Origin of the sequence: Mucilaginibacter celer (assembly GCF_003576455.2) — a bacterium.
Taxonomy (GTDB): domain Bacteria; phylum Bacteroidota; class Bacteroidia; order Sphingobacteriales; family Sphingobacteriaceae; genus Mucilaginibacter; species Mucilaginibacter celer.
This window is the reverse complement of the sequence record NZ_CP032869.1, coordinates 7,086,696-7,144,366: the sequence shown is the minus strand read 5'-3', so window position 1 is coordinate 7,144,366 and position 57,671 is coordinate 7,086,696. Positions and strand designations below refer to the sequence as shown.

55 protein-coding genes (2 of these 55 cut by a window edge) are annotated in these 57,671 nt (G+C 42.9%); 28 read left to right on the top strand and 27 right to left on the bottom strand.

Annotation, left to right across the window (positions count from 1 at the left end; genetic code table 11):
• On the top strand, positions 1-1,064 hold the 3' portion of the coding sequence (locus tag HYN43_RS30040) for an ABC transporter permease (protein ID WP_119407490.1). The gene continues 175 nt to the left of window position 1, outside the view; the window shows 1,064 of its 1,239 coding nt (coding positions 176-1,239); its start codon lies off the left edge, out of view; its stop codon occupies positions 1,062-1,064.
• 213 nt (positions 1,065-1,277) lie between these two features.
• Here HYN43_RS30040 and HYN43_RS30035 read toward each other — a convergent pair whose 3' ends face one another.
• From HYN43_RS30035 to HYN43_RS30010, 6 genes are all read right to left on the bottom strand, one after another.
• A complete protein-coding gene (locus HYN43_RS30035) occupies positions 1,278-1,565 on the bottom strand; it encodes a hypothetical protein (protein ID WP_162996683.1) in 288 nt (95 codons plus the stop codon).
• 381 nt (positions 1,566-1,946) lie between these two features.
• Positions 1,947-2,690, bottom strand: a complete 744-nt coding sequence (locus tag HYN43_RS30030; protein WP_119407488.1) for a tyrosine-protein phosphatase — start codon at positions 2,688-2,690, stop codon at positions 1,947-1,949.
• Positions 2,691-2,693: 3 nt separating this feature from the next.
• On the bottom strand, positions 2,694-3,746 hold the full coding sequence (rfbB, locus tag HYN43_RS30025) for a dTDP-glucose 4,6-dehydratase (protein WP_119407487.1): 1,053 nt from the start codon (positions 3,744-3,746) through the stop codon (positions 2,694-2,696).
• 25 nt (positions 3,747-3,771) lie between these two features.
• Positions 3,772-4,794: a UDP-glucose 4-epimerase GalE gene (gene galE, locus HYN43_RS30020; RefSeq protein WP_119409194.1), complete on the bottom strand. Its 1,023-nt coding sequence runs from the start codon at positions 4,792-4,794 to the stop codon at positions 3,772-3,774.
• Positions 4,795-4,842: 48 nt separating this feature from the next.
• Complete coding sequence (locus tag HYN43_RS30015; protein WP_119407486.1) at positions 4,843-5,826, bottom strand: UDP-glucuronic acid decarboxylase family protein; 984 nt, start codon at positions 5,824-5,826, stop codon at positions 4,843-4,845.
• Positions 5,826-7,142, bottom strand: a complete 1,317-nt coding sequence (locus HYN43_RS30010; protein ID WP_119407485.1) for a UDP-glucose dehydrogenase family protein — start codon at positions 7,140-7,142, stop codon at positions 5,826-5,828. The genes HYN43_RS30015 and HYN43_RS30010 overlap by 1 nt, the downstream gene beginning before the upstream one ends.
• Positions 7,143-7,298: 156 nt before the next feature.
• Between HYN43_RS30010 and HYN43_RS30005 the strand changes: the two genes are divergently transcribed.
• From HYN43_RS30005 to hemH, 10 genes are all read left to right on the top strand, one after another.
• Entirely contained in the window at positions 7,299-8,570 is a 1,272-nt protein-coding gene (locus HYN43_RS30005; RefSeq protein ID WP_342633821.1) for a 3-deoxy-D-manno-octulosonic acid transferase, read from the top strand.
• A 157-nt stretch (positions 8,571-8,727) separates the two neighbouring features.
• Positions 8,728-9,537 (top strand): alpha/beta fold hydrolase, encoded by an 810-nt coding sequence (locus tag HYN43_RS30000; protein WP_119407483.1) that lies wholly within the window; start codon positions 8,728-8,730, stop codon positions 9,535-9,537.
• A 6-nt stretch (positions 9,538-9,543) separates the two neighbouring features.
• A complete protein-coding gene (locus HYN43_RS29995; RefSeq protein WP_119407482.1) occupies positions 9,544-10,167 on the top strand; it encodes a lysophospholipid acyltransferase family protein in 624 nt (207 codons plus the stop codon).
• A 34-nt stretch (positions 10,168-10,201) separates the two neighbouring features.
• Positions 10,202-10,828: a 1-acyl-sn-glycerol-3-phosphate acyltransferase gene (locus HYN43_RS29990; RefSeq protein ID WP_119407481.1), complete on the top strand. Its 627-nt coding sequence runs from the start codon at positions 10,202-10,204 to the stop codon at positions 10,826-10,828.
• 3 nt (positions 10,829-10,831) lie between these two features.
• A complete protein-coding gene (locus HYN43_RS29985) occupies positions 10,832-11,920 on the top strand; it encodes a glycosyltransferase family 2 protein (RefSeq protein ID WP_119407480.1) in 1,089 nt (362 codons plus the stop codon).
• Positions 11,917-12,561 carry a carotenoid biosynthesis protein gene (locus tag HYN43_RS29980; protein WP_245447093.1) on the top strand — a complete coding sequence of 215 codons (645 nt, stop codon included), beginning with the start codon at positions 11,917-11,919 and terminating at the stop codon, positions 12,559-12,561. Before HYN43_RS29985 ends, HYN43_RS29980 begins: the two co-directional genes overlap by 4 nt.
• Before the next feature lie 80 nt (positions 12,562-12,641).
• Complete coding sequence (locus HYN43_RS29975) at positions 12,642-13,802, top strand: PDDEXK-like family protein (RefSeq protein WP_119407479.1); 1,161 nt, start codon at positions 12,642-12,644, stop codon at positions 13,800-13,802.
• Between the two features lie 78 nt (positions 13,803-13,880).
• The gene (locus HYN43_RS29970; protein ID WP_119407478.1) at positions 13,881-14,732 is read left to right on the top strand and encodes a 4-hydroxy-3-methylbut-2-enyl diphosphate reductase; all 852 of its coding nucleotides are present in this window, start codon (positions 13,881-13,883) and stop codon (positions 14,730-14,732) included.
• A 30-nt stretch (positions 14,733-14,762) separates the two neighbouring features.
• A complete protein-coding gene (locus HYN43_RS29965) occupies positions 14,763-15,434 on the top strand; it encodes a fatty acid desaturase (RefSeq protein WP_119407477.1) in 672 nt (223 codons plus the stop codon).
• A gap of 216 nt (positions 15,435-15,650) precedes the next feature.
• The gene (gene hemH / locus HYN43_RS29960) at positions 15,651-16,676 is read left to right on the top strand and encodes a ferrochelatase (RefSeq protein WP_119407476.1); all 1,026 of its coding nucleotides are present in this window, start codon (positions 15,651-15,653) and stop codon (positions 16,674-16,676) included.
• 78 nt (positions 16,677-16,754) lie between these two features.
• Here hemH and crtD read toward each other — a convergent pair whose 3' ends face one another.
• The 10 genes from crtD to HYN43_RS29905 form a co-directional block, all read right to left on the bottom strand.
• Entirely contained in the window at positions 16,755-18,230 is a 1,476-nt protein-coding gene (gene crtD / locus HYN43_RS29955; protein WP_119407475.1) for a 1-hydroxycarotenoid 3,4-desaturase CrtD, read from the bottom strand.
• An 88-nt stretch (positions 18,231-18,318) separates the two neighbouring features.
• Positions 18,319-18,867 (bottom strand): type 1 glutamine amidotransferase domain-containing protein, encoded by a 549-nt coding sequence (locus tag HYN43_RS29950; protein ID WP_119407474.1) that lies wholly within the window; start codon positions 18,865-18,867, stop codon positions 18,319-18,321.
• A 130-nt stretch (positions 18,868-18,997) separates the two neighbouring features.
• Positions 18,998-19,900, bottom strand: a complete 903-nt coding sequence (locus HYN43_RS29945; protein ID WP_119407473.1) for a LysR family transcriptional regulator — start codon at positions 19,898-19,900, stop codon at positions 18,998-19,000.
• 10 nt (positions 19,901-19,910) lie between these two features.
• On the bottom strand, positions 19,911-20,693 hold the full coding sequence (locus tag HYN43_RS29940) for a hypothetical protein (RefSeq protein WP_119407472.1): 783 nt from the start codon (positions 20,691-20,693) through the stop codon (positions 19,911-19,913).
• A gap of 73 nt (positions 20,694-20,766) precedes the next feature.
• Positions 20,767-21,531 carry a hypothetical protein gene (locus HYN43_RS29935; protein ID WP_162996682.1) on the bottom strand — a complete coding sequence of 255 codons (765 nt, stop codon included), beginning with the start codon at positions 21,529-21,531 and terminating at the stop codon, positions 20,767-20,769.
• Positions 21,532-21,603: 72 nt separating this feature from the next.
• On the bottom strand, positions 21,604-21,849 hold the full coding sequence (locus HYN43_RS29930; RefSeq protein WP_119407470.1) for a type II toxin-antitoxin system HicA family toxin: 246 nt from the start codon (positions 21,847-21,849) through the stop codon (positions 21,604-21,606).
• 16 nt (positions 21,850-21,865) lie between these two features.
• The gene (locus tag HYN43_RS29925) at positions 21,866-22,072 is read right to left on the bottom strand and encodes a type II toxin-antitoxin system HicB family antitoxin (RefSeq protein ID WP_119407469.1); all 207 of its coding nucleotides are present in this window, start codon (positions 22,070-22,072) and stop codon (positions 21,866-21,868) included.
• Between the two features lie 80 nt (positions 22,073-22,152).
• A complete protein-coding gene (locus HYN43_RS29920) occupies positions 22,153-23,160 on the bottom strand; it encodes an aspartate-semialdehyde dehydrogenase (protein WP_119409192.1) in 1,008 nt (335 codons plus the stop codon).
• A 501-nt stretch (positions 23,161-23,661) separates the two neighbouring features.
• The gene (locus HYN43_RS29910) at positions 23,662-24,570 is read right to left on the bottom strand and encodes an IS3 family transposase (RefSeq protein WP_119407467.1); all 909 of its coding nucleotides are present in this window, start codon (positions 24,568-24,570) and stop codon (positions 23,662-23,664) included.
• Positions 24,567-24,899, bottom strand: a complete 333-nt coding sequence (locus tag HYN43_RS29905) for a hypothetical protein (RefSeq protein WP_119406542.1) — start codon at positions 24,897-24,899, stop codon at positions 24,567-24,569. Before HYN43_RS29905 ends, HYN43_RS29910 begins: the two co-directional genes overlap by 4 nt.
• A 366-nt stretch (positions 24,900-25,265) precedes the next feature.
• Here HYN43_RS29905 and HYN43_RS29900 point away from each other — a divergent pair, with 366 nt between their 5' ends.
• The 4 genes from HYN43_RS29900 (at position 25,266) to HYN43_RS29885 (ending at position 28,694) form a co-directional block, all read left to right on the top strand.
• Positions 25,266-26,219 carry an NAD-dependent epimerase/dehydratase family protein gene (locus tag HYN43_RS29900; protein WP_119407466.1) on the top strand — a complete coding sequence of 318 codons (954 nt, stop codon included), beginning with the start codon at positions 25,266-25,268 and terminating at the stop codon, positions 26,217-26,219.
• 150 nt (positions 26,220-26,369) lie between these two features.
• Positions 26,370-27,095: a YebC/PmpR family DNA-binding transcriptional regulator gene (locus tag HYN43_RS29895; RefSeq protein WP_119409191.1), complete on the top strand. Its 726-nt coding sequence runs from the start codon at positions 26,370-26,372 to the stop codon at positions 27,093-27,095.
• Between the two features lie 151 nt (positions 27,096-27,246).
• Positions 27,247-27,462, top strand: a complete 216-nt coding sequence (locus tag HYN43_RS29890) for a DUF2442 domain-containing protein (protein ID WP_119407465.1) — start codon at positions 27,247-27,249, stop codon at positions 27,460-27,462.
• Between the two features lie 83 nt (positions 27,463-27,545).
• Positions 27,546-28,694, top strand: a complete 1,149-nt coding sequence (locus HYN43_RS29885) for a hypothetical protein (RefSeq protein ID WP_119407464.1) — start codon at positions 27,546-27,548, stop codon at positions 28,692-28,694.
• 342 nt (positions 28,695-29,036) lie between these two features.
• On the opposite strand, the gene HYN43_RS29880 is transcribed toward HYN43_RS29885, so the two are convergent.
• Positions 29,037-29,834 carry a carboxylesterase family protein gene (locus HYN43_RS29880; RefSeq protein WP_119407463.1) on the bottom strand — a complete coding sequence of 266 codons (798 nt, stop codon included), beginning with the start codon at positions 29,832-29,834 and terminating at the stop codon, positions 29,037-29,039.
• A 284-nt stretch (positions 29,835-30,118) separates the two neighbouring features.
• On the opposite strand from HYN43_RS29880, the gene HYN43_RS29875 reads away from it, so the two are divergent.
• Positions 30,119-31,417 (top strand): hypothetical protein, encoded by a 1,299-nt coding sequence (locus HYN43_RS29875; RefSeq protein WP_119407462.1) that lies wholly within the window; start codon positions 30,119-30,121, stop codon positions 31,415-31,417.
• A 44-nt stretch (positions 31,418-31,461) separates the two neighbouring features.
• Here the strand turns inward: HYN43_RS29875 and HYN43_RS29870 are convergent, their stop codons facing one another.
• The 6 genes from HYN43_RS29870 to HYN43_RS29845 form a co-directional block, all read right to left on the bottom strand.
• Positions 31,462-32,811 carry a glucoamylase family protein gene (locus HYN43_RS29870; protein ID WP_162996681.1) on the bottom strand — a complete coding sequence of 450 codons (1,350 nt, stop codon included), beginning with the start codon at positions 32,809-32,811 and terminating at the stop codon, positions 31,462-31,464.
• 116 nt (positions 32,812-32,927) lie between these two features.
• Positions 32,928-34,463 (bottom strand): RagB/SusD family nutrient uptake outer membrane protein, encoded by a 1,536-nt coding sequence (locus HYN43_RS29865; protein ID WP_119407461.1) that lies wholly within the window; start codon positions 34,461-34,463, stop codon positions 32,928-32,930.
• A 12-nt stretch (positions 34,464-34,475) separates the two neighbouring features.
• Positions 34,476-37,478, bottom strand: coding sequence for a SusC/RagA family TonB-linked outer membrane protein (locus HYN43_RS29860; protein ID WP_119407460.1), 3,003 nt, complete (start codon positions 37,476-37,478; stop codon positions 34,476-34,478).
• A 261-nt stretch (positions 37,479-37,739) separates the two neighbouring features.
• Positions 37,740-40,634: a triple tyrosine motif-containing protein gene (locus tag HYN43_RS29855; protein WP_119409189.1), complete on the bottom strand. Its 2,895-nt coding sequence runs from the start codon at positions 40,632-40,634 to the stop codon at positions 37,740-37,742.
• 122 nt (positions 40,635-40,756) lie between these two features.
• A complete protein-coding gene (gene trhO / locus HYN43_RS29850) occupies positions 40,757-41,713 on the bottom strand; it encodes an oxygen-dependent tRNA uridine(34) hydroxylase TrhO (RefSeq protein ID WP_119407459.1) in 957 nt (318 codons plus the stop codon).
• A gap of 165 nt (positions 41,714-41,878) precedes the next feature.
• Positions 41,879-44,359, bottom strand: coding sequence for a DUF5686 and carboxypeptidase regulatory-like domain-containing protein (locus HYN43_RS29845; RefSeq protein ID WP_119407458.1), 2,481 nt, complete (start codon positions 44,357-44,359; stop codon positions 41,879-41,881).
• A gap of 131 nt (positions 44,360-44,490) precedes the next feature.
• Between HYN43_RS29845 and kbl the strand changes: the two genes are divergently transcribed.
• From kbl to HYN43_RS29790, 11 genes are all read left to right on the top strand, one after another.
• A complete protein-coding gene (gene kbl, locus HYN43_RS29840; protein WP_119407457.1) occupies positions 44,491-45,681 on the top strand; it encodes a glycine C-acetyltransferase in 1,191 nt (396 codons plus the stop codon).
• 40 nt (positions 45,682-45,721) lie between these two features.
• Positions 45,722-45,994, top strand: coding sequence for a DUF6364 family protein (locus tag HYN43_RS29835; protein WP_119407456.1), 273 nt, complete (start codon positions 45,722-45,724; stop codon positions 45,992-45,994).
• Positions 45,991-46,401, top strand: coding sequence for a PIN domain-containing protein (locus tag HYN43_RS29830; RefSeq protein ID WP_119407455.1), 411 nt, complete (start codon positions 45,991-45,993; stop codon positions 46,399-46,401). The genes HYN43_RS29835 and HYN43_RS29830 overlap by 4 nt, the downstream gene beginning before the upstream one ends.
• The gene (pheS, locus tag HYN43_RS29825; protein WP_205589848.1) at positions 46,401-47,435 is read left to right on the top strand and encodes a phenylalanine--tRNA ligase subunit alpha; all 1,035 of its coding nucleotides are present in this window, start codon (positions 46,401-46,403) and stop codon (positions 47,433-47,435) included. The genes HYN43_RS29830 and pheS overlap by 1 nt, the downstream gene beginning before the upstream one ends.
• Positions 47,432-47,845 carry a Rieske (2Fe-2S) protein gene (locus HYN43_RS29820; RefSeq protein ID WP_119407453.1) on the top strand — a complete coding sequence of 138 codons (414 nt, stop codon included), beginning with the start codon at positions 47,432-47,434 and terminating at the stop codon, positions 47,843-47,845. The genes pheS and HYN43_RS29820 overlap by 4 nt, the downstream gene beginning before the upstream one ends.
• 3 nt (positions 47,846-47,848) lie before the next feature.
• Positions 47,849-48,430, top strand: a complete 582-nt coding sequence (locus tag HYN43_RS29815) for a TetR/AcrR family transcriptional regulator (RefSeq protein WP_119407452.1) — start codon at positions 47,849-47,851, stop codon at positions 48,428-48,430.
• Positions 48,431-48,586: 156 nt separating this feature from the next.
• The gene (gene creD, locus HYN43_RS29810) at positions 48,587-49,924 is read left to right on the top strand and encodes a cell envelope integrity protein CreD (protein WP_119407451.1); all 1,338 of its coding nucleotides are present in this window, start codon (positions 48,587-48,589) and stop codon (positions 49,922-49,924) included.
• 727 nt (positions 49,925-50,651) lie between these two features.
• Positions 50,652-52,058 (top strand): 23S rRNA (uracil(1939)-C(5))-methyltransferase RlmD, encoded by a 1,407-nt coding sequence (gene rlmD, locus HYN43_RS29805; protein ID WP_119407450.1) that lies wholly within the window; start codon positions 50,652-50,654, stop codon positions 52,056-52,058.
• A 152-nt stretch (positions 52,059-52,210) separates the two neighbouring features.
• Positions 52,211-52,606 carry a hypothetical protein gene (locus HYN43_RS29800; RefSeq protein WP_119407449.1) on the top strand — a complete coding sequence of 132 codons (396 nt, stop codon included), beginning with the start codon at positions 52,211-52,213 and terminating at the stop codon, positions 52,604-52,606.
• A gap of 126 nt (positions 52,607-52,732) precedes the next feature.
• Positions 52,733-53,245 (top strand): phosphoribosyltransferase family protein, encoded by a 513-nt coding sequence (locus HYN43_RS29795; RefSeq protein ID WP_119407448.1) that lies wholly within the window; start codon positions 52,733-52,735, stop codon positions 53,243-53,245.
• 1 nt (position 53,246) lies between these two features.
• The gene (locus HYN43_RS29790) at positions 53,247-53,996 is read left to right on the top strand and encodes a hypothetical protein (RefSeq protein ID WP_119407447.1); all 750 of its coding nucleotides are present in this window, start codon (positions 53,247-53,249) and stop codon (positions 53,994-53,996) included.
• On the opposite strand, the gene HYN43_RS29785 is transcribed toward HYN43_RS29790, so the two are convergent.
• The 4 genes from HYN43_RS29785 to HYN43_RS29770 are packed head-to-tail and all read right to left on the bottom strand — an operon-like array spanning position 53,993 to position 57,234.
• Complete coding sequence (locus HYN43_RS29785) at positions 53,993-54,499, bottom strand: shikimate kinase (protein ID WP_119407446.1); 507 nt, start codon at positions 54,497-54,499, stop codon at positions 53,993-53,995. The two genes, HYN43_RS29790 and HYN43_RS29785, sit on opposite strands and share 4 nt — an antisense overlap.
• Before the next feature lie 10 nt (positions 54,500-54,509).
• Positions 54,510-55,568: an ABC transporter permease gene (locus HYN43_RS29780; protein WP_119407445.1), complete on the bottom strand. Its 1,059-nt coding sequence runs from the start codon at positions 55,566-55,568 to the stop codon at positions 54,510-54,512.
• 4 nt (positions 55,569-55,572) lie between these two features.
• Positions 55,573-56,736, bottom strand: coding sequence for a BT_3928 family protein (locus HYN43_RS29775; protein WP_119407444.1), 1,164 nt, complete (start codon positions 56,734-56,736; stop codon positions 55,573-55,575).
• Between the two features lie 6 nt (positions 56,737-56,742).
• A complete protein-coding gene (locus tag HYN43_RS29770) occupies positions 56,743-57,234 on the bottom strand; it encodes a DUF1599 domain-containing protein (RefSeq protein ID WP_119409188.1) in 492 nt (163 codons plus the stop codon).
• Between the two features lie 177 nt (positions 57,235-57,411).
• On the opposite strand from HYN43_RS29770, the gene folP reads away from it, so the two are divergent.
• Positions 57,412-57,671 carry the start of a dihydropteroate synthase gene (gene folP / locus HYN43_RS29765; RefSeq protein WP_245447091.1) on the top strand. 595 nt of this gene lie beyond the right edge of the window, so the window shows 260 of its 855 coding nt (coding positions 1-260); its start codon is at positions 57,412-57,414; the stop codon falls past the right edge of the window.

Sequence of the window (57,671 nt, the reverse complement as noted above, 5' to 3'; positions counted from 1 at the left end):
ATTTGGGTGCCAACACCTTTACTCTGCAAAACCGCGGCGAAGGGCTAAATTTTGGCAACGGAGGGCATCGCAAAGTTTACCCGGCCATTACTTATGACCAGGCCGTGAGGTTTAAAAACAACTTTAAGCTACCGGTGGTTACTGCCATTAATTTAGAGGTAATAGGCACGGCGGTAGCTAAATACGGTAACCAGAAAACCAATCCTAATATCTCTATCAGCGGCTCGAACGAAAATTACCTGGCTACAGCCGGCAAAAAGCTTTCCTTTGGCCGTAATTTTTCGGCGTCCGAACTGGAACATGGCTCGAATGTGGTTATTATTGGCGACGAGATAAAAAAGAAATTATTTAAAACCGAAGATCCGGTTAATAAACAAATCTACCTTGGCACAGATAAATTTAAAATAATTGGCGTATTTGCCTCAAAAGGATCAAGCTCTTTTGGTGGCGACAAGTTTTGTGTTATCCCGGTGCTGAAGGCTAAACAGATTGACAGCACTAAAAACGCCTCTTTCACCATTACTATTAAGGTAACCACTCCATCTGCATTGGATGCTACCATTGGCGAGGCTACTTCTCTGTTCAGAAACGTGCGCGGACTGAACGTAATTAACCAGGATAACTTTGAAATAACCCGGAGCGACTCGATCCAGAAAGAACTGTCAAGCCAGATTGCCGGTATAACCGTAGCAGGCTTTGCTATCGGTATTATAACGCTTATTGGCGCAGCTATTGGTTTGATGAATATTATGCTGGTATCTGTAACCGAGCGTACCCGCGAAATTGGGGTACGTAAAGCCATAGGTGCAACACCGGCCATCATCCGCAAACAGTTTTTGATAGAAGCTATTGTGATATGCCTGATAGGCGGGGCAGCAGGCATGATACTGGGCATGGCTGCAGGCAACCTCATTGCCGTGCAAATAAGCGGCACATTTGTGGTGCCTTGGGGCTGGCTGATTTTCGCGGTGATCCTTTGTACTTTTATAGGGCTGATCTCGGGATATTATCCTGCTAAAAAGGCGGCAAGGCTTGATCCGGTAGAGGCTTTGAGGTATGAATAGGTAAACGAAACCACTACATACTCTTTCAACCAGGCCTATGATCGGCATTTTTCAAAGCAAACAACCTTCCGGGCATTTTTATCCGCATTATGTAAGCATCTGTCATTATATAATATTCCATTGCAACAACACCAACCAGTTGGCAAATATAAACAACCAAACAAAACGGCCATCCCAATTCCGGGATGGCCATTAAATAAAAGCGTTACGACGTTAAATAGCCGAATATGTTGCAAAACCATTGTACCATTCCTGAGCATGACCCGACGCCTGGAAAGTAACATTAATTGTTGCAGTACTATTCACTAAATCTATCGAATAAGTGCCACTTGCCGTACCCGCAGCTACTGCGTTATCCGGATTAGTGCCGAAATACTCAATTATAAATGTGTTAACGTTGCCGCTACCCACACCGCCCCGGCCGCTTAGCGTAACGTTGTTTCCATTACCATCAGAAAAATAAAAATAATATTGGGCCTGCCTGGCATTCAGCCTCGTCATACGAACTGATTTTAATTTATAAGCAGACTTTGAATTAACGGGCTTGAATGCAAATAACAGCTGGCTTCCAATAAGTAACAGGGCAATTAACGCCACTTTAAAGAGTCTTTTGTTTTTCATAATATTGTATTCTTTAATCTAAAGTTATATTTATCATATATAAAAAGCAAATTAAAAATACACTTGTATTGTATTATAGTTATTAATAACTGTTAATAAATAAATCATTTCAGATGCTATTTAATTCCTGATTTCCTGACTCAATGCAAGTATTGCACACATTTTATGAAAGTTACCAACTCAGCAAGCTTCAATAATAGAGTCTTATCATACAAAAAAAGCGCATTAAATGCGCTTTTTTTGTATGATATACTTCTTATATTAAAAAAACAACTTATTCTTAAGCGGATAATCTGTAAGCAGACGCTCCATATAACTTGTTTTCAGCGCATCTTCAAACGCGGCAGCATGCCTCAGGTGGTGCATATCGCTCGAGATATAATCAATCAGGTTATTATCAATCAGCATCTCGGCAGCTTTTTTTATTTCCTTGCCGTAATAACCCGTTAGGGATATGGTATTTAATTGAAAATCCATTCCCCAGCTGTGCAGGTTTTTAAACTTATCCAGATCAAGGTATTGGTAACGCTCGGGGTGGGCCAGGATAGGTTTGTAGCCTTTATCGTGCAATTTTTGAACAACGGTATAAACGTTGGGCGGCTGGTTAATAAACGAAAACTCAAACAATACATGGTTATCGCCCATGGTCATGATCGGGCCGTTATCCACACGAGCTTCAAAAGTTTCGTCGAAGTAATGCTCGGCGGCTGCTTCAACCGGCACATCAATACCTTGCTTTACCAGTTCAGCTTTAAGCAAGGTGAGCGCATCGCCTATGGTTTCTGGTGTATTACGATAAAAATCGATCATGATGTGAGGTGTGGCTATAAACTTTTTGATCCCCAGCGCCATCATTTTTTTGATCAGTTCCACCGAATCTTCCGGTGTTTTGGCACCATCATCTATCCCTGGTAAAATATGCGAGTGCATATCAACCATGATACTTTCATAGTTAAATTTTGCTTCCTTTACTTCCTGATTCTTCTTCTTAAAAAGCCCGAACATTTTTTATCTCTCGTTATACTGGTCGTTATAATACTGCTGGTAATGGCCCGATGTTACATCGTTAAGCCATTCCTCATTGGCCAGGTACCAGTCAACCGTTTTTTCCAGTCCTTCCTCAAAGGTAATGCTTGGTACCCAACCCAACTCGTTTTTAAGTTTGGTGGCGTCGATAGCATATCTTAGATCATGACCGGCGCGGTCTGTTACAAAAGTGATCAGTTTTGCCGATTCACCTTCTGCCCTGCCCAATTTTTTGTCCAATATACTGCAAAGCAATTTAATCAGGTCAATATTTTTCCATTCGTTGTGGCCACCTATGTTATAAGTGGTTCCGGACTTGGCGGTATGGAATATTACGTCGATAGCGCGGGCATGATCTTCAACCCATAACCAATCGCGGATATTCTCACCTTTACCATATACAGGCACCGGTTTATTTTGTTTGATATTATTGATAGCCAGCGGGATAAGTTTCTCCGGAAAGTGGAACGAACCGTAGTTATTTGAACAATTGGAGATCACGTTGTTCATGCCATAAGTATCCTGGTAAGCACGCACAAAATGATCTGAGCTTGCTTTGGATGCCGAATATGGTGAATGCGGATCGTAAGCTGTTTCTTCGGTAAACATGCCCTCTTCGCCTAATGTACCATAAACTTCATCGGTTGATACATGGTAAAACCTTGTTTCGTCATATTTACCCTTCCAGTTTTGGCGGGCGGCGTTAAGCAGATTTACCGTGCCTACTACGTTGGTCATCACAAATTCAATCGGGTTGGTGATGGAGCGATCAACGTGCGATTCGGCTGCCAAATGGATCACCGCGTCCGGATTTTCGGCAGCGAAAAGCTCATTAATAAAAGCCATATCAACAATATCGCCCTTTACAAATTTGTAATTGGGCTCATTTTCAATATCCTTAAGGTTGGCCAGGTTGCCGGCGTAGGTTAGTTTATCTAAATTAATGATAGCGTAATCGGGATAGTTTTTTACAAACCTCCGTACCACGTGCGATCCGATAAAGCCCGCGCCGCCTGTTATAATGATCTTTTTCATTCCGTATCTCTGCTGCTGATGTTAATTAAAAAGGATTTGCTGCAATATATTTTTCCCATTCCCAGGCCGATGACATCATTTCGCCAATACCCAGTTGTGCTGTCCAGCCCAGTTTGGTTGATGATTTGGTAACATCGCCCCAAACCTGCTCCACATCACCTTCGCGGCGTGGGCCAATCTCGTAATTAACTTTTACACCGGTAGAGCTTTCAAAAGCGTGGATCACTTCCAAAACCGATGAACCGTTACCTGTACCCAGGTTAAATACATCATAACCTTTAAAGCTATCCTGCTCGGCCAGTTTAAGCGCCGCTACGTGTGCCTTGGCCAAATCAACCACGTGAATATAATCGCGTACGCAGCTACCATCTGGCGTGTTGTAGTCATCACCAAAAACAGTGATCTTTTCGCGTTTCCCGATAGCGGTTTGGGTAATGAAAGGCACCAGGTTTTGCGGTACGCCGATAGGTAGCTCACCAATCAATGCTGATTCGTGCGCACCTACCGGGTTAAAATATCTTAATGAAATAACTTTGTAGTTGCTGCCCGAGTTTACCATATCAACCAAAATTTCTTCGGCTATTTGTTTGGTATTGCCATAAGGCGATTGTGCAGGCTGAACCGGTGCGTTCTCGGTAACAGGCAATATTTCGGGCTGGCCGTAAACGGTACAGCTTGATGAAAATACAAAGTTTACAGGCTTGCCATTATAAGCCTCCAAGAGGTTTATCAACGAGTAAAAATTGTTGCGATAGTATTTCATCGGTTTTTTTACCGATTCGCCCACGGCTTTAAATGCCGCGAAGTGAATGATACCACCAACTTCGGGCTCTGCAGCTGCCAACGCTAATACTGCAGCCTCATCGCAAAGATCAACTTTGTGAAAAGTTGGGGTAAAGCCTAAAATTTTGGTCAACTGATCCAGTATTTTCGGATCGGAGTTTGAAAGGTCGTCAACAATAATGGGATCGTAGCCGGCATTAACTAATTCAACAACTGTGTGCGAGCCGATGAAGCCCATGCCGCCAGTAACTAAAATCTTCATAATGGTAATGTGTGTATAAAGCAAGTCCCCTTAGGTGAAGGGGACGGTTGCTTATTTATTGTAATAAGTGAAATCTTTGTGATTTATTTCTTTTTCGGGCAATGATTTAAAGTACTCGTAAGTGATCTTTAAACCTTCGCTCCTTGATACCTTCGGCTCCCAGCCTAAAATGGCTTTAGCTTTGGTGATATCCGGTCGGCGTTGTTTCGGATCATCCGTTGGTAACGGCAGGCTGATCAGTTGCTGATCGGTGCCGGTTAACTTGATAATCTCTTCGCCAAACTCGCGGATGGTGATCTCATCGGGGTTACCAATGTTTACAGGCTGAGCGTAATCGCTGTGCAACAAACGATAGATACCTTCGATCAAATCATCCACATAACAAAACGAACGGGTTTGTGAACCATCGCCAAACATGGTTAATGATTCGCCTCTTAAAGCCTGGCCAATAAAAGCCGGCAATACACGGCCGTCATTTAACCGCATCCGCGGGCCATAAGTATTAAAGATCCTCACAATACGGGTTTCCAAACCATGGAAGGTATGGTAAGCCATAGTGATAGCCTCCTGGAAACGCTTGGCCTCATCATATACCCCACGCGGCCCTACCGGGTTCACGTTGCCCCAATATTCTTCGGGCTGCGGGTTTACGTTCGGGTCGCCGTAAACTTCGGATGTTGAGGCTATCAGCATCCTTGCACTTTTAGCACGGGCCAAGCCTAACAGGTTATGTGTACCTAACGATCCTACTTTTAAGGTCTGGATCGGGATCTTCAAATAATCTATCGGGCTTGCAGGCGATGCAAAGTGCAAAATATAATGCAACTCGCCGGGCACGTGCACAAATTTGGAAACATCGTGGTTATAAAACTCAAAGTTTTCCAGTTGAAAAAGGTGCTCGATATTCCGCAGATCGCCGGTTATCAGGTTATCCATACCAATAACATGGTAATCTTCCTTAATAAACCTGTCGCAAAGGTGCGAGCCTAAAAACCCGGCGGCGCCGGTTATTAATATTCTTTTACTTTCTGCCATTATTGGTTAACTACTTTACGACCGATACTGTTGTAATAAAAACCGTGATCTTTCATCCTGTCCAGATCATAAAGGTTACGGCCGTCAAATATAACAGGCGCGTTTAATTTTTCCTTCATAAAATCAAAATCAGGGGTACGGAATACCGGCCATTCGGTAACAATCAGCAGGGCGTCGGCACCGTCAAGGGCAGAATATCTGTCTTTAGCGTAAGAGATCTTATCGCCTAACAGTTTTTTAACGTTTGGCATACCTTCAGGGTCGTAAGCGGTTACGGTTGCACCGGCAGCTACCAGTTCGTCGATGATGTACAAAGCAGGGGCTTCGCGGATATCGTCGGTTTCTGGTTTAAAGGCCAATCCCCAAAGGGCAAAGTGTTTGCCTTTTAAACCATCGGCACCATAATGCTCGCGCATTTTAACTACCAGGCGTTTTTTCTGAGTTTCGTTAACCTCCATTACGGAGTTAAGGATCTTGAAATCGTATTTATTTTCTTCGGCAGCTTTTGAAAGTGCCTGAACATCTTTAGGGAAACAGCTGCCACCGTAACCAACACCCGGGAAAAGGAAGCGTTTACCGATACGGGCATCAGCACCAACACCTTTACGTACCATATCCACATCGGCACCAACAAGCTCGCACATGTTGGCTATCTCGTTCATGAAAGTGATTTTGGTAGCCAGGAATGAGTTGGCAGCATACTTGGTTAATTCAGACGAGCGCTCGTCCATATACAAAATAGGGTTACCCTGACGAACGTATGGAGCGTATAAATCACCCATAATCAGGCGGGCTTTCTCGTCCATAGTACCGATAACTACCCTATCCGGTTTCATAAAATCTTCAACAGCTACACCTTCGCGCAAAAACTCGGGGTTTGATACTACCGCGAAAGGCACATCGGTGTTGGCTTTAAGCACGGCTGTAACCTTATCGGCAGTACCAACCGGTACGGTTGATTTGGTTACGATAACTTTATATTCTGTAATTAATTTGGCAATGTCTTTAGCAGCACCAAGCACATAGCTTAAGTCGGCAGCGCCATCGGCACCCGGAGGGGTTGGCAGAGCAAGGAAAATAACTTTAGCAGGCGCGATAGCTTCGGCCAGATCGGTAGTAAAGGTTAAACGCTCCTGTTTAATGTTACGGTGAAATAACAGGTCAAGACCAGGTTCGTAAATTGGCATTTCGCCGTTACGCATTTTATTAACCTTTTCTTCAACTATATCCACACAGGTTACTTCGTTACCTGTTTCGGCCAGACAAGTTCCGGTAACCAATCCAACATAGCCGGTACCAATTACAGCAATTTTCATAGTGTTTTAGTGTTTTTTAATTTAAAGGTAAGCAGTTTATTGTAAGATTTAAGCATGAGTATAATTACACCATAGGGCAGGCTGTAAAAACTATTATTGTAATTATTGTTATTACTTTTATGCCCGGCTAAGGTAATCATTCATAGTATTAAATTGATGTTGTTATACAATATAGGTATCAAATTATATTCCTTTTTTGTGCTTGTTGCTTCATTATTTAACAATAAAGCAAAATTATGGGTTCAGGGTCGTAAAAATATAGCGTTTATACGGGTAGAGGGCAGTATTTGGTTTCACTTTGCTTCACTTGGCGAGTTTGAACAGGGTCGCCCCATACTGGAGGCGATGAGGAATTTACACCCCACAAAAAAAATAGTAGTTACCTTTTTTTCTCCTTCGGGATACGAGATCAGGAAAAACACCTCACTGGCCGATTATGTTTATTACCTGCCGTTGGATACTCCCGGTAATGCCCGCCGTTTTATAGATGCCATTAACCCCGAAATGGCAGTATTTACCAAGTATGAATACTGGTACCATTTTTTTAACGAGACGCGTAAACGCCATATACCTTTATACATCGTATCTGGCATATTCAGGCCGGGACAGGTATTTTTTAAATGGTACGGGGGCTTTAACCGCAGGATATTGAAACTGGTATCGCACTTTTTTGTGCAGGATGAAGCATCGAAACAACTGCTGCAAGGCATTGACATAACAAACGCCACCGTTAGCGGCGATACCCGTTTTGACCGCGTTTGGGCCAATGCGCAAAACCCTAAGACGTTACCTTTAATAGAGGAGTTTAAGAATGGGCAAAAACTATTCATTGCCGGAAGTACTTGGCCTCAGGATGAGGCTTTGCTGGCCAAACTGGTAACTGATTACCCGGATTGGAAATTCATTTTCGCCCCGCATGAGATACCGGAGGAAAAGGTGAATACTTTGATGAATTTATTGCCGGAGGGAACGGCTATTCGCTTTTCTGATCTTGCTAAGGTTAAAGGCGAAAGGTTAAAGTCAAAAGGTGAAGCTTCGGCCATGAACCATGAACCATCAACCGTCAACTACCTTAACCTCCAATCTCTCATAATAGATAACATCGGCATGCTCTCATCGCTTTATGCTTATGGCGATATTGCTTATATAGGTGGTGGCTTTGGCGTTGGCATTCACAATACACTGGAGGCAGCAGCATTTGGCTTGCCGGTTATTTTTGGGCCTAATTACCAGAAATTTAATGAGGCTAAAGAATTGATCAAACTTAAAGCCGGCTTTAGCATCAATAATGAAGCCGAGTTAAAAGGCATAGTTGAAACCTTGGTTAATGATGAGGGCTTTTATAGTTTCACCCGTAAAAAAATATTGGGTTATGTTGAGGAAAATGTGGGGGCTACGGAGGCGATAATGAGTTTTATAGACAAATAATCAAAACAAACAAAAAACTCCGCCGCCGCTCGGCTCCAGCCGAGTGGCAACTATTAAGCGGCCTCTGGCCGCCGAAGCAGGAGTAGCAGGCCAGAGGCCTGGGGATAATTGCCACTCGGCTGGAGCCGAGCGGCGGCGTGACTTATAGAAGATATTAATGGGTTATTTACATCTGCCCGGTCTGGGCAAAGCACATTTTCATGAATATGGTACGGGCCAAAAACCACTCCTGGCCTTTCACGGCTATGGCATGACGGGCAAACAGTTTCATGTGCTCGAGCAATCTATCATCCCCCAATACCATATTTACGGTTTCGATCATTTTTTTCATGGTGAAAGTCGGCTTGATGGCTGGACAGAACAACAGATATTAACCGGCATGCCCAAAACCATGGTGCGTAACTATATGGAAGAGTGGTTTAAACTTTACGGCAGGCAACGCTTTTCGGTAATGGGTTACTCTATCGGAGCAAACATCGCTTTAATTTTGGTTGAGGAATATGCTGATTTGATTGACGTAGTAATACTTATGGCACCCGATGGTTTGGCTGTATTTAAAGGCTTTCATTTTATACTGCACAACAAGCTTGGCCGCGGCATATTCCGCACGGCTACCAAAAGCAAATGGCTGGCTCCATTTCTTATTAAAAGCCTGAAAAAACTGCGCTTTATTGATGAAAGCCTGTACACCATCGCCTATAATGAAATTGATACCGAACAAAAGCGGCTGGATACCTATTATACCCTAAATTTGATCAGGCTGTTAAAACCCGATGTAAAGCATATCGCGCAGCAAATCAATCAGCATAAAATAAAATGTCTGCTGATATTTGGCAAGCATGATCAGCTGTTCCCCAAATCGGCAGCTATGCCATTTTTAGGCATGCTGGATAATGCCGAAGTACATGAAGTTGAACTTGGGCATTGGCTGGTTACCAAAGCATTGGATGAGTATTTAGTTAAATAGAAAAAAATGGTTCCGTCGCGCAAAAAGAAGTTTTGGAGTAAATTGTATATCACTTACGTGCGGTGGTGGATAAGCCGTAATTTTAAGGAGCTTAATGTACAGCCTTTTGAGCCGCGCCCCGGTCATTCGATATTGTTGCTGAGCAACCACTTTAGCTGGTGGGACGGTTTTATTGCCAACTGGACGGCGGTTTTCAACCTTAAAAAACAGTACTATGTAATGATGCAGCAGGATCAGTTTGATCAGCGGAGTTACCTGCGTTATATAGGCGCTTATTCTATCCAGAAAGGATCGAGAGCGATGCTGGAATCGCTCACCTACTCGGCTGGTATTTTGGATCAGCCGGATAATCTGATTGTGATATTTCCGCAGGGTGAACTATTTTCCAATCATGAAACACATATTCATGTGGAGAAAGGTGTGTATAAACTGATGCAGCAGGTTAAAGGCCCCTGCCAGGTTGTGTACCATTGTATTTTGATTGATTATTTTGAAAGCCTGAAACCGCGGGCATACATCCATCTGTTTGATTTGGGCGTTGCCACCGAACTTACTTTTGAGCAGTTGAAAGAAAACATTAACGCAGCCCATCAACAGGCGTTGAAAAACCAGATCAATATGGAGCATTGATTGCCGTCAATATGCCATACATTCGTATTTGTTTATGATCTACAATAAAAACAACTATTTTCTGAACCGCATAGTTCACTATTACATCAAACGGATAGTGAAACATGAATTTCATGAATTGTTGTTTAATGATATTGCTGTTGATCCCAACAAATCGATATTACTTATTGCCAACCATTTCAGCTTTTGGGACGGACTAATATTGTATTGTGTTAACGATATCCTGCTCAGGAAAAAACTGCATGTAATGATATTGGAAGAAACCGCCCAAAAAGAAAAATTTTTAAAATATGTGGGCGCGTTCTCGGTTAAAAAAGATTCGAAAAGTATCTTACAATCGCTTGATTATGCAGCCGGGTTATTAACCGATCCGGCAAACCTTGTTTTGATGTTTCCGCAGGGGAAACTGTATGCCAACTTTGTTACAAACATCAACTTTGAAAAAGGCGTTATGAGGATAATTGAAAAAGCGGAAGGAAATTTTCAAATGCTTTTCGCTTCAACTTTTATTCAGTACTTTAAACATAAAAAGCCAACAGCAACCGTTTATCTTAAAAACGAAACCGGAAATTATGCGGGGAAGGATATAACAGTTTTGCAGCAGGCTTACCAACAGCATTACCAAAAATCCAAATTGCTCCAAACCGAATTTGATATATAAAAAGTGACAATAGCTATTTTAATAACCCTGTTTTTTATCATTCTTAGGTTTGCGGTTACACTGTTCAATTATATCTCCAACCCAAAGCTGCCGCATATTGGCAAATACTATACCGATAAAGTATCCATCCTAATCCCGGCGCGCAACGAAGCCGGCAATATCCTCCCCCTGTTGCAATCCATTCATCAACAGGACTATAAAAACTACGAGGTTATTATTTATGATGATGACTCGGGCGATGATACTTATAAAGTGTGCGCAGATTTCGCGGCTGCCCACCCCCTGTTCAAGGTTATTAAAGGAGGCCGGCTTCCGGATGGCTGGATTGGTAAAAACTACGCCTGCCATCAGCTGGCAAAACAAGCCACTGGGAAATACCTGTTATTTTTAGATGCCGATGAGCAAGTAGAGGTAAAACTGATCAACAGCGCCGTACACCGTATGCACCTGCATCAGTTGGGTTTACTAAGTCTGTTCACCAATCAAACCATGCTAACCCTGGGCGAGAATGCTGTGGTGCCATTAATGCATTACATCCTGCTTAACCTGCTCCCACTGCGTTTGGTGTACCTGGTAAAAAACGCTTCGGTGGCCGCAGCCAGCGGACAGTTTATGCTGTTTGATGCCGCCGTTTATCATAAACACCAATGGCACAAAGCGGTTAAAAACAAAGTGGTAGAAGATGTAGAGATTATGCGCCTCATTAAAGCCGAAAACTATAACGGCGAAGCCTTGTTGGCTAACGGCATGATCAGCTGCCGCATGTACCATGGATATAATGAGGCTATCAATGGTTTCAGTAAAAACTTTTTGGCGGCTTTTAATTATAGTATCATCGGCTTTTTGATATACATTACGCTCGTCATCGGCGGACCGCTTTTTATTTTAACCACGCTTAACCTGCCACTCATCCTGTTTACCACGGGTTTGATTTTGTTAACACGGATCATGATCTCGCTTTCGGCCGGGCAAAAAGCGGGACTGAATATTTTGTTGCACCCTTTTCAAATGTTTAATTTGCTGGTAGTGGCAATTGTATCTATTCAGAAACATTTAACCAAAACCAACATGTGGAAAGGGCGAAAAATATGAGCGCGCTGCTATCAAATAAAACGAGGATTTGTGTTATCATTATTCTGCTTTTCCATTTGGTGGGGCTTATCGGGTTTATTATCCCTTCGCTAATCGTATTGTTCATGGCCCTGGTGCATTGGCATTTGTTGCTGATGCTGGGCGTGATTATTTACAGTCATGATGAACGGAATAATAATTTTATAGGCTTCGCGCTGATCATAGCAGCCTCCGGATTTATTGCCGAGTGCATTGGTGTGCATACCGGTTTATTATTTGGCAACTATAACTATGGCGGCACTTTGGGCTCAAAATTATTTGAGGTACCGTTAATGATAGGCGTAAACTGGTTTCTGCTGGTTTATGCAACCGGGGTTACATTAAAGCGGAGCCGGATTGAAAATAAATATTTAAGGATCATAACCGGGGCTACCATCTTAACCCTGCTCGATGTATTGATAGAACCCATAGCCATACGCTTTGATTATTGGCATTGGACGGGCGGTATTATCCCGGTGAAAAACTATGTATGCTGGTTTTTGGTAAGTGCTTTATTGCTTTTTGTTTTTGAGAAGTTTGAGTTTAAGCGGCAGAGCGTGGTTGCAACGGTTTTGCTGGTGACGCAGTTTGTGTTTTTTGCGGTGTTGAATTTTGTGTATTAGTGTTAGCTATATCTAATAGGTTAAAACACCTATTGCAATTGTCGTCCAATTAGGCTTACTTGCTTAACTAAGCCCTCACAATGGAAATTTTTAAACTCAAACACTTACTTGATCAGGTTAAAGCGCTGAATGATCGATATAAAAAGATTAACGAACTCACCGGCGAAAACTTTAATGTTTTCAGGATCCTTAAACTCGAATCATCCGAAGTACGGATGCACTCTGCTTTTTTAGCCGAATTACTAAGTCCCAATGGTAGTCATGGGCAAAAAGATAAATTTTTGAAGCTATTTTTAAAATCATTTTGCTACAAGAACAATCCGATAGATTCTGAAAGCTGTAAGGTAGAAATTGAAAAACATACCGGCTTTATTAGAGAAAATGGCACGGAAGGAGGACGAATTGATATTGTTATAACCGACAAGCACAATCATCAAATAATAATTGAAAACAAAATCTATGCGGGAGACCAGGTTAACCAGCTATATCGTTACCGCAATTATTCACCAAAGGCAGATTTTATTTATTTAACCCTTGAAGGTAATAAACCAAGCAATTTAAGTCAAAATGAACTGTCAATTGATATCGATTTTAAATGTTATTCGTATGCCCATCATATAATTGAATGGCTTGAGCAATGCAGAAAAGAAGTTGCAATACTTCCAATTATACGGGAATCGATAACTCAATATCTAAACCTGATAAAATATCTTACCAATCAAACACTTAATGATACTATGGCGGACGAACTCTACACCCTGTTAGCATCGAACTTCGAAGCTTCATTTATAATCGCAGACAATCTTAGGCATTCTTTATTTAAATTGACAGAAAAACTAAGCGAAGAACTTGTTATTGTTGCCACCGAGTTAGGATTAATTTATCACAACAATGTCGACTTTAAAGATAACTATACCGGCTTTTGGTTTAGTAAAGATGAATGGAAGTATTTAATGATAGGATTTCAATTTCAAAATAAAAATAAAGCCCTCACTTACGGCTTTACAGTTAAAAGTAATCCCGAAAAATTACCATTAAAGATAACGGAAGAATTTAAGCAAATTAGAAGCAACCTATTTAAATCAAGCCTGTGGTGGCCAATGTTTGAGAAAATAGATTCCCCATTTGATAATTGGGACAAATATGAGGCGTGGAAAGCAATTGAAAACGGAAGTATGAGATCTCTAATAAGGGAAAAAATTGAATACCTATTAAGGATAACAGAAAAGATGGAATTGTAGAATCACAATCACACCAATACAAAAAATCCCCTCAACCATTACCGCCATCCATTTAAAATGCTGTAAATTTGCAACACCATGGGAGATTATCAATTAAAGGTTACTATCGATCAGGATTCGGGCTTTTGCTTCGGGGTGGTTTATGCCATTGATATGGCCGAGGAGATTTTGGAAGAGGACGGCTACCTGTATTGCCTGGGCGATATTGTACATAACGATGAAGAGGTAGAACGCCTGAAAGCCAAAGGCCTTCGTATTATAGAGCATGACGCGCTGAAAGATCTCCGCAACGAGAAAGTACTCATCCGCGCCCATGGCGAAGCGCCTGATACCTACCGTACGGCTTTAGAGAATAATATCACCCTTATTGATGCATCCTGCCCGGTGGTGCTTAAACTGCAAAACCGCATCAAAACATCGTACGATGCCAAGGAGAACATCCTGATATTCGGCAAGCATGGCCATGCTGAGGTTATTGGTCTGGAAGGACAAACCAACAACGAGGCCATCGTTTTTCAGGATATTGCCGAATTGGATAATATCGAACTGCCGCACAACATTACCCTTTACAGCCAAACTACCAAGAGTATGGAGAAATTCTACTCGGTAAAAGATGAGTTAATTGCCCGCGGATACGATTTAAAAGCTAACGATACTATTTGCCGCCAGGTAAGCAACCGAGATAAAGACCTGCCTAAATTTGCAACCCGCTTTAACAAAATAGTTTTTGTATCGGGCAAAAAATCATCCAATGGAAAGGTACTGTTCGAGGTTTGTCGGAAGCATAATCCCGATACTTACTTTGTATCGTCGGTTGATGAGCTGGATAAAAACCTTTTTTCACCTAACGATACCGTTGGCATTGCCGGTGCAACCTCCACCCCTATGTGGCTGATGCAGGATGTAAAAGCCGCTTTGGAAAATTTTTAACAGCACACTTTTTGCCGTTTAATCAATCACATGCAAAAAAGCCCCTCACACACCGGTTTGTTTGTTGCCCTGTTGGTTATTGGCTGCTGGGCAACAAGTATAATTTTGTTAATGAGATGGCCGTTCAGCTTCGCCAATCCGCTGGTTTATTTAATGGTTTTAGTGCAAATGCATTTGTACACGGGCTTATTCATTACGGCTCATGATGCTATGCATCATACTGTTTCGCCGGTAAAAAGCGTAAATGATTTTGTGGGGTATTTGTGTACTTTTCTGTATGCATCGTTCTGGTATCCTAAATTGTACACCAAACATCATCAACATCATAATCATGTACATACTACCGACGATCCCGACTATCACGAGAGTGGTTTTTGGCGCTGGTATGTGCAGTTTATCCGCAATTACCTGTCGGTATGGCAAATTGTGGCGATGGCCATTATTTTCAATATTTTAAAGCTACGGATCCCGCAGCAAAATCTCATCATGTTTTGGGTAGTGCCTTCTCTGCTAAGTACATTGCAGCTATTTTATTTCGGCACTTATCAGCCGCATAAAGGCGAGCACGATAACAAACACTTTGCCCGGAGTCAGCGGCGTAATCATCTCGTTGCTTTTTTTAGCTGTTACTTTTTTGGCTATCATTATGAACACCACGAAGCGCCGGGTGTGCCGTGGTGGAAGTTGTGGAGGAAGGTCTGAACCGGGATTTGGGGAGATTTTTGGGATGGGCAGGATTTTGGGTGTTCCAAAGCTCTAAGTTATCTCCTTTCCCTTCCAAAAAAATCCATAAATCCTACTAATCCCCCCAAATCCCGGTTCAGACGAAAGCCAATCAGAGTTCATTCACAATTTTGTAATTTGTGACCAACATCACAATTCCCCACCCTTTTTTTGCTACTTTTGTGGCTGATAATTATGGCTAAAAAAGGAATTTTACTGGTTAATCTGGGTACGCCGGATAGCCCCTCTACAGCAGATGTTAAGCGTTATCTCGACGAATTTTTGATGGACCCACGGGTTATTGATATCAATCCGATAGCTCGCACACTTTTAGTACGGGGGATCATCACTCCATTCCGCTCACCAAAATCGGCAAAATTATACCAGGCTATCTGGGATCCCAAAACAGGTTCACCGCTTTTGCACTATAGCCTTCTCCAACAAAAAGCTTTGCAGGAACGCCTTGGCGATGAATATATGGTTGAGTTGGCCATGCGCTACCAAAAACCATCTATCGAATCGGCTTTAGAAAGGTTAAAGACCGCACTGGTTGAAGAGATCCAGGTTATCCCGATGTTTCCGCAATACGCCTCGGCAAGTACCGGTTCAGTTTATGAAAAGATCATGGGCCTGGTTGGTAAATGGCCAACATCGCCTAATATCAGTTTTATCAATTCGTTTCATGATAACGAACTGATGATTGAAACATTTGCTGATAACGCGCTGAAATATAACCCGGAAACTTACGATCATGTTTTGTTCAGTTTCCACGGTTTGCCGCAACGCCAGTTGGTAAAAGCCGACCATACGCATAATCATTGCCTTAAATCATCAAGCTGTTGCGAAACGCTTACCGATGTCAACAGGTTTTGCTATTCGGCGCAATCGCACCATACAGCTAAGCTTATCGCCGAAAAACTGAATATCCCGAAAGAAAAGTACACCATTTGCTTCCAATCTCGCCTCGGTAACGACCCATGGGTGCAGCCTTACACCAGCGAAATTGTAGCTAAACTGGCCAACGAAGGTAAAAAACGCCTGCTGGTATTTTGCCCTGCCTTTGTGGCGGACTGTTTGGAAACCATTTACGAGGTTACTACCGAGTATGGTGATGAATTTAAATCCTTAGGCGGCGAACATGTGCAGTTAGTAGAGAGTTTGAACGATTCGCCTAAGTTTATTGAGGCTTTGGCTGGGATGGTGAGCCCCCCGGCCCCCTGAAGGGGGAGTTTGCCTGGCGTATAAGTTCCTGATAAAAGAATATCCTCCCTGGTGCCCGTGTCTTCACGAGCACCTTTTTTATGGCAGCATTTCGCTCACTATCTTCGCCGATAACAAACAAAGCGGGATCCCGCCCCCCGGATGTACACTTCCTCCGCAAAAATATAATCCTTTAATTTTTGATGATTGATTAGCATGCCTCAAAAAAGCGGCAAACTGGCTATTTGAACTTGTTCCGTATAATGAACCCTGGTACGATGAGGTACGGCTTTCAATGCTACGGGGATCAAGAATGCTTTCGCAAACAATTAATTTGCTGATATCTTCACCGAGTAAACGACTCAGCTTGTTCAATATATCTTTCCTGGCTTCGGTTATAAACTTACCCCAATCCTGCCCGGTATTTGCAGGCACATTGATCATCGTGAACCAGTTTTCACATCCCTCCGGTGCGTCATCAGTTTTATATTTCGAACTGATATTAAGATACACTGTAGGGTCGTGATAAATACTTTTATCCTTCCATATGGCATCAAACTCCGCCTCATAATCGGCGCTGAAAAATATATTATGCAGATCGAGTTGCATAAACTGTTTTTTAATGCCCCAATAAAATATCAATGCCGAACTGCTGCGTTCCTGGCTTAGTATTTTTTGAGGTTTTAGCTGCGGATATTTATTGAGCAAACGGTGGTAGGTAAACCACACATCCATGTTGGATAGTACTGCATCAGCATTAATTACTTCCCCGTTTACTTTAATACCTTTCGCAATCCGGCCATCTAAAACTATCTCATCAACTTTACTATTGTAATGAAACTTTACACCTAAACCTTCTGCCAGTTGTACCAGGCTATCGGTAATACTGTACATCCCTCCCTCCGGGAAATAAGCGCCGAAATGCTGTTCCAAATGCGGGATCACGTTTAGTGTAGCCGGTGCGCTGTAAGGGTTGGAACCGTTGTAAGTAGCATACCTGTCAAAAAACTGCACCATACGGGCATCCTTAAAAAAGCTTTCGTTAGCCTTGTGCATGGTACGGAAAGGATCTATTTTACCAAACCTTAATATCGATTTAAAAGTATCCCAACGTAAATATGTTTTAAGTAGATGAAGGGAACGCTCAAGGAAAACGTGATTGGTAATATTGTAGATAATGCCGCTTTTTTTAAAATAGTGGTCGACAGAGCTTGACGGCTCATTAGTTTTTTCGCTTACCTCGCTTGCAAACCTGTCGGCATCCGCGTAAGCTGTTAACCTGGTGCCGTCCTCATAAAAATACCGGCAAACCTCATCCAATTGCTGATATCGAAAATATTGCGACGGTTCTTTACCTGCCAACCTGAAAAGTTCATCAATATATTGCGGCATGGTAAACAGGCTTGGCCCGGCATCAAAACGGTATCCACTCTGAGTAAACTGGCTTAGCTTGCCTCCGGGATAGCTGTTGGCTTCGTAAACTTCAACCTGGTAACCTTTAATTGCAAGCCTAATGGCTGTTGCAATACCTGCTATTCCGGCACCTATAATTAAAGCTTTGTGTTGGCGAGACATGGGGTAAATATAAACCATCATTTACTGGATTTCAGGATTACCGTGAAATATTAGCATCAAGGCATCCCGAAATCCCGTAAATTAAGGTTTAGCTGTGTACACCCTCACCAATCTCTTCAATAGCCTTCCGGTTAAATGCTTCCAGATCATCCGGCCGGCGACTGGTCACCAAGCCATTGTCAACAACTACCTCCTCATCAACCCAATCAGCACCGGCATTTTTTAAATCAGTTTGCAGTGATGGGTATGAAGTTAAACGCCTGCCTTCCAGCAAACCGGTTTCTATCAATAGCTGCGGGCCGTGGCAGATAGATGCTACCGGCTTGCCTTCTTCTAAAAACGACGACGCGAAGGCAACTGCTTCGGCATTTTGTCTTAATTTATCCGGATTAAGTACGCCGCCCGGCAATACCAGGGCGTCGTATTCGTCGGCGCTTACATCTTTTAGGTTACGATCTACTTCAACTTCAATGCCCCAGTCCGTCTGGTCCCAGGCCTTGATGCGGCCACTTTGGGGCGATATAATATGTACAGTAGCACCCGCCGCCTCTAAAGCTTCTTTAGGGCTTGTTAACTCCACCTGCTCAAATCCTTCTTCGGTAAGGATAGCCACCCTACGGTTATTCAAACTTGCCATAATTACATTATTTAATTAATGATTATTAAAATTAATTACAATATAACTACAGGCAGAAATGGGGATAGTTTTTGGAATTTGAAAAAGAGCTAAGATGCAGGTTTTCTGCGGCTCATCAACTTTGCGCAACTTATTTTGCGCTGATATGCTGTGCGGCGAAATTGATAAAATTACTCGTCAACCCGTAATCCTCAGTCCCTTTACGGCGAATAAAAAAGAAATCACGGGTGATCTTTAACCCTTCAATTGGCACTTCAACCAAATCACCTTCGGCCAGTTGACGGATGATGGATGGGCGCGGCATAAAGCCGAGGCATTGATCGGCCAGGAGGAAGTTTTTTAGCGCTTCTGTACCACCTAAACGAATTTTTACTGATAGATCCGCCGGTTTAATATGTAACGCTGATAATGATTTCAATACGGCATTCAAAGTTCCAGATCCGCGCTCCCGTACAGCAAGCGGAGTTTTAACAAGCTGTTTCAATGTGAGTGATTTTCCCGCCAGCGGGCTTTTAGCCGAGCATACCGGGATCACCTCATCGCTCATAAATGGCGTGTACGATACGGTGGTGAGTTTATTATCTACCTCAATAATGCCAATGTCAACCTCATGGTTAAGCAGCGCATTCAAAATGTACTCGCTGTTGCGGTTTACCAGTTGCACATCCACATTGGCATATTCGCGCTGAAAGCCCGACAATATTGGCGGCAAAATATATAAGGCGATAGTAGTGCTGGCACCCAAACGCAAATGCCCTGCAGCCTGCGATAAGTTGCTCAATACCGATAGGTCGTATTCTATCTTCCGCTCAATTTCGGTAGCTTGCTGTAAGTACTCGTTAAGTTTATTGCCGGCTTCCGTAAGCAAAATGCTGTTGGGCTTACGCTCAAACAGGGGCACTTTGTACTGATCTTCTAAAGCCTTAATGTGTTTACTGATGGCAGGCTGCGTAATAAAAAGCACCTGGGCCGCCTTGCTGAAACTCAGGTTGGCGGCAACTTCCATAAATACGCGATGGGCAAATGAGATCATGAGGGCAAAGTTAATTTTTTACCCGCTCAAAATACTTTCCGGTAAATTTATAAACGATATAATCGCGGGTAACTTGTCGTTTCGCGTTAACTAACGGACTATGGATGGTTTGTGTTTTAGTATCGTAATAAATAGTTGGAATCACGTTCATGTTCACTACCGAAAGAAAATCGTAGTCGAAATATATTTTACTGTGCAAGCCTGTTGGTGTTTTAACCAGCAACACGGCACCGTTCAGTTTACCATTTTCAATAGCGAAAAACTGTACTCCCTGGGTAGCATCAACGCTTGATCGTACCGAATTGTACGCCGCGAGATAATAGGTTTTGCTACCCGATTGGAGCGTATAAATTTTAGAATACCAGAATACCGGATTATGTTTCTTCCCTACTGAATCCATTTTAAGAGATGACAATACTTTGCCATTAGCCGTAAACTGCAGTACATTATCAAAATCGTACCCTACCGATCCCAACCGGGTATCCCACGAATAAGTACGGAACAAGCCATCCGCTGATGTTGCTATCACTACCCGTTCCTTTTTTATTTCGGTAAAAGGGTAGCTGATGGTTTCGGGATATTTGGAGGTGTAGTATTTAAGTTTAAAGCCGAAGATCTTGTTCATTTTCTGCAATGAATCAATAGCTTTCCACTCTTTTTTGTGCGAGCCGTAGTAGTTTACCCGTTTAAAAATACGGAGCAGATCGGCTTCGATTGCCTGCGGCGTTTGCGCAAACAAATTGGCTGAGTAAAAACAGCAAAAGAAAACAATTATAAATTTAAAGGTTTTCATCGGTAAACAAGATACGCAAAAAAAGCAAATTGCGCGGACATTTATGGTAGTACGGCAGCCAGTTAGTTGTTTTTTAGCTTTTTATTTTTTCGAAGTATTGCCCGTTAAACTTATAGTTGATCAGCTTTTTGGTTATCTTGCCGTCTTCGTCTACCAATGGTAAATGAATCGTTTGAGTTGTTTGATCAAATGTAATAGTTGGGCGTTTTTCAAAGTCGATATCAACAACCGACCAAAAATCGTAATCATAATATATCTTGCTTTTCAAACCCGAACCCGTTTTGATAACTTTCACATCATCATTCAATTTTCCGTTTTCGATAGCGAAAACTTTAATCCCGGTCCCTACGTCTTTATCTGAATAGATAGTATTATAAATTCCCAGGTAATAAGTTTTATAGCCTGCTTTAAACGTGTACAAATTGTTATAAAACGGAATATAACTATTTACTGTACCTTTAAGCAGAACAGATTTGGTTTTCGTTCCAACTTTGTATTGTAATACATTGTCGAAAATATGCATGGAGCCGCCCAACCAGGTATCCCACGAGTAGATCCGAAATAAGCCATCAGCCGAAGTAAAAATATCCAGCCGTGCCTTTTTCAATGAATCAAATGGCAACTTGATTGAAGCAGGGTAGTTCTCTGTATAATTTTTCAATTTATTTCTGAAAACACTATTAGCATCAATCAAATCGTCTCCGATGTTATGATGATCGTATAGATACTCGATTTTTTTAAATGATTTAAGCAGATCAGTTTCAACGGCACGTGGGGTCTGAGCGAAAGTTGACATTGCCAAACAACACAGAAAAAACAGGGTGCTTAAAGTTCTCATGGTAAATATTATTGCATAAAAATAGGGATAGCCAAATGATTATCCCTATCAAAAAACATCGTTGATAAAACTTTAAAGCTTACTAATTATATCATTCTTGTTGATCTTCAACTGTTCTGATACATCATTAATAATGGCCATAAGTGTTCCCAATTTTAAAGGATCATGATTTGGAACAGTAACGCTTTTAATACCATCATTAAGAGATATTGACAACCTGATATGGCTTCCTGTTTGCCGTACTACTGCGTAACCATATTTCGATAAAACTTTGATCAAATCTTTTCCTGATACATTGCGCGGGGCCTTAGGTGACATAATTGATTCAGGAAGTTCAAACAGTTATAACTTCTTCTTTTACAAAATGCAAACGGATCATCTTCGGCAATTTATCTTCATCAAAATGGCAATGAACAGCATCCCGTATATTAGCCTTAAGCTCATCCAGTGTATCTCCTTGCGTATAGATTGATTCACCCATCGCACGGGCATTATATCCCCCTTCTATAGCGTCTTCAACAAGGAAAAATATTTCATTCATACTCAAATGTAGGAAATATTTTTCCGACAAAAAAGCCCCATAGCTCATGCTACAGGGCTCATCAAGAAATATTTTTCCGCTTACGCCTCAACCGGCTGACCGATCAAATGCTGTGCAGCCAAATACTCTGCAATTTGCACGGCATTGGTAGCAGCACCTTTACGCAGGTTATCTGATACTATCCAGCAGTTCAAGGTATTATCCTGAGTTTCATCACGACGGATACGGCCTACAAATACCTCATCTTTATCATGCGCGTCGAGCGGCATTGGGTATTTCAGGTTAGCGGTATCGTCAACTACAACAATGCCCGGCGCGTTAGCTAACAGCTCACGTACTTCGGCAAGGTCAAAATCATTGGCAAACTCAATATTAACCGACTCCGAGTGGCCGCCCATAACCGGGATACGCACTGTAGTAGCGGTTACTTTAATGCTGTCATCGCCCATGATCTTTTTAGTTTCGAGGATCATTTTCATCTCCTCTTTGGTATAACCGTTTTCGGTAAATACGTCAATTTGAGGGATCACGTTCAGGTCGATAGTGTAAGGGTAAACCTTTGGTCCGTCAACACCGTTACGCTCGTTAAAAAGCTGATCAACAGCTTTAACACCTGTGCCGGTAACTGATTGGTAGGTTGAAACCACTACCCTTTTAATTTTATATTTATCGTGCAGCGGTTTTAAGGCCACTACCATTTGTATGGTTGAGCAATTTGGGTTGGCAATGATCTTATCTTCGGCAGTTAAAACATCAGCATTCACTTCGGGCACAACCAGTTTTTTGGTTGGATCCATGCGCCATGCCGATGAGTTATCGATAACAGTTGTACCAGCAGCCGCAAATAAAGGGGCTTGCTGTAATGAAGTGCTTCCGCCGGCCGAGAAAATCGCTACGTCCGGCTTCATCTTAATCGCATCCTCAACAGAAACCACCTTAAATTGCTTACCCTTAAAAGTAATTTCTTTACCAATACTTTTTTCTGAAGCTACGGGAATTAATTCTGTAACGGGGAAGTTGCGTTCTGCAAGAACCTGCAACATTTTGGTGCCTACTAATCCTGTAGCACCTACTACTGCGACTTTCATTTTTAAATTGTTTTTGAAATGTATCCGGGCTGCTTCACAGCGGCCCCTTTTTAATTGATTATGTGTTTTAAAAGTTAAACCCTCAAATATGCACATTTTTTTGGTATTGGAGAAATATTAAGTCTATGGTTTTAATGGGGATTGGTGAGTGGTTGATTGGGTTGGATTGGTTGAGTGGTGTGCTGGGCATTATACCGATTTTGAACCGTTGATAATTTTGATTACGTTGATTTCGCTGATTTTTTTGTCTGAACTCGAATTTGGGGGAATCAAGGAATTAGACAGAATGCCGGGCAAATTCAATAAATTCTCAAAATTTCTTAAAATTCGGGTTTGACTCGTCCTAAAAAAGGTTGACAGTGATTTTATAAAAATAAAGATAATTATTGTTTGTTTGTCGTGTTAGGATGTGGATAACGCTACGCGTTACCCACATCCTAACACGTTTTTCTTTTTTTGCTTCTTTTTTTCTTTTTAAAAACGGGCGTTTGTTGTTGATAACTACCCGGCTGTCTCCTCCCTTTTTGCAGGTTTACTCTTATAATTGTTCCTCCAGAGGCGTTTGAGCTTAAACTTTCTGGTATGTACCAGTGCAGGTGTTAACATCGATATGCTGCTATGAGGGCGTAAGTAATTATAAATATTGACTGCCTGTGTCACAGCAGTTCTTGCATCTTCAATATCTATGAACGATGGCTTTAGTAGTTCCATTTTCAGGATCCCGTTTACCCGCTCAGCAATCGCATTGTCTCTTGGATCCCCGCTTTGGGTCATGCTAATATCTATGTTGTTCTCCTGTAGTGTTTTTATATAATCATGGCAACAATATTGCGTTCCCCGATCTGAGTGATGGATCAGCCCTTCTTTATTCTGACGCCCCTCAATAGCCATCCTGAGTGCCTGTATACTGCCTTCAGCTGTCAGGTTCTCGCTAACATGAAAACCAACGATCTTACGGCTATAGGCATCCGTTACAAGGCTCAGATAAGCAAATTCACTGCTGAGCTCAAGGTAAGTGATATCGCTTACCCATAACTGTTCTGAGCGCGTAGGGACCATGTTTTTGATCAGATCGGGATATTTCTTCATCCAGTGATTGGAATCAGTAGTTTGTGGTTTACCACGCCGCTTTTTGTTCAACAAGCCATACTTGCCCAGCATCCTGAAAAAGTGATCTCTACCCATTTTTAATTTATGGGCCTTGATAAAAGGGGTCATAAGGAAGAATAGTTTACGTCCACCAATACGGGGTTGTAAATCCCTATAGCCGATAACCTGCTGAACCAACAATTCCTCCTTGATGGGGTCCCGCTCTTCCAATAAACGTCGCTTATAATAGGCTTGGCGCGAATACCCAGACAGTGAACATAACAGGGATAAGCTACAACCCTGGCTTTGTTCTACTTTCATGACTGCCTGGGGCCAGCTTTTTTTCTGATATCGGTGCCATACTGCTCATCCGATATATCAATCATTGCTTCCAGTAGATGGATCTTCAATTGGGCTTTACGTAACTCTTCCTGTAAGGCCTTGATGTCCTCTGGCATGCCCTCCCGTTCTTTTGCCACTTGAAGGGATGCTGCCCTTTGCGCTATTTTATTGTTCTTTTTCTTTTCTTCCACAACCCATCTTGATACGCTCGCGTTTCCGAATCCGTATTTCTGCCCTAATTTAGCTGATGTTGTGCCGCCCGCCAAATATTCTTCTATGGCAAGCGCTTTTCTTAATGTATAATCCATTGCTGACTACTTTTGTGTCAACCTATAGCAGGACAAGTCAGTTCAGACAAAAAATCCGAAATCGAAAATCACAAATCTGACATAGATAATGGCGTTACCTCCGGTCCGCGCTATCCGCTCATACTACACAAGGCATTAGCCACAAGGCCGGTATCCGCTACTATCGCTAACGCAACTGTCTGAATCAGAATTTACAGAATTTTAGAATTAACAGAATCAACCAGATAAAATCAAACTCAAAATCGGTGTTATCGGTGTAATCAATCCCTAATCGGTGTAATCCCAAAAACAAAAACAACCACTCACCTAATCAACCATTCACTTAACAACCAAATTCCTACCTTTGCCCCGTAAAACTCAAAATTGATGAGCGAAAAGATTTTAGTGATCGGTGCTAACGGACAAATAGGCACCGAACTGGTAATGGCTTTGAGAAATATACACGGGGCCGAGGCGGTTGTAGCTTCGGATATCAACAGCCCTACCTATGCTATGCGTAGCAGCACAGGCCCGTTCGAACTGGTTAATGTGCTCGATAAGGATAACCTGCACCACATATTTGATAAGCATCGCCCTACACAGGTTTACCTGCTGGCGGCCATCCTATCTGCCGTAGGCGAACAAAAACCCAAAATGGCCTGGGACCTGAACATGACAGGCCTGCTGCATATCCTCGATTTCGCGGTTGAGTTTAAAGTTGCTAAAGTTTTTTGGCCAAGCTCGATAGCTGTTTTCGGCCCGCATTCGCCGCAGCATCATACACCGCAGTATTGCGTAATGGATCCAAACACGGTTTACGGTTTCAGCAAACTGGCAGGCGAGCGCTGGTGCGAGTACTATTTTAATAAATACGGTCTGGATGTACGCAGCATCCGCTACCCAGGCCTGATAGGCTGGAAAGCCAACCCGGGCGGTGGTACTACCGATTATGCGGTACACATATTTCACCAGGCCTTAAAAACCGGTAAATACGAAAGTTTCCTGGCCGAAGGCACTGCCTTGCCCATGATGTATATGGACGATGCCATTCGCGCTACCATTAGTTTGATGGATGCCCCGGCCGAAAAGATCAGCATCCGTTCATCCTACAATCTTGCAGGTATTAGTTTTACTCCCGAGCAGTTGGCTGCTGAGATCCAGAAACTGATCCCCGGTTTTGAGATCAGCTATAGCGAAAATGATCCGCGCCAGGCTATTGCCGATAGCTGGCCAAAATCGATAGATGATAGTTACGCCCAAAATGACTGGGGTTGGCAGCTGGAATATGATCTGCCCAAAATGGTGGCCGATATGCTGGGCAACCTGAAAAACATTATTTGAGGTGAAAGGATAGAGGCGAAAGGTTAAAGGTTTTTAGCTGCCTTTAGTTAAACAAATATTATATTTACAGCCTTGCTTTTTATGGCAAGCGCTTGTGAAACAACAAGGTTGATCCGTGAACCATCAACCACGAACAATGAACTAAAACACATGGGAAGAGCATTCGAATTCCGTAAAGAAAGAAAATTTAAGCGCTGGGCCAAAATGGCGGTGCAGTTTACCCGTTTAGGTAAAGAGATTGTGATGGCTGTTAAAGCCGGCGGCGGCGATGTAAACACCAACTCGCGCCTGCGCACCGCCGTACAAAACGCCAAAGCCGTAAACATGCCGAAAGACCGTGTTGAGGCCGCCATTAAACGCGCATCAAGCCGCGATGAAAAAGACTACGAAGAACTTGTTTACGAAGGTTATGCCTCATACGGTGTTGCCGTACTGGTTGAAACTGCTACCGATAACACCAACCGTACCGTTGCCAACGTACGCAGCTATTTTACTAAATACGGCGGCTCGTTAGGTAAAACCGGTTCGCTCGATTTTATATTCACCCGCAAATCGGTTTTCACTTTTGAGCCTGGCGATCGCGACCTGGAAGAGCTTGAACTGGAACTTATCGATGCCGGCCTTGAAGAAATATTTGTTGAAGCTGACGAAAACGGTAACGACGTAGCCGTGATCCACACTGCTTTTGAAGATTTCGGCAAAATGCAGAAAGCTTTGGAAGAAATGGGTATCGAAACCAAATCGGCCAAATTGGAGCGCATCCCGCAATCATTCCATTCGGTAACCGAAGAACAGGTTCCTGAGATCATGAAACTGATTGATCGTTTGGAAGAGGATGACGACGTGCAGGCGGTTTACCATAATATGGCTGAGTAATTTTGATTTCGGAATTCAGAATTTCGATTTCGGATTTTATCATAACCAACTCGTCATTGCGAGATACGAAACAATCCCCAATTAGCAGGTCCACCCTGCAGAGTTCGCGATTGCTTCGTACCTCGCAATGACGGTTTAAGAAAGTAACAATATGCCACTATTAAACACACGAAAAGGCGAACGAAAAGTAAAGGTAACCTTTGCTAACGGCCTACTTTTTGTTGAAAGTGATGGTGGCAAACCACAGGCTTTCCCGCTGGAATGGTTCCCCAAATTGCTCAACGCAACCGACGAGGAACGCGAAGACTGGAGCCAAACCGAAAAAGGCATCCGGTTTAATAAGTTGGATACTGAAGTAACATTATAATTGATTTGAAGATGTGTCAATTTGAAAATTAGATCAGGATGGCATTTTCAAATTTTCAAATCAACCAATTTTCAAATTGACTAATGGTTTTTGAAGAATTTTTTAAGAAGAAAAGAATTGACCTGGAAGCCCTGCAGCAGTACCAGCCCGCTTTGTTTTCTGAATTTCAAAACCATTTTGAGCAGATGGGCGAAAAAAGTTTCGACCATACCAAAAAGTACTGGTTCAATAAACTGCGCCGTCAGTTTCCTATACCGGTTGAAATAAAAACCGAAAAGGTACACATCAAAAACCCGTTGGCCGAGCAAACCATTACCGAAAGTTTGATTGAACCGGGTACGGCGGCTAAAGTTGGCTTTACGCCTAAGTTCCGTGCACCGGTTACAGCTAAGCCAACTCCTCCTGTTGAAGAGCCGAAAGAACAGGCAACAGAATCAACCACAGCAGAAACACCTGCTACCGAAACTACAGCTAAACCAACATTCAAATCACGCTTTAACCCCGCCATGGCAAAGGCTAAGCCTGCCGATAGCGAAACCCCTTCACAGGAAACACCAGCCGAAGCCAAAACAGATATCCCAGCCTCAACAACCGAAGCGCCTGCTGCTGCTAAACCAGGCTTCAAGCCCCGCTTTAATCCGGCCATGATGAAGCCGAAACCTGCCGAAGCGGAAGCATCAACAGAAAATAAAACTGAGGAAAAACCGGCTGAAGTGCCACAAGCTGCTGAAGAAAAACCAGCACCTAAAATGGGCTTTAAGCCGCGCTTCAACGCCGCGGCCATGAAACCTAAACAGGTTGAAGATGCACCGGTTGAAGAGAAAACAGAAGAGCCTATAGCTGAAGTACCTCAACCCGCGGAAGAGAAATCTGCTCCGAAAATGGGTTTCAAACCACGTTTCAATGCAGGCATGGTTAAACCCAAACCTGCTACCGAAGATGAAGCACCTGTTGTTGAAGATAAAAAAGAAGAAGCACCTGTTGAAGAACCTGAGTCACCAGCTGCTGAAGCCCCTGCCCCAAAGTTAGGTTTTAAGCCGCGTTTTAACGCGGCTGCAATGAAGCCGAAACCTGCCGAAGAGGTGTCGGAAACTTCTGTTGAAGATAAAAAAGAAGAATTGCCTACCGAAAAGCCTCAAACACCGGCTACCGAAACTCCTGCACCTAAGCTTGGTTTTAAACCTCGCTTTAACGCCAAAACTACTCCTAAGAAATCTGAGGGAGAGGAATAATATTTTTTACAGTAATGATCTCCCCGCCGTGTTGGTGTTGTCACCAACAACTCTTGTTATCGGAAATTTTTCGTTGAGCACTAAATCCACGATGCATGGCGTAGAGTGTTGGTTACAACACCATAGGTGTTCGGAAGAAATAAAAAAGCGGGGGAATTGTGCGATTCCCTCCCTTGGGAGGGTGTAGGGAGGGGTTTCTACACCCTGCATATTCGTCGGGCAAGGTGTAAAACCCCTCCCTGCCACTGCGCAATCCATCACACCCCTCCCAAGGGAGGGAATCAAAAAATCTTCCGAACAGCCATGGTGACAACACCAACAACGGCCAAGAATGTGTACTCGTTACTTACTATGCGAAAACAGCCAATGCAGTAAATCAGGCTCATTAAAAGCATTATCCCAACTATTATGCCCAACGCCCGGGTATAAAGTAAACCTCGGGTTACCACCAGCCTCTTTAATGGCGTCAACAATAACCTGCGAATGATCTGCCGGCACCACAGGGTCATTATTACCATGGAAGATCCACAACGGAACTTTCTTAGCATATTTCTTCGCATTCAGCGTATTGTCGCCCCCACAAATAGCAAAAGCCGCAGCAAATACTTTTGGCTCACGGCCAATAATTTCGAAAGTACCCATTCCGCCCATGCTCAATCCCCCAACATAAACCTTGTGTTTATCCACAAAAGGTTTGTCTAAAAACTGCTCAACAAGCCCCATCAACATAACCATGGCCATGGTAGGCGGGGCATCCTCCTGAAAAATAAATTTGCGTTTATTGGTAGCCGAATCGGTAACCTGCTTCACATTGCTCCAATAGCTTTTAGCCGGGCACTGAGGGAAAACCACAATGGCCTCATACATCTCCCGCACGCTATCCTGCAAAAAACGGGAAGCTCCATAGGCCAGTTGCGATTCGTTATTATTACCACGCTCGCCCGAGCCGTGCAATACGAATACCAGCGGGTATTTTTGTGTGGGATTAAAATGCTTGGGGAATAAAATGCGGTATGGCAGCGTATCTACCTTAAAAAGAAAACTACCCCTATCAAACGACGACATAGTTTGTGCTCCGGCTGAGAAAGAGAATGCTAAGAACAGGCTTAGCATGGCTATTACGAGTATTGTTTTGATCATGGGCTATGCGGGTACTTTAGTAACCAATATTGATTGAACAAATTTAACCGTTTTGGCGACCTTTTGTTCTGAATTTTTCAGGACAGCAATTTATTATTCAAAGCCTGAATTTTCAATTCATCCAATAATACACTAAAGAATCAATTATAAAGGTTTACAGATCATATTCTGATAAAAAGCTAAGCCATAAAAATATTAACGTTTGTTAATTAGTAATTATTATTAATTATTGGGTAATATTTTAATCAATAAGCCATATATTTATAACAAACAATAAAACCTTTATGAGAAAACTAATTACCTTACTATTACTCTCTGCGGTTATTTACTCAGGGTGTAAGAAAAATGAATTTGCAGTAAACAACACTGCCACCCCTAAAACGGCAGATACCATCCCTCCAGACAAAATTGTATTTACGCCCTTCGGCCCGCGAAAAGCATCAGATGTACATCATATTGAAGATGGCTACCATCTGGAATTTCAGGGCAATCAGCTACTTAAAATTCAAAATTCAACAGGAAAAATAAGCGTAAATTTTGGTGTGCAAAAACCGGTTATTGCTCAGCAGGCTGTTAATGATGCAAAGCGGATCAAAACAAATTCAACCAATCCGCCGGCACCAAACGACGGTTGGGTAACATTTGCTGATTGGACCAATCCATCGTCAACCCCAATAACTTATTTTTCAACCACATGGCAAGTACCTGCCAATCCCGAATCTACCCTTAACGGATACTTGTTATATATTTTTAATGGCATTCAAAATGCCGACCATATTTTGCAGCCGGTTTTACAATACGGGCAATCGCCTGCGGGTGGTGGTTTGTATTGGGCTATTGATAACTGGTATGTGGGTTGCCAAACCTGTGCTGTTTATTATGGCACACCTGTAAAGGTATTACCGGGGACAACGATACAGGGAGTTATGCAACAAACCGGACAAACAGGTAGTAACTATAATTACAGATCATCGTTTGCCGGCTACCCGGCCTATTCATCATTGCAGATAAATAACATCCCTAAACTATATTACGCTGTTGAAACTTTTGAACAATATAATATAACACAAGGGAACCAATATCCTATTGACGTACAAGTTAATATGACTAACATTGAATTGAAAGTTGGTACAGCAGAAGCTCAATTAAACTGGCAACCTCATACGTTTGTATCAGACAGGGGTCAGAACACAGTAGTTGTAAGCAATAATTCGCCCGGGGGCGAGGTCGATCTCTATTTCCGCACCCCTCCTCCTCCGCCGCCTCCAATTCCTACTATCAATATAAATAGTAAAGCCAGCTTTGACTGGAACAGTTCAGGTAGCGGGAGCGGCACCATAAAAGCCCCTGCAGGTACTTTGGTACACGTAGGCATTGATGCTTACGGCGTTGGCGTAACAACAAAGTTTACGTTAAGCGGAGCTTCACTCATTGGTTATCCCAGCAATACAATTACCATCACCAACGGACATGAAGGCACGCCGACACCATCATTTACTATGCCCGCAAGCGGGAGTGTAAACTGGAGCGGCACATGCACCATGGTCAATTCGAGCGGGTTTGGTTCAATTTATGTTTTTTAATATTAAAAAAGCTTCAGGTGGTTTACCTGAAGCTTTTTTTGTACTTATTTGGCGATAGCAGGGCTTTCAAAACCCAGTTTTTTCAAACCACCCTGAACTTCGGGGCAGCTCATAAAAAGCTTCCAGAGCAAACCTGTACGATAGTTTTCAATCATCACAATGATCGGCCCCTGATCGATAGCCAGATATGAACTGGCATACCAGTTATGCGATTCGCTGAAAGCATCGGTAAAACCATATTCGCCCCAGATCTTATCGCCCAGATCATAGTAAAAATGGCGCAGGGCTTTCATCGAATACTCGGGGGTGTAAGGAAATGCCGATAATGCGGCAGTAGGTGTAATGACACCCAAATCGTTAGTTGGCGAGTGGGCGTTGTATCCCTCATAATTGTCGCTGGCGGTTAGTCCCCAGCAGTTTTCGCCGTATCCTTTATATTTTTTAGGGTTATCTACACAGTAAGCGTGGTTAATCAGTGTGTGGTTTTTATTTTGCTCCCAGTAATCGGCATAGTTATCTTTCAAGCCTTTCGGGTTCAGGCCTAAAAACGAATATTGCGAAAAGAACAGCGGACCGCCATAATCAAAACCCAATGGCAATTTAAAGCCATAAAAAGTATGACCATTTTTAAAAAAATCGCTTTGTGCCCAGCCCCGATGGTAAACATCGGCGCTAACGGGGTAACGTTCGGCAGACGCGGCCAGTACATAGGTTATTAAACATTCGTTAAACCCATGAATAGGAAAATTCATGGCCCAGCCATTGTTGGGGCTCCAGTGCCAGTAAAGCGCATCACGACCGTCACGGGTGTACCAGTTCCATTCCATTTCGCCCCATAACCAGCTAATCACATCGCGAATGCGGCGCTCTTTGGGGTCACCGGCTTTAAAATATTGCCTTGCACATAACAGGCCCTGGAACAGGTAGGCCGACTCAACAATATCTCCCCCATCATCCTTACGGCCAAAACGGATCACCTTGCCTGTTTCACCATTTAACCAGTGCGGGAAAGCGCCGTGAAAAGCATCAGCCTTGTATAAAAAGTTAACAATTTTCACCATCCTGTCAACGGCCTGCCCGTGGGTGATCCACTTGCGGCTATCAGCCACGATCAGCGCCATTACTCCAAAGCCCGAGCCGCCGGTGGTTACCACTTCGCCGCCATAATCAAATGATTTATTGCTGCGCTCGCGGGCAAGGCCACTTACCGGGTGACCGAAATCCCAGAAATATCTAAAGGTTTGGCGCTGCACCACGTCAAGCAGGGCGCTATCGGTAAGGTTTTTTATAATACCTACCGGCCTAATACCGTCATCGGTCTTTTTTGCCTGCTTCTGGGCAAAGCAACAAATAGCCAACAACATCAATAAAGGGGTGATAAATAGCTTTTTCATGGCGTGATAGTTAAAGAACTTGAAAACCGCGTTTTCATAAAATTTAAAAATAGAAAAGGCTGCCTGCTAACCAAACAGGGCAGCCTTATAATCAATCAACTTGTATTCTATGGCTATTAATAGCCTGGGTTTTGTTTTAATCGTCCTTTGCTCAAATCAATTTGAGCCTGCGGAATAGGAAATAACGCCGCGGTAGCTTTCCATGTTTTACCATGTGCTGCAAATGCTGCAGCAGCACGACCAGGCTTAACAGCATCCTGGCGAACGATATCGAAGAAACGATCATGCTCTTCGGCCAGTTCCATGCGGCGTTCGTGCCAGATGTTCTCTAAGGTTGGCATAGCGGTGCCTAATCCAGCCCGTGTACGTACCAGGTTTAAATCGGTTTGCGCATCACCTGTATTTCCAATCTGCACAGCGGCTTCGGCATTGATTAGCAGGATATCGGCATAGCGTAAAATACGTACCTGCTTTGGCAGTCTGTCGGTACTGCCGCCGCAATTGCTTTCCGCAGTACGGCTATGGTATGCTTTGTAGCTGTAATAATCATTTTGAACAGAATCGCGGCTTGGAATACGGAAACCATCAAACAGTACCGTACCATGAGGCAAAATGGTAATTACCGTACCAGCCCTGCGTACATCACCTGGTTCGTACTCACCAAGTAAACTGGCAGACGGGTTGTTGAAACCATAGCCAAGATCGGCCCAGCCAAATTTACCACCGGCACGTGGTCCTTGCGATACGGTATAGAGATTAATACCTGCCGAACAGGCTTTATTGATTCCTGCCTGAATTTCGAATATCGACTCGGAATTATTGTTACCACCATCGCCGTTTACCGCTTTTTCCCGCCAGATAAGCGAGTAATCTTTCACCAGGGAATAGCCACCGGTAGTAATCACCGCTTTTGATAAATCATAGGCTTTTTGATAGTCTTTCATATAAAGATAAACCTTGGCCTCAAGCGCCTGTGCACTGCTCTTATTTGCACGCCCAACATCGGTTGCGATTTTTTGAGGTAAATTAGCAGCCGCAAAATCGAGGTCGCTAATAATAAACTTATAAACATCATCGGCACTTGCGCGTGTTTGATATTTATCCTCGTTTGCTTCAGCCGGTGTTGGCACCTTGTCAAGCAGCGGTACCCCACCATAAAGCCTCACCAGGTTAAAGTAAAAATAAGCCCGTAAAAAACGTGCTTCCGCAATCAACGCGTTTTTAGTAGTGGCATCAAAAGTGGCGTTTTTTAGTTTGTCCAATGCCTGATTTGAACGTGCAACACCTTGATAATAGCCCTGCCAAACCAGGTTAACCGCTCCGTTTGTAGTGCTTGTTTGCAGTGCATCGATCTCATCCGCATCTCTCGAATCGCCGGTGAAGCTTCCATGGTCGGCATCGTCGGATGCAATATCCGTCATGATCACGAATTGAAAGCTGTCAACATCAGGATCAAAACCTCCCGTATAAAATACATTGTAAATTCCCAATACAAGGTTTTTAGCCTGGTTCGGATCGGCTGCGATCTGATCCTGTGTTATCTGCCCCTGCGGGGCTACATCAAGATAATTTTTACAGGCGTGCAATGTACCCGATAGTACAGCAACACCGGTAAGTATAAGTGTAAGTTTATATTTTAAAATCTTTTTCATGATAGTGCTGTATTAAAATTGAACATTAACGCCAAATGCAAACGTGCGGGTAACCGGGTAGTTAGTAGCGTCGATACCTTGTGTAAGGATATCGGTGCTGAACAACTCGGGCGATTGGCCGCTGTAACGTTTAGCCGTAAACAGGTTTTGCGAGGTTAAATACATTCTTATTTTTTGCATGCCCAGGCGTTTTACAATTGCCGATGGTACGGTATAACCCAGAGTTACGTTGTTAAGGCGTAAAAACGCTCCCGACTCAATAAAATAGGTTGAAGGCGGAGTACCTGATGTAATAGTAGCCGGATCTGTTGTTGACGGGTTAGCGGTAGTAAACCTGCTATTGGCATAGCTTGCCTCAATATTATCGTTTTCGGTACTTCTTGAGTTCTTTTTGGCATTATAGATCTTGTTGCCCCAGTTACCATAAAAATCGGCGCTGAAATCAAACTCGTTATAGGTGATGCCAAAATTAAAGCCGCCAAAATATTTAGGCTGGTACGACCCTGCAAAAATACGGTCGTTAGCGTCAATTTTACCGTCGTTATTAACATCGGCATACCTTAAACCTCCAACGTGGTTGGCCTCGCTGGTGAAAGTATATGGCGGTGCAGCGTCAACTTCGGCCTGGTTTTGGAATACGCCAATGGCTTTTAGTACATAGTAGCTGCCTATTGGCTGCCCGTTATCGGTACGGGTTATGGTTTGCCCGTTGGCACCACCCGCGCTGATGAAAGTACCGCCATTTAGCTTATTAACCTGATTTTTGTTGTAGGCGATGTTGGCACCAATGTTATAGGAGATATGGCTGTTGATCCTGTCTGTCCACCTGGCCGAAACCTCTAAACCTTTGTTGCTGTATGAAGCGGCGTTGGTAGTATAGATATTATCCGGATCGCCAAGGATGCCTGGTAAACCGATATTGGTGAGCGCGTTGTTTACTTTTTTGTTATAGTAATCAACCTCGCCGGTTAAGCGGTTGTTCAGGAAACCACAATCAAAACCAATATCCAGTTGTTTGGTTGTTTCCCATTTCAGGTTGGTATCTTTAATATCCTGGATCACTGTACCTGCTACCAGCGTATTGCCAAAATAATACGGCAGGTAAGGTGTACCGGTAATAACAAATAATGATGAACCGATGTTATCATTACCCAACTCGCCATAGCTTGCGCGGAGTTTTAAATTGCTGAAGATGCCGTCTTTCATAAAATCCTCTTCAGATACAACCCAGCCGCCGCCTACGGTATAAAATGTACCCCATTTTTGGCTAAACCTCGAGCTGCCATCCCGGCGAATAGAAGCACTTAACAGGTATTTGCTGTTGTACGCATAATTAACACGCCCTACGTATGATAAACGGGTAAACAAGTCACCGCCGTTGTGATCAACAGCATTAACATCGGGGTTACCTACATCCAAAAACCATTGATCGGGATTGGCCGGAACATCGATACGGGTACCGTTTAAAAAGTTCGACCTGCCTTTTTCAGAAACTATACCGCCGAGTAAGGTAAGGTGATGTTTGTTATCAAATGTTTTATCGTAGGTAATGGTATTATCCCATTGATATTGGTACGAGTTATCATTTTGCACAAACAACGAGCTGTTATCACGGCGCTGGTTACCACCGCCAACGGTAAAGGTACTTGCATCAGATGCAAACTGGTAATCGTAATTTTTTTGATTATTAAAACGGGCATCAAGGTTAAACGCTGAATGGAATGTTAAAGATTTTATCGGATTATAATCTAAAGCCACATTGCCCTGGATCCTGTTATTGAGTGTAAAATCATTGGTTTTATCAAGCTGTAACAGGGGGTTTCCTACGTTGCTCCAGGCCGATGTATTACCATATTTACCATCAACAATAGCCGGTATTATCGGCGCCGCACGATAAACGTTACCATAAATACCGCCAATGTCAACAGGGCGCTCGGTGTTACGGCTTAACGAAATCTGGTTGGTAAATTTCAATTTATCGCTGACATTAACCTGATTGTTGGCCCTGATGGTGAAACGTTGAAAGTTGTTGGTTTTGATGATACCATCCTCGTCGATATAGTTGGCGCTGATAAAGTAAAGAGCCTTTTCATTACCCCCCGATACTGAAAGATTATGGTTGGTTTCAAAAGCCTTGCGTGAAACAGCGGCAGCCCAATCGGTAGTACCCGGAATTGTAAGCGGCGCTTTATCGTCATTAGCAATTTTGGTAGGGCTTGCTACACTTAGGTAATCAACATACTGCTGCCTGTTGGCCAGCTTAACAGTACTTGCAGCTTCTCTGAACCCAACGTTGGCATCATAGCTAACAACGGGGGCTCCTGCTTTACCTTTTTTGGTAGTGATGATAATCACACCATTAGCTGCACGTACACCATAAATAGCAGCCGAAGCATCTTTAAGTACGTCCACACTTACGATATCGCTGTTATTGATGTTACGAATATCATCAGTTAAAACACCATCAACAACATATAAAGGGTTAGCACCGGCCAGTACCGAACCGGTACCCCTGATGCGTACAACCGGTTGCGCATTTGGCTGACCGGAGGATAACACCTGCACACCCGAAACTTTACCCTGTAAAGCCTGGGTTGGTGTTTGCACAGGTTGTTTGGTTACAACATCGCCGCTTATACTGGCAACCGCACCGGTTACATCACGTTTTTTTTGCGTACCGTAACCAATTACTACAACCTGGGCCAGTTCTTTAGCCTCGGGCTTCAGTTTAACATCAAATACAGTTTGATTATTGATCGGCAGGGATGATGCCACATAGCCGATATAGGTAAAAACAAGTGTGCCATTGCCAGGCGCTTTTAACGAAAACGCTCCGTTCACATCAGTCTGCACGCCGGTGGTTGTTCCTTTTAAAGATACGCTTACGCCAATCAGCGCCTCGCCGGTAGTTGCATCGGTAACTTTACCTTTTACAACAACATCCTGCGCAAATACTGCGTTAATAAAAAGGGAACAAAAAAGCACCAGCACTGAAACAGTAAAGATTCTTTTCATAGTGGTTAATAGATAAGTAAGTGTTAGAAAATAATTGGTTTATTATTTCGACAAAGCTGAAGAGTTATCCGGCTATTCTCAAAAATTTTAACTCAACATTAATACATCACAAAGCAACAACTTTCTCAACCGGCTGTTTCGTTTTTTTTATTCAGATGACAATCAAGTGAATAAAACGGTTTAGTGCATGCCACACATACTACATATTTAAAGTTTACCAGGAGGTAATTGAAAGCCCGTTTGAGAGGTAATGATGTAGTGTTAAAGCTCGATGAGAAATTCGGTGAGGTTTTTATCATGCTCAAGATTGAGCTTTTTGCGCAGCCTGTACCTGCGGATTTCCACACCGCGCAGGGAAATATTAAGCAGCGATGCCATCTCTTTACTACTCATGTTCATGCGCAGGTAGGCGCATAATTTAAGGTCATTCGGAACCAGGTCGGGGTGACCGGCTTTTAGTTTCTTGAAGAAATTTTCGTGCGCTTCGTTAAAACTGGTTTCAAAAATATTCCAGTCGCGTTCGTCGCTCATGCCCTCGTCAATCACTTTCTGGATGCGGCGTAGCTGGTCGTCGGCCAGTTTTTTTCCATCGCCGCCTTTCAGGTGGGTAAGCTCATCACTTATTTTTTGCAGCAACTCATTTTTATAAACAATGTTCATGGCCGAGTTGGCCAACTCCCGGCTTTTGCTGGCCAGATCGGCTTGTAATTGTTCATTTTTTATGTTGATGATGTGCTGCTGATTGGCAATGGCTTCCTGCTTCAAAAACTCTTCTTTCTCCTTTTGCAGTTTCTGTTGGATATGCTGCTGATGCCGTTTTAACTTAATGCGGTAATAATGCCTGATAACATAGTACGAGAGCACCAAAAGCAGGGCATAAAATATCATGGCTATTTTGCCTGCATACCAGGGCGGCAAAATAGTGAAGGTAAAAACAGTCTCGGCCGATACCTGCTGGTCATTAATTCTGGCGCGAACCTTAAACTGGTAAATGCCCTGATCAAGGTTGGTAAACTCTTTTTGGCTTTGTGGTGTCCATTCGCTCCACTGGCGCGAGTAGCCATCCAGGTAGTACTGAAATTTAATCCTTGCCTGTTTATAGTAGGGCAATGCGTATGCTATCCGGATATTATTATCCGCATAAGGTATTTCGATGGTTTGATTACCGGGGCTGCCCTCGCTTATTACAGCTATCTTATCGGTTATATTTTCCACCCGCCTGATAAGCACCGGCGGGATATGGATGTTGTTACCGGTTAGCGCATCACCATCGTTTAATATCACAAAGCCGTCATCAACACTTATTAAATAGGTTGAGTTACTGATGCGGTTAATGGTTTCGTAATGTTGTACCATCTGTCCGTTTAAAACAGAGAAGCGGTTTGTATCAATAGTCAACTTACCGGGAACCGACATATCGGCCAGGCCTATCCTGCCATGGTTAATAAACCAATACTTTTTGCCGATGGCTTTAATGATTTTACTGGATGTTGCAAAGGTGCCGAGTTTTTTGTTAAGCTGATCGTATTTAAAAAACCGGTCGCTGATATCATCATAAACATAAAAACCCGAATCGGACGAGAACACTATCCGGTTATCCAGATCAAACACGTTGATGTTATAGCTTCCTGGCAAGCCGTAGTGTTTATCATAATAAACCCGCGATACGGCTTTTTTCTGATCAGCACTTAATAATAACTTATAAATCCCCTTATAGGCATGACTTACCCAGATCTGCCCCTTGCTATCCTGCTCTACATAGCGCGAAGGCTCGCCAAAGTCGGCCAGTTTGTGGCTGTATTGCCAATTTCCGGCGGCATCTTTTTTATAGATCACCAAACCTGTATAGGTTCCCTGCATCAGCATATCGGGAGCAATCTTTTTCATGGTCCAGCCGCCGGTGATATCGGATATTTTGGTTATCGAGCCGCCGTTTACCTGGTACGTACCGTCGTTGTGGCCGCAAAGCAGGCGGCCATCCTGCAAGGAAAGATCCCACACCTGCCCCTGCGAGCCCGGGATAAGCTTAAAATCAAACGATTGAAAAAGGCCTTTACTGTTTCCGGGTAACCAATCGCTGTAAAACAAGCCCTGGTTGGTACCGAGATAAATTTTGTTATCAAAAATAATGCTCGAATAAACCGTTCCGAACCTGCCTGTTTTATCAAAATAAAAATACATGGGCGAGTTAAGTTCAATCCTATCGATACCGTTATCCAACCCGGCCCATAAGTTTTGCTCTGTATCTGTATAAAGGCTCAATACAGTATTGTTTTGCATACCGCTGGCTTTATTGATATGCTGAACCACTTTACCCGCGGTATCAACTATAACAATACCGTTTAAGATAGTGCCATAAGCAAAATACCTGCCCGATATAAGCGCCCCGTTATTAAGCTGGTAGGTTTTTAAAAACTGGTTTGCCTGGTTAGCCCAGGGCTTAATAGTTTGCCCGTTATAAATAAACAGGCCACTTTTGGCTGTGCCGATAAGATAGTTATCCTGCCCAAAAGGCAGCACAGATAAAACCCCGCTGGTACCAAGCACATCGCTACCAGCTATATACTCCAACTTTGTATCCTTCAGTTCAAACAGGCCCTTTGATACCTGCTCAACAAAAAAACGGGTACCGCATTTAAACAGAAAAAGGTAGGGTTGAGGCGATTTAACAACAGTTATTTTGCCGGCCGAATAAATGTAAATAGAACCGAAGGATTGGAATATAACCCGGTTGTTGTAGCAATATATTTTCCAGATTTCCTCATTAATGGGCAAAAACTGCCTGGGTACCAGGTTAATAAGCGATGTATATTTTAAATAGCCCCTATCGCTGCTTTGCCAAAAGCCAAACTCACCATAGCCACCCGCATAAATTTTCCCCTTGCCATCGGCACAAACTGAGCGTACTATCAGACCGTTGGGCATGTGGTGTTGCTGCCAATACTTACCATCAAAAGCCAGCAAACCCTCGGCATTCCCAAAATACATAATACCATGTTCATCGCGCGTAACCGACCAGTTTTGATTGCCCCACTGGTATACCGCCTTGGTATAATTTTGAACGTAAGGTACCCCCACGCTTTTAATATCAACCGCAAAAGCCCGCAAAAAAGGCAGATACAAAAAGCAAATAAAGATGAACAGGAATTTACGCATAGGTTGATATGATGCCAGGCTACGGCTATTGAGTTTGCTAAAATACTGTTTGCATTGCATAAAATAAAAAAGCCTACCCTTTATGGATAAGCCTTATATCGTCATCGCGGTTTTTGAAATTCTTATTCTACCGGTTGTAATTTATTTTTGTTGATGTTTACCGGCTGAGGCACTTTTACATAATAACCGGTGCCATCGTAAACACGCTTACGCGGATGTTCTTTACAGGCATCGCTGCAGCAGCCGTCCATAGCCGCACCGCATTCATCACACTGGGTAAAATGCTCATTGCACTCGGGGTTGGCACAGTTAATCATTTTAGGTGTGGTTTTACCGCAGTTTAAGCAGGTTGATATAACAACCGGGTTAACGCTGTTCACATCTACCGAAAGGCGGTTGTCAAACACGTAGCATTTGCCTTCAAAATCCTCGCCGCCGGCTTCTTTACCGTATTTAATGATACCGCCATGCAACTGGTAAACTTCGGGGAAGCCTTCGTGCAGTAACAAAGCTGATGCTTTTTCACATTTAATGCCGCCGGTGCAATAGGTAAGGATCTTTTTATCCTTGTATTGCGCCAGCTGGTTAATCATATCCGGAAAGGCACGGAAATTATCGATATCAAGCGTTACGGCATTTTTGAATTTACCTAAAGAGTGTTCATAATTTGAGCGTACATCCAACACAACCACATCATCCCTATCCTTCATAGCCAAAAACTCCTGTGGTTCCAGGTGGATGCCGGTGCGCTGCGACGGGTTAATCACATTAGGATCGCGCAGGCCGGAGTGTACGATCTCTGATTTATAACGCACGTGCATTTTAACGAACGATGGCGTATCAACCTCGTCAATTTTAAACTCGGTTTTGGCAAAGCGCTCGTCGGCTTGTATGGTTTCCATATAGGTTTTGCAGGCTTCAACAGAACCTGAAACGGTGCCATTAAGCCCTTCATCGGCCACAATGATGCGCCCGGTTAAACCTAAGCTTTTACAAAATTTTAAATGATCGGCAGCAAATTGCTCCGCATTAGCTATTGTTGAATAACAATAGTACAACAGGGTATTATACATTTCCATAAATCATTGATACTGCTGCAAACAGTGTTAAATGAGCGGGGCAAAGATAATAATTTGAGCGGAAAGCTCAAAGCTTAAGGCCGAAAGCTATTTTGAGCAAAAGCTTAAGGCTCAAAATACAAAGCGAGATTTTAAGCTTTTTGCTTTGAGCCTTCGGCTTTCAGCTTATCTTATGCCGTAAAATATCCTGAACCCTTGCAGGTATTTTTTATCGCCTGCATAAGAAATACCATAATCTACCCGGAAAATGAGGCGCTGCACACCGATGTAAAACTCGCGATAGTTACGGTTATTTTTGGTGGTGAGGTAGTTGGCACCGATGATCTCTTCCAGTTTGGCTTTGCGCAACAGCGGGATGTGGTTAAATAATGAACCTGCAAAGTTATGCTGATAATGTGCCTCTAAAAACGCGCCGTTGGTACTGTAGGTATAAAACGGCAGGAAGTGGAAACTGCCTACATAGGTTGGATCGAAGGTGGTACCCTGGTTACCTAAAAAGTGGTTATAATCCATGTAGTACAGCTTGTTGTTATTAATGAAACCGCCGCCGGATATTTTGAATGATGAATAGCCAGATAAGCCAACCTGGATTTGGTCCTGCGAAATATCTACCGAAGCGAAGTCATAATCTACATCCGAACCTAAAATGTTTTTAAAGCCCTTACGGTAATTAACCTTTAACATCGGATATTTTGATTTCAGGTTGAATTTGCCGGTAGGCCGGGTTTCATAGCGCTGATCAAAAGTGAATAATGCCGAGGCATTAAACACCAGTGCCTGGTTATCCGGGAACAGGAATGAATGATCATCGGGCGGTGTACCCGGCGGAGCCAATGGGTTGTTAGATGTAAATTCTCTACCCTTAATATCCTTAAACTTACTAAACGAAGTATTATACAACTGCGAACGGCTTGAGTATGAAAGGCCGCCTTTCAGTAACACACCATTAGCCACCTCGCGCTGATAGCCAAAATCGCCGTAATGACTTCGGTAATATTTAACGTAGTTATTTTCGCTTAGCAACGTACTCAGCGTATTGAAGTACAGCGAGCGCGTACCAACGTTATTAAGATCGAGTACATCGCTGCCAAAATCGGCATAAAACTTAGCCGCATGAAATGGATCGTTCAGGTACTCGCCAGCCACATTAGCACTAAATATTTTGTTTGAAAAGCCGTAACGTACCGCCGGTGTGATGGTAAGCGAATGAAAATCGTCGATAGTGCGGATGTAACTTGCCTTGGCATTAATACCAAAACCTTCAACCGTGTTGTAATAAAAAGTCTGGATAAAAGGGAAGATATAAAGCGAATCGCGCTTGCTTTTATTGCTGGCCGCGTATCCGAATATCAAATAGCCTGGGTAGTTAATATGATTTTTATGATGCTGCAGCGAATCGAGATATTTATCGGTCTTCTGGTATTCGGCAATGGCGTCCTTCTTTTTGTAGTCGCGCTCTTCAAAAGCGGTTAAGGGTATAGGGCGGGTTTCGGCCCAGTAGTTTGGCTTTTTAGTGTTGGCTACTGTATCTACCTTTAGTATCTCGCCGGTAAAAAAACCATCGGGGAATGTTGGGTTTATTTTGTAATTATTATAAACCGCGGCATAATATCCCCCGAATTTGAACCCTAATACAGCACCTTTAAAGTTATATTGAGTAGAAGCCGGCATCCACACGCTATCAGTAATAGCAATGTATTGCTGCCTGATACTTAAGGTATCAACGAGGTTAAGGTTACTTACTTTGTTATCAACAAAAAAATCAACACTGTAAACGCGCCAGTCGCCTTCTACAATATAAATATCGCCCTGGAAATACTGTCCATGAGCATGTTTTGGTGTTATATGAATTTTATCGATGGTATGCCCGTTCTCTACGGATGTACCCAGCAACTTATAATTATAAAACTGCGGCCCGTAAGATGCTATTGGCGATACAAAGCCCCGTGAAGCTAAACCGGGTATTGTAAACACATTTTCATAAAAATTTGCCTGTAAATCGGATGCTTTTTTATAGCCGAAAGCCGTGTTCTGGCCGGCCATGCGGTTAGCTATCGTTATCTCCCTGATTTTATTGGGCTTTTGAAAATTATATTCGGATAAAGACTCTGATTGATAAAGAATGCCCCTGCCGTTCGAATCGAGATCCAAAGTTTTCTGCACCTCCTGTCCTATCATCGATTTAGGAACGCTTAACAGCCTTTGCACACCTTTAATGTAAACCGCGCATGAAAACGAGGTAGCCTCCTCCATATAATACCTGCGCTTTTTAATTACCTGTTTGATAATGGTATCGGCTGCATCGCGGTTTTTACGGTAACTTTCAGATACCCGGTCGGTATTAAACTGCTCGTCGGCCATCTGTACGTTGTGTTGCTGATCCTGACCTGCTATCGTCACTTCCTCTATCTTTTCGGTATAACCCACACTACGATAAATAATTTTATAAGTACCGGGAGCTAATTTAAACTGGTAAATACCGTTCTCGTTAGCAGTGGTACCATAAGTTGAATTGCGGATGTAGATGGACACAAAAGGAATTACCGCCCCGTTTTTATCTGTTATTTTCCCCGACAGCAGGGCTTGTTGTGCCGATGCGGTTATGGCGCATAAAACGGCTATCAATAGTAGTATATATCTTCTCATATCTTTCAACTGTTTAATGCGTTATGTCCTAAAAATGTTTTATTACACGCTTAATAATTATTTAAGGATTAATAAACCTCGGTAAATGCCGCTTAATGCTTAATTTTGCACCCTTATAAAACACGCATACTATGTACAACACCCTAAAGCCGGTTTTACAGCAGGAACTTACCGACATTGAGAATGCCGGTTTATACAAAAAAGAACGCATCATTACATCGCCGCAAGGTGCCGATATTACCGTGCAAAGCGGTGCCGAAGTGATCAACTTTTGCGCTAACAACTACCTCGGTTTATCGGGCAATACCAAAGTGATCCAGGCTGCTAAAGATGCTATGGATACCCATGGTTACGGTTTATCCTCAGTACGTTTTATTTGCGGTACGCAGGATATCCACAAAGAGCTTGAAAAAAGGATTGCCGAATTTTTAGGCACTGAAGATACTATACTTTACGCCGCGGCATTTGATGCCAATGGCGGTGTGTTCGAACCATTGTTTAATGACCAGGACGCGATCATTTCTGACGAGTTGAACCATGCCTCGATCATCGATGGTGTACGCCTTTGCAAAGCACAACGTCACCGTTACAAACATGATGACATGGCCGATCTGGAAGAAAAACTAAAAGCTACTCAAGATCTGCGTCACCGCATCATTGTAACCGATGGCGCGTTCAGCATGGACGGTACTATTGCCCAGTTGGATAAGATTTGCGACCTGGCCGATAAATACAATGCTTTGGTGATGATTGACGAGAGCCACTGCTCGGGCTTTATGGGCAAAAGCGGTCGTGGTACTCATGAGCATCATAATGTGATGGGCCGCATTGATATTATTACCGGTACTTTAGGTAAAGCTTTGGGTGGCGCGTCGGGTGGTTTTACATCGGGCCGTAAAGAAATTATTGATATGCTGCGCCAGCGTTCTCGCCCGTACCTGTTCTCGAATACTTTGGCTCCGGCTATTACCGGCGCGTCGATAGCTGTATTAGATATGCTAAGTGAAACCACCGAGCTGCGTGATAAACTGGAAAGCAACACCCAATACTTCCGCCAAAAAATGACAGAAGCTGGTTTTGATATTAAACCAGGCGTGCATCCTATAGTCCCAGTAATGTTGTATGATGCTAAACTGGCCCAGGAGTTTGCCGCTAAAATGCTGGACGAAGGTATTTATGTGATAGGTTTTTACTACCCGGTAGTACCACAGGGCAAAGCGAGGATCAGGGTACAGATCTCGGCAGCACATGATCAGCACCATTTGGATAAAGCTATTGCGGCGTTTACCAAGGTTGGTAAGGGGTTAGGAGTATTGAAATAAGGTAAATTGTCTTATTTTTGTATATTGACGATTAAAAGTTATGGCAAAGCTAATTTTAGATATTGAGCCGGATGTTTTAAAACAGGCAGAACTTTATGCTGATGAAACGCATACTAATCTGTCTAAATTAATTGAACGTTACTTAAAAAAGGTTACAACCAGTACCGCTGTTGTTGAAGAGCCCAAGGCAAATACAAAAACTATAGAAATAGCTGATTGGGTTAAAAAACTCACATTGTCAAAAACACCTACTCCGGACTTCGATTGCAAAGCAGAGTATCACAAGCATCTTGATGAAAAATATGGCTTATGAAATTAGCCTTTATTGATTCAGATGTTCTTCTTGATGTTATTTTGAACAGACCGGCTTTTTATAGCGCATCTGCACAAATACTGTCGTTACCTGTAAGTGGTGGATATAATTTTTGTACAGCAGTACATACCTTAATTAATGTTCACTACTTTACAAAGAAACATTTAGGTTCGGAAGCTGCTATAGGAGCAATAAAATTGCTATCAAAACAATTACAGGTGTTAGGTGAAGATGCTAAAACTATTGACGATGCAATAGCTTCGGACTTTAAAGATTTTGAAGATGCCGTTCAATACTTTGCTGCTAAAAATGCCGGGGTAGACTTGATCATCACCCGAAATATAAAAGACTATAAAAATTCAACAATACCGGTTTTAACAGCCGAACAATTTTTAAATACATTATAATGCAAGCTCAGATAGACCAATATACCGCCGAGATCAATGCTTTTTCGCCGGCCAATGCCGATGAACTGGAAGCGTTCCGTATTAAATTTTTAGGCACCAAGGGTATTATTAAAGACCTTTTTGAGCAGTTTAAAACCGTTGGCCCCGAAGAGAAACGTACCTTTGGCAAAGTACTTAACGAGTTTAAACAACTTGCCGACGCTAAATACAATGAGCTAAAAGAAAACATCGCCACCAGCACGCAAAGCAAAGGCAATGATCTTGACCTTACTTTACCTGGTGATGGTTTCGCGGTAGGTTCACGCCATCCGTTATCATTAGTCCGTAACGAGATCATCGATATTTTTAAACGTTTAGGTTTCGTTGTTGCCGAAGGCCCGGAAATTGAAGACGATTGGCACAACTTCTCGGCTCTGAACTTCCCTGATGAGCACCCGGCGCGTGATATGCAGGATACCTTCTTTATTAAAAAGAATAATGGTAAGGATGATATCGCACTACGTACTCATACCTCATCGGTACAGGTAAGGATGATGGAGCATGGCAAACCACCGTTCCGCGCTATTATGCCAGGCAGGGTTTACCGTAACGAGGCTATTTCGGCCCGTGCGCATTGCTTTTTTCACCAGGTGGAGGGTTTGTATGTTGATGAGAATGTATCGTTCTCCGATCTGAAACAAACGCTTTACCACTTTGTACAGGAGCTTTATGGCGAAGGTACCAAAGTAAGGTTCCGTCCGTCGTACTTCCCGTTCACCGAGCCATCGGCCGAGATGGATATTTCATGTACCATTTGTGGCGGTCCGGGTTGTAATATGTGTAAATATACCGGCTGGGTTGAAATTTTAGGCTGCGGCATGGTTGACCCTAACGTTTTAGAAAACTGCGGTATCGACAGTAAAAAATATACCGGCTTTGCCTTTGGTATGGGTATGGAACGTATAGCCAACCTTAAATACGTGATCCGCGACTTACGCCTGTTCTCTGAAAATGACGTTCGTTTCTTAAAACAGTTCCAAACCGAAATGTTATGAGGCAACTCACACTAATACTATTGGTAGCTATCAGTTGCTTTTCGTGCGGAAAAGCAACTGATAATGTACCAAGTATCCCGGTAAACTACCAGGCCGCCTTAGGTACGCCTGCCCTATCGCCGCTTAATGTTGCCGGCGGAACAGTTGTAATTAATGGCTATGGAGTAGCAGGATTGATCATCTACCGTAAAATAAACGGCACTTATGCTGCATACGACAGGTGCAGCAGCTATCAACCCGAAAAAAAATGCGCCTGTACCCCCGATGGTACCGGCTTTACAGTTACCGACCCATGCAGCGGCTCGAAATTTAGTCTGGAAGATGGCACACCGGTTAAAGCGCCGGCAACAAAAGCTTTAAGAAGCTACAGGGTATCAGTAACCCAGTTTGAAATTCAAGTGACTAATTAATTAATGGAAGCCGATAAAATTAAAGATAGTATTAAACGTGCGGCACAGGAGCTTTTCCGCAAATTCGGGTACCATAAAACCAGTGTAAACGAAATTGCCAAGAAAGCCAAAATTGCCAAGGCTACCATCTATAAATATTTCGACAGTAAAGAGGCCGTACTGCACGTACTGCTAATGGACTACATTAAAGCCAGTGTTGACGACCTGGTAGAAAGCAATACCCCCGATATTGATGAGGAAGCCTACCTTAACGGTCTCATCATGAAAACCTGCCGCCTCTCCTACACCATCTGTAACGAGTTTATCGGCTGGGATTTTATCCGCGAATCTGCCAACTCGCAGGATTTTTTAAAGAATCTTTCTAATGAGCTGGAGGAACTACTCATGGCTTCATTTATCCAACTGCCCGGTATCCGTAAGCACGAAACCTACCAGCAACGTTTGCGCTTCTTGATCAAGTGCAGTAAAAGCATCGTGTTCAGCTTTGCCTTTACTTCGGTGAGTGATTCAGATGTGAGGAAAAATTTTGTTTCTTTTCAGAAAGAGATTTTGCCTTATTTGGTGAAGGCGGCTATTTCGGTTTAATTTTCAGAGAGCGATAAAACTAAAAAATAATGGTTCCTCATTATTTACTTTGAAATACAAAGTACTTTATTTTATATTTGTCGGGGCTTAACATGAATAAGCCTTTCTTTTTGAATAACAACTTTGAAATACAAAGTACTTTACAAATAAAAAAACATGATAACAGAAGAAACACCTAAACACTCATTTCTCATCTGGCTCAAGGAGTCGGCAACTTTCAAATTAATTTTTATTGGCATACTGGTTTTATTGCTTCTTATCCCCTCTTCCTTGATCCATGAGTTGATCACCGAGCGGTCGCAACGCCAGGAAGAAGTGATCAGGGAGGTATCTGATAGCTGGTCGGCCAAACAGGTTATTAAAGGGCCGGTATTGGTGATACCTTATAAAAAGCAGTTTAAATTAACGGATACTACCACCCGCACAACCAGCGGCAACATTTATGTTTTACCCGAAAGCCTGAATATAAAAGCAGGGCTAACAACCCAAATACTTCACCGCGGTATTTTTGACGTAGCTGTGTACAATACGCATATAAAGGTAAACGGAGGTTTTGGCCACCTCAACTTCGAAAACCTCGGTATTACCCCCGATCAGCTATTATTAAACCAGGCACGCCTTGAGTTTGGAGTAGGCGACTTAAAAGGTTTGAAAAGCGACCCGGTAATAAAAACAACGGCGGGCGAAAAACTTTCGGTGAATCCTGATTTTGACAGCGAATTACTTTTTACCAACGGCCTGCAGGCTAAACTTAACTTATCTACCGGCTTACCAGACCAACTCCCTTTTGCATACGACTTAGATTTGAAAGGCAGTGAAGACCTGTATTTTTTACAATTGGGTAAATCAACTACCGTTGAGGCAGAAGGTAATTGGGCAAATCCAAGTTTTGAAGGCAGCAACCTCCCCGACGAACGCAAAGTTGATAGCAGCGGTTTTAAAGCCGGCTGGCACCTGCTAAATTACAACAGGCAGCTACCGCAACAATGGATTGGCGATGGATCAAAACACAGCAATAAACTTGAATCAAACTCATTCGGGGTAAAGCTTCGGCTTCCGGTTGATCAGTATCAGAAAACTATGCGTACAAGCAAATATGCTGTTTTGATCATTCTGCTTACATTCATCTCGCTGTTTTTAACCGAGGTTATTCGCAAACAGGCTATACATGTGTTCAATTACATACTTATTGGCACTGCAATGGTGATATACTATACCTTGTTATTATCCTTTTCGGAGCAGGTTGGTTATAACGCTGCATATCTCATTGCCTCGATATCAACCATCGCGCTAATTTCTGTATTTATCTCTTCGCTGTTAAAAAATGGAAAAGCGGCATTGCTATTTGCATTTATACTTACGGTGTTTTATACGTTCATTTTTGTTATCATTCAGTTAGAAGATCTTGCCTTAATGGTAGGTAGCATCGCGCTGTTTATGATCATAGCCATTCTGATGTATTTTTCCCGGAAAATTAATTGGGATAAACAATAAAACTAAAAATGGGAGGCTTTTCCGCCTCCCATTTTAAACCTTATACCAATTTGGTTTTTAGTTTAAAAATTACTATGTTAGCATAGTAATTTTTATTATTATGAGCCGCGAACTAACTGATTTTTCTGAATTGATAGATGAACAATTTGAGATAGAAGGCATTGAGGTTGAAGAAGATGCGATTGCTTATTTCCTGAGCTTCTTTGATTAAGCTGTCTATGTTTGTACTATGCATACAGCATTCGTTATTGCCAGCTAACAAAAAGCCTTGATTCAATATAACTAACATTGGCCGCTCATTTGCCGCGGAGGCTGTTCCTTTTGTCTTGACACAAAAGGAACCAAAAAGTCAAGACAGAAAAAAGCTTCAGCCCGCAAGGCCATACGCCTGGCCCGCTTTTCTGTCTGGCCACCGCTCAAATTTCCTTGGCAGGCAGTATCCTCCATTCAGCTTTTTCTTTTTCCTTTCGCCTTTTTCCTTTCGCCTTTTTCCTTTCGCCTTTTTCCTTTCGCCTTTTTCCTTTCACCTTTAACCTTTCGCCTTTAACCTTTCGCCTTTAACCTTTCGCCTTTAACCTTTCGCCTTTAACCTTTCGCCTTTAACCTTTCGCCTTTTTCCTTTCACCTTTAACCTTTCGCCTTTAACCTTTCGCCTTTAACCTTTTCCCTTTCACCACCTCCTCCTCAATTTTCAGGATTAAATAAATAGGGTTAACTTTGCAGCCTGATGAGTAAAGCGAATAAACCCAAGTTTTTTGAGAACGTACAGATCATTGATATTGCAGAAGAAGGCAAAGGTGTAGGCAAAGCCGACGATTTTGTACTTTTTGTTGATAAAGCCGTTCCCGGCGATATTGCCGATATACAGGTATATCGCAGCAAAAAAAACTTTGGCGAAGGCAAAATAACCGAGCTAAAAACACCTTCCGAATACCGTACACAGGCTTTCTGCGAACACTTCGGCACCTGCGGCGGCTGCAAATGGCAGCACATGACGTATGAGGCCCAGCTTAAATTCAAACAAAAATCTGTTTCGGATGCGCTAAGCCGTTTAGCTAAGATCAACGTGGATGGCATGATGCCTATCGTCCCTTCTCCGGCCGACAGGTATTACCGCAACAAACTGGAGTTCACCTTCTCCAACAAACGCTGGCTTTACGATGGCGAAAACAAAGAGGATGGCGAACTGAACATGAACGCCCTCGGCTTTCACATTCCAGGCCGTTTTGATAAAATATTGGATGTAAACCACTGCTACCTGCAGGCCGAACCATCTAATAGTTTACGTAACGAGATCCGTGATTTCACCTTACAAAACGGTTATACCTATTATGATCTGCGTAACCACGAAGGCATGCTGCGCAACCTTGTAGTGCGTACCTCATCAACCGGCGAGAATATGGTGATCGTTGTTTTTGCTTATGCCGAACAAAGCGAGATCGATAAGCTGATGAGCCACATCGATGCCAAATTTCCGCAGATCACTTCATTACTTTACATCGTTAACCATAAAAAAAACGATACTATATTTGATCAGGATGTGGTGGCTTTTAAAGGCCCCGAATACATTCACGAAGAGATGAACGGCATCAAATTCCGCATCGGACCAAAATCGTTCTATCAAACTAACTCAGTACAGGCATTGCGTTTGTACGAGATAACCCGCGATTTTGCCGATTTTAAAGGCGATGAACTGGTTTATGATCTTTATACCGGTGCCGGTACCATAGCCAACTTTGTGGCCGGCCACGTGCGCGAGGTTGTGGGTGTAGAATATGTGCCAACCGCCATTGAGGATGCCAAAGTAAACTCGGCCATCAACAATATCACCAATACCAAATTCTACGCAGGTGATATGAAGGATGTACTGGTAGCCGATTTCGTAGCAGAACACGGAAAACCAGACGTGATCATTACCGATCCACCACGCGCAGGCATGCACCCGGATGTGGTAGCCCGCCTAATGGAGATTGAAGCCCCTAAAATTGTTTACGTAAGCTGCAACGCTGCCACCCAGGCCCGCGACCTGCTGGTACTAAGGGAAAAATACGACACGGTAAAAATTCAACCGGTAGATATGTTCCCGCACACCCAACACGTGGAGAATGTGGTGTTGCTTGTGCTCAGAGATTAGAGGTTGGAGGTTAGAGATTAGTTGTTTTTAGCTTGTGGTTTATGGATCATAGTTCATCGCCGGAAGTCTAATCAGCGAAATCAACGTAATCAAAAGCATCAACGGTCAAGAATCGGTGTAATCATAAAATAATCGGTGTAATCCCCAAAAATATGAATCCAGAAGAACTACTTAACGAAAGCAACGAACGCAACAAACCAGCGGCAGATAGTCCGCTGATAAGTTTGGAGCGCGATTTGAAATATTTTAGCGAATCTATCAAAGAGGTAGCGGAAGAGATCATGAACGAAGGTTTGTCCTCCTACCCCATATTCGTTGCCCACCAGCATGAACTTAGCCTTGGCGAGCTTATTTTAGATAAGAACGACCTTAACTCCGAATGGAGCATCCACGCCTCCACCCTCGAAGAGTTTGTGGAACGCGATGTGATCAAACCTGTATTGAAAGAGCGCTTTGTAAAAAGCTTTAAAGACCCGTACCAATACATGTGCGTGTTTGTGGTTGTGCCCGAGGGAGCGAACTTTGTATATTTTCCGTACGTAAAGTAACGCGTTGTAAAGTTTGAATATTGTAAGGTTGAAATGTTAGGCTTTAAGCTTATCTGCGACTTGCATATTCAAAAATTAAAAATCAACTTTACAGCATTGTAACGTTACAACCTTACAACAAATACCATGTCTGATAAAAAACTCCTCATACTAAATAAGCAACAAATTCAGCAAAAGCTGGACAGGATGGCCTACCAAATCCTTGAAGATAATTTTGATGAGGATGAGATATTGATTGCCGGTATCCTACCACGCGGTAATCACATTGCTGAGCGGTTAAAAGCTATACTTGATAATATAGCCCCCTTTAAAAGCCGCCTGCTTACCATCGAACTGGAAAAGCAAAGCAGCAGCTTAAGTGCCAATATCGATTTTGAGGTTGAAGAATGCAGCAACAAGGTGGTGATCCTGGTTGATGATGTATTGAACAGCGGTAAAACTTTAGCCTATGGTTTCGGTGTTTTCCTGGATGTTCCGCTAAAAAAACTACGCACCGCGGTCCTGATCGACCGTAATCATAAAAGCTTCCCTGTAACTACCGATTTTGCAGGCATGGCCTTATCAACTGTTATTAAAGAGCATGTTGATGTATTGCTTGAGGAAGAGGATGAACAGGAAGATGGGGTTTATTTGAGGTAAAATGAAACGTCTCTCCATTTACTTATTTGCTATCGCATTACTAACTTCATGCGATCACAGTAAAGACGAGGAAAAAATAATTGCAGCCTTTCAGCCAGCTTTTAGCAATTTAAAAAATATCGGCACCCGTTTCACAGGCAGCGGAGATACGTTCTGCAGCACAGGTATTTATCTTAACGATGACTCCACATTTACCTTTGAAGGGGGATGTGAAGGGCGTTCCTTTGTTTCTATTGGAAAATGGCAGCTATTGGGAGACAGTGTAAAACTAATCCCTCACCCCAAAAACAAAGTCAATTTATCTTATAATATTAAACTCAGCAAATGGAATGAGAATCCATTTGCTATTTTTATCATCGTAGATAAGACAAATAAACCCATTGAAAACTTTGCAATACAACCATTTAATAGCAAAAGGCTTTACAATTATACCGAACAAGGACTAAGGCTTAACACCCAGGTCAGTAAAGATTTTGATGGGCCTGAAATCTATAAAACTGATACCGCCGGGACCATTAAACTTTACAAGCAAAAAACCGATAGTCTTAATTTCCCTAAATTGGGCTTACTAAGCAACAAGCCTATCAGTATCAGTACAAATTACTTACCGGATACAATTCAAATCATGATAAATGTGAACCGTACAATTTTTTTTTACGACGAAGTCCGTTACATTAAAAACGCAGAAAAGTTCGCGGATCATAAAATTGCTTTAACACAGTTCAAAAGATTAAAAAACAAACAGCATTAACCACTAACTCCCAACGCCTCTTCCAACTTCTCAACCGACATATCAATCCCCTCAACAATATTGCTGGCTTTCAAATAAAAACTTTCGCGTTCGGCCAGCTTACCGGTTATAAACTCAACCAGTTCATCACCCTTTTTTCCTTGTAGTACCGGGCGAACGGTTTTACTGTTTTCAAGTCGTCCTGCTAATGTTTTAGGCGATAGTTTGATATACAGGGTTTTGCCATTGGCATTCATCCAGTCCATGTTATCAAAAAAGCAAGGTAAACCTCCACCTGTTGATACTACAGTATTTTCGGCGTATTCTGTTTCTTTCAGTACCTGCGATTCGAGTTGGCGAAAAGCATCTTCACCGAATGAAGAAAAATATTCGGCTATGCTCATGCCTGCTTTGGCTTCGAGCACATGGTCGAGATCAATAAATTCGTAGCCCCATTTGGCGGCCAGTTTGCGGCTCCAGGTTGTTTTGCCACAGCCCATAAAGCCCACAATAAAGTATTTCATAAAAATTTGTTCAGCTTAATTTTACCCGCGGATCGATCCACACGTAAACAATATCAACCAGGATACTGATCACCACAAATATAAACGCGATAAACAATATCGAGCCCATCACCACCGGAAAATCCGACATTTCGAGCGCGTCTACCGTGGCCTTGCCCAATCCATTGTATCCAAAAATGTATTCTACAAAAAATGAACCGGCCAGTAAAGATGCAAACCAGTTGGCAATGGCGGTGATAACCGGGTTCATGGCGTTTTTTAGGGCGTGTCGATAAATAATAGCCCGGTTACTCAAACCCTTTGCTTTGGCCGTGCGGATATAATCCTGCCCCAAAACATCCAGCATGGCATTGCGCGTAAGCTGTACGATGATAGCCAATGGACGCAAGCCCAAAGTGATAACCGGCAACACAAGGTTTTTTAGCGTGATCACCTCCCCCTTAAAAGGATCATAACTATATAAACTGCCCGACATATTGAGGTGGGTGTAATTACTCAACACAAAGCCAAAAATCCAGGCGATGATGATCCCGGCAAAAAACGAAGGAGCAGAAATACCCAATGTAGAAAAGCTTAAAGCCAGTTTATCTATCCAGGTATCTTTATTTACAGCACTTACTACCCCTAAAAACACACCAATAATAATGGCGAATATCATAGCGGCGGCGGCAAGTATCAATGTATTTGGAATTACCTCCAGCAGCAAAGATGCCACATCCTTACGGGTTTGGTATGAACGCCTTAAATACGGCCATTTTAAAGCCAGTACTTTATGCTCACTAACCGGGAATAGCTTTACATAACCGTAGCGTTGTTGTTCTTCAGCAGTATTTAAATGAATACCTATAGGCGAAAGATCATTTACATAGTAGGCAAACTGCACCGGCACGGGCTTATCCAGGCCAAACTCTTTACGTACAGCCTGTAATGATTGTACATCGGCACGCTGGCCTTGGGTCATGCGGGCAGGATCAACCGGCAAGATGTTGAACAGGAAGAAAACAACAACCACTACCCCCAGCATTACTGCCAGTCCGTACAATAATTTGCGGAGGAGGTAGGGGATCATTTTATTATTTCTGTAAGTACTGCTTTACAATATCATCATACTTAGGCACCGAGTGGTAATGCCATTTGTTTACCACAGTACCATTTTTGATCAATAGCACTCCCGGATTTGAACGCACCATCGATTTTAGCGGCACACCATCGGCATAAAATATTTCGCTGATGAGTTTATGTTCTTTGGCAAAAGCCTGAGCGTCGGCAGCGGAGTTTGAGGTTAGCAGAATAGTACGGATATTATAGTTTTGGGTGAGATTGATTGCCAAAGCGTTAAGCCTGTTAATCGCATCTTTATCCGTCTCGCTCAAATCATAAGCTACAATAAACAGGCTGTAAAAAGGACTTGATAGTAGCTCTTTGGTATAATCATTTCGCTGCGCATCCTGTATGGCCAGGTCACGGATCTTTGGTTCATAACCTTTTTTAACCAATCGGTTTTCAGGATCACCTACCACTTCCCAGTTAGCGTCCTTCCAGATATTGGTTTTCAGGTAGTCTTTATCATTCATCACCTTAGTTTCCCCTGTTTTTTTATTTTTGAGGTGATAGGTAAGCTCAAACTCATCGCGGGGCGCACCGGGTGGGGTACTCATCTCTTCGGGCAGATTAGCGCCTATTTTGTAGGGCAGAAAATCAACTATCGGTGAAAAGTTATAAGTATAAACACCAAAGCCTATGGATACTACCGTGGCAAATATCAGCCATTTATCGCCAACTTTGGCTGCAAACAGCGGTTTGATCTCTTTGCGTTTAACAAACAGTACCAGCACCAACGCAAGCAGTACCATATCCTTGCTGAACGATTGCCATGGCGTAAGCGGGATAGCATCGCCAAAACAGCCGCAGGTTTGCACCACTTTAAAAAATGCCGAATAAAAAGTAAGGAAGCCGAAAAAGATAATGAGTAACAATAATCCCCAGGTAATTTTAACAGCACGTACGCCGATAAGCAGGGCGAAACCCAATATCATTTCGAGCGCGCAAAGCACAATGGCCATGGTAAGCGCCAGGCCGTTGAGGAAAGTGATATGAAAAACCTCAAAATACTCCACCAGTTTATACGAAAAACCCAGCGGGTCATTGGCCTTTATCAGGCCTGAGAATATAAACAACAGGCCCACCAATAGCCGCGGGATCCATATTACGGCACTATTTGAAGATGTATTTTTCATGAGGCCTTATTTTCCCTGATGAACGTTTAGTTTAATGAGTGCGAACACCGCATAGTTCAGCATATCCTGGTAGTTTGCTTTTACGCCTTCGGATGCTTCGGTGAGGCCTTTGTTATCCTCTATCTGCTTTACGCGGAGCAGCTTCATCAATATCAGATCGGTTAGTGAACTGATCCGCATATCGCGCCAGGCCTCGCCGTAATCGTGATTTTTGGCAAACATCAGTTCTTTGGTTTCGTTCACCTTTTCATCAAATAACTGCTCTACATGATCGGGCGCGAGTTCGTTTGATACTTCAGGGCCGCACTCCAGCTGCATCATGGCAATTACGCAATAGTTTACAATGCCGATGTATTCGCCGGTGATATCATCGCCTACTTTGGATACCTTTTTTTCTTCGAGGGTGCGGATGCGTTGGGCCTTGATAAAGATCTGGTCGGTGATGGATTGCGGGCGGAGGATGCGCCATGCGGTGCCGTAATCGCGGGTCTTTTTCATGAAAAGACCTTTACATACATTAATTACGCCTTCGTATTCTGCAGCTGTGTTAGTCAAAGGATGATGTGTTTTGTTTGTTGTAACGTTGTAAAGTTTAAATGTTGGAAGGTTTTGAAGCCTGCGCCTGTAAAGTTAGTTAACTTTGCCGTATTATAACTTTGCAACACTTAACTAACCGTGGCTAAAAATACATTTTTCGGTAAAAAAGTTACACTGAACGTGGGTGGCCGGTTGATCGACCTGTCGGCCCCCAAAGTGATGGGCATCATCAATACCACCCCCGATTCCTTCTTTGCAGATAGCCGGAAACAAGGCGTTGATGAAGCCCTGCAACAGGCAGAAAAAATGCTTGCCGATGGAGCTGCATTCCTGGATCTCGGTGCTTATTCATCCCGCCCCGGAGCTGTTGATATATCTGCCCAGGAAGAAACAGACCG

What these genes read in the sequence shown, in the direction of transcription:
- HYN43_RS30035 (WP_162996683.1), bottom strand. Translation starts at nt 1,565, where the DNA reads ATGACGAGGCTGAATGCCAGGCAGGCCCAATATTATTTTTATTTTTCT.
- HYN43_RS30030 (WP_119407488.1), bottom strand. Translation starts at nt 2,690, where the DNA reads ATGTTCGGGCTTTTTAAGAAGAAGAATCAGGAAGTAAAGGAAGCAAAA.
- rfbB (WP_119407487.1), bottom strand. Translation starts at nt 3,746, where the DNA reads ATGAAAAAGATCATTATAACAGGCGGCGCGGGCTTTATCGGATCGCAC.
- HYN43_RS30015 (WP_119407486.1), bottom strand. Translation starts at nt 5,826, where the DNA reads ATGGCAGAAAGTAAAAGAATATTAATAACCGGCGCCGCCGGGTTTTTA.
- HYN43_RS30010 (WP_119407485.1), bottom strand. Translation starts at nt 7,142, where the DNA reads ATGAAAATTGCTGTAATTGGTACCGGCTATGTTGGATTGGTTACCGGA.
- HYN43_RS30005 (WP_342633821.1), top strand. Translation starts at nt 7,299, where the DNA reads ATGTTGTTATACAATATAGGTATCAAATTATATTCCTTTTTTGTGCTT.
- HYN43_RS30000 (WP_119407483.1), top strand. Translation starts at nt 8,728, where the DNA reads ATGGGTTATTTACATCTGCCCGGTCTGGGCAAAGCACATTTTCATGAA.
- HYN43_RS29995 (WP_119407482.1), top strand. Translation starts at nt 9,544, where the DNA reads ATGGTTCCGTCGCGCAAAAAGAAGTTTTGGAGTAAATTGTATATCACT.
- HYN43_RS29990 (WP_119407481.1), top strand. Translation starts at nt 10,202, where the DNA reads ATGATCTACAATAAAAACAACTATTTTCTGAACCGCATAGTTCACTAT.
- HYN43_RS29980 (WP_245447093.1), top strand. Translation starts at nt 11,917, where the DNA reads ATGAGCGCGCTGCTATCAAATAAAACGAGGATTTGTGTTATCATTATT.
- HYN43_RS29975 (WP_119407479.1), top strand. Translation starts at nt 12,642, where the DNA reads ATGGAAATTTTTAAACTCAAACACTTACTTGATCAGGTTAAAGCGCTG.
- HYN43_RS29970 (WP_119407478.1), top strand. Translation starts at nt 13,881, where the DNA reads ATGGGAGATTATCAATTAAAGGTTACTATCGATCAGGATTCGGGCTTT.
- HYN43_RS29965 (WP_119407477.1), top strand. Translation starts at nt 14,763, where the DNA reads ATGCAAAAAAGCCCCTCACACACCGGTTTGTTTGTTGCCCTGTTGGTT.
- hemH (WP_119407476.1), top strand. Translation starts at nt 15,651, where the DNA reads ATGGCTAAAAAAGGAATTTTACTGGTTAATCTGGGTACGCCGGATAGC.
- crtD (WP_119407475.1), bottom strand. Translation starts at nt 18,230, where the DNA reads ATGTCTCGCCAACACAAAGCTTTAATTATAGGTGCCGGAATAGCAGGT.
- HYN43_RS29950 (WP_119407474.1), bottom strand. Translation starts at nt 18,867, where the DNA reads ATGGCAAGTTTGAATAACCGTAGGGTGGCTATCCTTACCGAAGAAGGA.
- HYN43_RS29945 (WP_119407473.1), bottom strand. Translation starts at nt 19,900, where the DNA reads ATGATCTCATTTGCCCATCGCGTATTTATGGAAGTTGCCGCCAACCTG.
- HYN43_RS29940 (WP_119407472.1), bottom strand. Translation starts at nt 20,693, where the DNA reads ATGAAAACCTTTAAATTTATAATTGTTTTCTTTTGCTGTTTTTACTCA.
- HYN43_RS29935 (WP_162996682.1), bottom strand. Translation starts at nt 21,531, where the DNA reads ATGAGAACTTTAAGCACCCTGTTTTTTCTGTGTTGTTTGGCAATGTCA.
- HYN43_RS29930 (WP_119407470.1), bottom strand. Translation starts at nt 21,849, where the DNA reads ATGTCACCTAAGGCCCCGCGCAATGTATCAGGAAAAGATTTGATCAAA.
- HYN43_RS29925 (WP_119407469.1), bottom strand. Translation starts at nt 22,072, where the DNA reads ATGAATGAAATATTTTTCCTTGTTGAAGACGCTATAGAAGGGGGATAT.
- HYN43_RS29920 (WP_119409192.1), bottom strand. Translation starts at nt 23,160, where the DNA reads ATGAAAGTCGCAGTAGTAGGTGCTACAGGATTAGTAGGCACCAAAATG.
- HYN43_RS29910 (WP_119407467.1), bottom strand. Translation starts at nt 24,570, where the DNA reads ATGAAAGTAGAACAAAGCCAGGGTTGTAGCTTATCCCTGTTATGTTCA.
- HYN43_RS29905 (WP_119406542.1), bottom strand. Translation starts at nt 24,899, where the DNA reads ATGGATTATACATTAAGAAAAGCGCTTGCCATAGAAGAATATTTGGCG.
- HYN43_RS29900 (WP_119407466.1), top strand. Translation starts at nt 25,266, where the DNA reads ATGAGCGAAAAGATTTTAGTGATCGGTGCTAACGGACAAATAGGCACC.
- HYN43_RS29895 (WP_119409191.1), top strand. Translation starts at nt 26,370, where the DNA reads ATGGGAAGAGCATTCGAATTCCGTAAAGAAAGAAAATTTAAGCGCTGG.
- HYN43_RS29890 (WP_119407465.1), top strand. Translation starts at nt 27,247, where the DNA reads ATGCCACTATTAAACACACGAAAAGGCGAACGAAAAGTAAAGGTAACC.
- HYN43_RS29885 (WP_119407464.1), top strand. Translation starts at nt 27,546, where the DNA reads ATGGTTTTTGAAGAATTTTTTAAGAAGAAAAGAATTGACCTGGAAGCC.
- HYN43_RS29880 (WP_119407463.1), bottom strand. Translation starts at nt 29,834, where the DNA reads ATGATCAAAACAATACTCGTAATAGCCATGCTAAGCCTGTTCTTAGCA.
- HYN43_RS29875 (WP_119407462.1), top strand. Translation starts at nt 30,119, where the DNA reads ATGAGAAAACTAATTACCTTACTATTACTCTCTGCGGTTATTTACTCA.
- HYN43_RS29870 (WP_162996681.1), bottom strand. Translation starts at nt 32,811, where the DNA reads ATGAAAAAGCTATTTATCACCCCTTTATTGATGTTGTTGGCTATTTGT.
- HYN43_RS29865 (WP_119407461.1), bottom strand. Translation starts at nt 34,463, where the DNA reads ATGAAAAAGATTTTAAAATATAAACTTACACTTATACTTACCGGTGTT.
- HYN43_RS29860 (WP_119407460.1), bottom strand. Translation starts at nt 37,478, where the DNA reads ATGAAAAGAATCTTTACTGTTTCAGTGCTGGTGCTTTTTTGTTCCCTT.
- HYN43_RS29855 (WP_119409189.1), bottom strand. Translation starts at nt 40,634, where the DNA reads ATGCGTAAATTCCTGTTCATCTTTATTTGCTTTTTGTATCTGCCTTTT.
- trhO (WP_119407459.1), bottom strand. Translation starts at nt 41,713, where the DNA reads ATGGAAATGTATAATACCCTGTTGTACTATTGTTATTCAACAATAGCT.
- HYN43_RS29845 (WP_119407458.1), bottom strand. Translation starts at nt 44,359, where the DNA reads ATGAGAAGATATATACTACTATTGATAGCCGTTTTATGCGCCATAACC.
- kbl (WP_119407457.1), top strand. Translation starts at nt 44,491, where the DNA reads ATGTACAACACCCTAAAGCCGGTTTTACAGCAGGAACTTACCGACATT.
- HYN43_RS29835 (WP_119407456.1), top strand. Translation starts at nt 45,722, where the DNA reads ATGGCAAAGCTAATTTTAGATATTGAGCCGGATGTTTTAAAACAGGCA.
- HYN43_RS29830 (WP_119407455.1), top strand. Translation starts at nt 45,991, where the DNA reads ATGAAATTAGCCTTTATTGATTCAGATGTTCTTCTTGATGTTATTTTG.
- pheS (WP_205589848.1), top strand. Translation starts at nt 46,401, where the DNA reads ATGCAAGCTCAGATAGACCAATATACCGCCGAGATCAATGCTTTTTCG.
- HYN43_RS29820 (WP_119407453.1), top strand. Translation starts at nt 47,432, where the DNA reads ATGAGGCAACTCACACTAATACTATTGGTAGCTATCAGTTGCTTTTCG.
- HYN43_RS29815 (WP_119407452.1), top strand. Translation starts at nt 47,849, where the DNA reads ATGGAAGCCGATAAAATTAAAGATAGTATTAAACGTGCGGCACAGGAG.
- creD (WP_119407451.1), top strand. Translation starts at nt 48,587, where the DNA reads ATGATAACAGAAGAAACACCTAAACACTCATTTCTCATCTGGCTCAAG.
- rlmD (WP_119407450.1), top strand. Translation starts at nt 50,652, where the DNA reads ATGAGTAAAGCGAATAAACCCAAGTTTTTTGAGAACGTACAGATCATT.
- HYN43_RS29800 (WP_119407449.1), top strand. Translation starts at nt 52,211, where the DNA reads ATGAATCCAGAAGAACTACTTAACGAAAGCAACGAACGCAACAAACCA.
- HYN43_RS29795 (WP_119407448.1), top strand. Translation starts at nt 52,733, where the DNA reads ATGTCTGATAAAAAACTCCTCATACTAAATAAGCAACAAATTCAGCAA.
- HYN43_RS29790 (WP_119407447.1), top strand. Translation starts at nt 53,247, where the DNA reads ATGAAACGTCTCTCCATTTACTTATTTGCTATCGCATTACTAACTTCA.
- HYN43_RS29785 (WP_119407446.1), bottom strand. Translation starts at nt 54,499, where the DNA reads ATGAAATACTTTATTGTGGGCTTTATGGGCTGTGGCAAAACAACCTGG.
- HYN43_RS29780 (WP_119407445.1), bottom strand. Translation starts at nt 55,568, where the DNA reads ATGATCCCCTACCTCCTCCGCAAATTATTGTACGGACTGGCAGTAATG.
- HYN43_RS29775 (WP_119407444.1), bottom strand. Translation starts at nt 56,736, where the DNA reads ATGAAAAATACATCTTCAAATAGTGCCGTAATATGGATCCCGCGGCTA.
- HYN43_RS29770 (WP_119409188.1), bottom strand. Translation starts at nt 57,234, where the DNA reads ATGAAAAAGACCCGCGATTACGGCACCGCATGGCGCATCCTCCGCCCG.